Annotated in this window: 54 protein-coding genes, 1 pseudogene and 1 riboswitch (1 of these 56 running past the window's edge); of the genes and pseudogenes, 23 read left to right on the top strand and 32 right to left on the bottom strand. The window is 70.0% G+C overall.

Annotation, left to right across the window (positions count from 1 at the left end):
* The 4 genes from VJN29_RS19860 to VJN29_RS19845 all read right to left on the bottom strand — a co-directional run.
* Nucleotides 1–31, bottom strand: partial view of a hypothetical protein gene (locus VJN29_RS19860; RefSeq protein ID WP_324145372.1) — the beginning only. 839 nt of this gene lie to the left of the window's left edge; the window shows 31 of its 870 coding nt (coding positions 1–31); it begins with the start codon at nucleotides 29–31; its stop codon lies off the left edge, out of view.
* Between the two features lie 254 nt (nucleotides 32–285).
* Complete coding sequence (gene serC / locus VJN29_RS19855) at nucleotides 286–1,440, bottom strand: phosphoserine transaminase (RefSeq protein WP_414654433.1); 1,155 nt, start codon at nucleotides 1,438–1,440, stop codon at nucleotides 286–288.
* Nucleotides 1,441–1,610: 170 nt separating this feature from the next.
* Nucleotides 1,611–2,369 (bottom strand): response regulator transcription factor, encoded by a 759-nt coding sequence (locus VJN29_RS19850; RefSeq protein ID WP_324145371.1) that lies wholly within the window; start codon nucleotides 2,367–2,369, stop codon nucleotides 1,611–1,613.
* A gap of 140 nt (nucleotides 2,370–2,509) precedes the next feature.
* Complete coding sequence (locus VJN29_RS19845; protein WP_324145370.1) at nucleotides 2,510–3,631, bottom strand: citrate synthase 2; 1,122 nt, start codon at nucleotides 3,629–3,631, stop codon at nucleotides 2,510–2,512.
* Nucleotides 3,632–3,747: 116 nt separating this feature from the next.
* Here VJN29_RS19845 and VJN29_RS19840 point away from each other — a divergent pair, with 116 nt between their 5' ends.
* Nucleotides 3,748–4,383 (top strand): pentapeptide repeat-containing protein, encoded by a 636-nt coding sequence (locus VJN29_RS19840; protein ID WP_324145369.1) that lies wholly within the window; start codon nucleotides 3,748–3,750, stop codon nucleotides 4,381–4,383.
* A gap of 291 nt (nucleotides 4,384–4,674) precedes the next feature.
* Here the strand turns inward: VJN29_RS19840 and VJN29_RS19835 are convergent, their stop codons facing one another.
* On the bottom strand, nucleotides 4,675–5,079 hold the full coding sequence (locus tag VJN29_RS19835; RefSeq protein ID WP_324145368.1) for a hypothetical protein: 405 nt from the start codon (nucleotides 5,077–5,079) through the stop codon (nucleotides 4,675–4,677).
* 49 nt (nucleotides 5,080–5,128) lie between these two features.
* Here VJN29_RS19835 and pdxH point away from each other — a divergent pair, with 49 nt between their 5' ends.
* Complete coding sequence (gene pdxH, locus VJN29_RS19830; protein WP_324145367.1) at nucleotides 5,129–5,824, top strand: pyridoxamine 5'-phosphate oxidase; 696 nt, start codon at nucleotides 5,129–5,131, stop codon at nucleotides 5,822–5,824.
* 161 nt (nucleotides 5,825–5,985) lie between these two features.
* On the opposite strand, the gene VJN29_RS19825 is transcribed toward pdxH, so the two are convergent.
* A complete protein-coding gene (locus tag VJN29_RS19825; protein ID WP_324145366.1) occupies nucleotides 5,986–7,128 on the bottom strand; it encodes a hypothetical protein in 1,143 nt (380 codons plus the stop codon).
* A 247-nt stretch (nucleotides 7,129–7,375) separates the two neighbouring features.
* Here VJN29_RS19825 and VJN29_RS19820 point away from each other — a divergent pair, with 247 nt between their 5' ends.
* The 4 genes from VJN29_RS19820 (at nucleotide 7,376) to VJN29_RS19805 (ending at nucleotide 11,292) form a co-directional block, all read left to right on the top strand.
* The gene (locus tag VJN29_RS19820; RefSeq protein WP_324145365.1) at nucleotides 7,376–8,593 is read left to right on the top strand and encodes an MFS transporter; all 1,218 of its coding nucleotides are present in this window, start codon (nucleotides 7,376–7,378) and stop codon (nucleotides 8,591–8,593) included.
* Nucleotides 8,594–8,621: 28 nt separating this feature from the next.
* Nucleotides 8,622–9,335, top strand: coding sequence for a metal-dependent transcriptional regulator (locus VJN29_RS19815; protein ID WP_324145364.1), 714 nt, complete (start codon nucleotides 8,622–8,624; stop codon nucleotides 9,333–9,335).
* A 183-nt stretch (nucleotides 9,336–9,518) separates the two neighbouring features.
* A riboswitch (cyclic di-AMP (ydaO/yuaA leader) is annotated at nucleotides 9,519–9,692 on the top strand.
* 3 nt (nucleotides 9,693–9,695) lie between these two features.
* Entirely contained in the window at nucleotides 9,696–10,502 is an 807-nt protein-coding gene (locus VJN29_RS19810) for a C40 family peptidase (RefSeq protein ID WP_324145363.1), read from the top strand.
* A gap of 106 nt (nucleotides 10,503–10,608) precedes the next feature.
* Nucleotides 10,609–11,292: a DsbA family oxidoreductase gene (locus VJN29_RS19805; protein ID WP_324145362.1), complete on the top strand. Its 684-nt coding sequence runs from the start codon at nucleotides 10,609–10,611 to the stop codon at nucleotides 11,290–11,292.
* 110 nt (nucleotides 11,293–11,402) lie between these two features.
* On the opposite strand, the gene VJN29_RS19800 is transcribed toward VJN29_RS19805, so the two are convergent.
* The 5 genes and pseudogenes from VJN29_RS19800 to VJN29_RS20415 all read right to left on the bottom strand — a co-directional run.
* The gene (locus VJN29_RS19800) at nucleotides 11,403–11,774 is read right to left on the bottom strand and encodes an STAS domain-containing protein (protein ID WP_324145361.1); all 372 of its coding nucleotides are present in this window, start codon (nucleotides 11,772–11,774) and stop codon (nucleotides 11,403–11,405) included.
* Nucleotides 11,771–13,912, bottom strand: a complete 2,142-nt coding sequence (locus VJN29_RS19795; RefSeq protein WP_324145360.1) for an ATP-binding SpoIIE family protein phosphatase — start codon at nucleotides 13,910–13,912, stop codon at nucleotides 11,771–11,773. The genes VJN29_RS19800 and VJN29_RS19795 overlap by 4 nt, the downstream gene beginning before the upstream one ends.
* Before the next feature lie 108 nt (nucleotides 13,913–14,020).
* Nucleotides 14,021–14,539: a DUF488 domain-containing protein gene (locus VJN29_RS19790; RefSeq protein WP_324145359.1), complete on the bottom strand. Its 519-nt coding sequence runs from the start codon at nucleotides 14,537–14,539 to the stop codon at nucleotides 14,021–14,023.
* Between the two features lie 41 nt (nucleotides 14,540–14,580).
* Nucleotides 14,581–15,564: a quinone oxidoreductase family protein gene (locus tag VJN29_RS19785; protein WP_324145358.1), complete on the bottom strand. Its 984-nt coding sequence runs from the start codon at nucleotides 15,562–15,564 to the stop codon at nucleotides 14,581–14,583.
* A 78-nt stretch (nucleotides 15,565–15,642) separates the two neighbouring features.
* A pseudogene (locus tag VJN29_RS20415) lies at nucleotides 15,643–15,891 on the bottom strand (transposase); the annotation flags it as partial.
* Here VJN29_RS20415 and VJN29_RS19780 point away from each other — a divergent pair.
* Nucleotides 15,860–16,975, top strand: coding sequence for a transposase (locus VJN29_RS19780; protein WP_324145357.1), 1,116 nt, complete (start codon nucleotides 15,860–15,862; stop codon nucleotides 16,973–16,975). The pseudogene VJN29_RS20415 and the gene VJN29_RS19780 sit on opposite strands and share 32 nt — an antisense overlap.
* Nucleotides 16,976–17,008: 33 nt before the next feature.
* Here the strand turns inward: VJN29_RS19780 and VJN29_RS19775 are convergent, their stop codons facing one another.
* The 5 genes from VJN29_RS19775 to VJN29_RS19755 form a co-directional block, all read right to left on the bottom strand.
* Nucleotides 17,009–17,371, bottom strand: a complete 363-nt coding sequence (locus tag VJN29_RS19775; protein ID WP_324145356.1) for a hypothetical protein — start codon at nucleotides 17,369–17,371, stop codon at nucleotides 17,009–17,011.
* Nucleotides 17,368–18,231 carry a hypothetical protein gene (locus tag VJN29_RS19770; protein WP_324145355.1) on the bottom strand — a complete coding sequence of 288 codons (864 nt, stop codon included), beginning with the start codon at nucleotides 18,229–18,231 and terminating at the stop codon, nucleotides 17,368–17,370. The genes VJN29_RS19775 and VJN29_RS19770 overlap by 4 nt, the downstream gene beginning before the upstream one ends.
* Nucleotides 18,232–18,266: 35 nt before the next feature.
* Nucleotides 18,267–19,073: a citryl-CoA lyase gene (locus VJN29_RS19765; RefSeq protein WP_324145354.1), complete on the bottom strand. Its 807-nt coding sequence runs from the start codon at nucleotides 19,071–19,073 to the stop codon at nucleotides 18,267–18,269.
* Nucleotides 19,070–20,311: a CoA transferase gene (locus VJN29_RS19760; protein ID WP_324145353.1), complete on the bottom strand. Its 1,242-nt coding sequence runs from the start codon at nucleotides 20,309–20,311 to the stop codon at nucleotides 19,070–19,072. The genes VJN29_RS19765 and VJN29_RS19760 overlap by 4 nt, the downstream gene beginning before the upstream one ends.
* 77 nt (nucleotides 20,312–20,388) lie before the next feature.
* Complete coding sequence (locus VJN29_RS19755; RefSeq protein WP_324145352.1) at nucleotides 20,389–21,198, bottom strand: IclR family transcriptional regulator domain-containing protein; 810 nt, start codon at nucleotides 21,196–21,198, stop codon at nucleotides 20,389–20,391.
* Nucleotides 21,199–21,413: 215 nt separating this feature from the next.
* Here VJN29_RS19755 and VJN29_RS19750 point away from each other — a divergent pair, with 215 nt between their 5' ends.
* From VJN29_RS19750 to VJN29_RS19740, 3 genes are all read left to right on the top strand, one after another.
* Nucleotides 21,414–22,889 (top strand): amidohydrolase family protein, encoded by a 1,476-nt coding sequence (locus VJN29_RS19750; protein WP_324145351.1) that lies wholly within the window; start codon nucleotides 21,414–21,416, stop codon nucleotides 22,887–22,889.
* 13 nt (nucleotides 22,890–22,902) lie between these two features.
* The gene (locus tag VJN29_RS19745; protein WP_324145350.1) at nucleotides 22,903–24,498 is read left to right on the top strand and encodes an FAD-dependent monooxygenase; all 1,596 of its coding nucleotides are present in this window, start codon (nucleotides 22,903–22,905) and stop codon (nucleotides 24,496–24,498) included.
* Between the two features lie 198 nt (nucleotides 24,499–24,696).
* Nucleotides 24,697–25,191, top strand: coding sequence for a TMEM175 family protein (locus tag VJN29_RS19740; RefSeq protein ID WP_324145349.1), 495 nt, complete (start codon nucleotides 24,697–24,699; stop codon nucleotides 25,189–25,191).
* On the opposite strand, the gene VJN29_RS19735 is transcribed toward VJN29_RS19740, so the two are convergent.
* From VJN29_RS19735 to VJN29_RS19725, 3 genes are all read right to left on the bottom strand, one after another.
* Nucleotides 25,093–26,886, bottom strand: coding sequence for a hypothetical protein (locus VJN29_RS19735; protein WP_324145348.1), 1,794 nt, complete (start codon nucleotides 26,884–26,886; stop codon nucleotides 25,093–25,095). The genes VJN29_RS19740 and VJN29_RS19735 overlap by 99 nt on opposite strands.
* A gap of 80 nt (nucleotides 26,887–26,966) precedes the next feature.
* Nucleotides 26,967–28,085: a sensor histidine kinase gene (locus tag VJN29_RS19730; RefSeq protein WP_414654432.1), complete on the bottom strand. Its 1,119-nt coding sequence runs from the start codon at nucleotides 28,083–28,085 to the stop codon at nucleotides 26,967–26,969.
* 41 nt (nucleotides 28,086–28,126) lie between these two features.
* The gene (locus VJN29_RS19725; RefSeq protein WP_324145347.1) at nucleotides 28,127–28,867 is read right to left on the bottom strand and encodes a response regulator transcription factor; all 741 of its coding nucleotides are present in this window, start codon (nucleotides 28,865–28,867) and stop codon (nucleotides 28,127–28,129) included.
* A gap of 374 nt (nucleotides 28,868–29,241) precedes the next feature.
* Here VJN29_RS19725 and VJN29_RS19720 point away from each other — a divergent pair, with 374 nt between their 5' ends.
* Together VJN29_RS19720 and VJN29_RS19715 are read left to right on the top strand one after the other, a co-directional pair.
* Nucleotides 29,242–29,895, top strand: a complete 654-nt coding sequence (locus tag VJN29_RS19720) for a CueP family metal-binding protein (RefSeq protein ID WP_324145346.1) — start codon at nucleotides 29,242–29,244, stop codon at nucleotides 29,893–29,895.
* A 94-nt stretch (nucleotides 29,896–29,989) separates the two neighbouring features.
* On the top strand, nucleotides 29,990–30,427 hold the full coding sequence (locus VJN29_RS19715) for an aromatic ring-opening dioxygenase LigA (protein WP_324145345.1): 438 nt from the start codon (nucleotides 29,990–29,992) through the stop codon (nucleotides 30,425–30,427).
* 173 nt (nucleotides 30,428–30,600) lie between these two features.
* On the opposite strand, the gene VJN29_RS19710 is transcribed toward VJN29_RS19715, so the two are convergent.
* Both VJN29_RS19710 and VJN29_RS19705 read right to left on the bottom strand, forming a co-directional pair.
* On the bottom strand, nucleotides 30,601–31,092 hold the full coding sequence (locus VJN29_RS19710; protein WP_324145344.1) for a hypothetical protein: 492 nt from the start codon (nucleotides 31,090–31,092) through the stop codon (nucleotides 30,601–30,603).
* Nucleotides 31,089–33,431, bottom strand: a complete 2,343-nt coding sequence (locus VJN29_RS19705; RefSeq protein ID WP_324145343.1) for a nitrate reductase — start codon at nucleotides 33,429–33,431, stop codon at nucleotides 31,089–31,091. Before VJN29_RS19705 ends, VJN29_RS19710 begins: the two co-directional genes overlap by 4 nt.
* Nucleotides 33,432–33,555: 124 nt before the next feature.
* Here VJN29_RS19705 and VJN29_RS19700 point away from each other — a divergent pair, with 124 nt between their 5' ends.
* Nucleotides 33,556–34,296: a DUF2071 domain-containing protein gene (locus VJN29_RS19700; RefSeq protein WP_324145342.1), complete on the top strand. Its 741-nt coding sequence runs from the start codon at nucleotides 33,556–33,558 to the stop codon at nucleotides 34,294–34,296.
* 18 nt (nucleotides 34,297–34,314) lie between these two features.
* Here VJN29_RS19700 and VJN29_RS19695 read toward each other — a convergent pair whose 3' ends face one another.
* The 3 genes from VJN29_RS19695 to VJN29_RS19685 all read right to left on the bottom strand — a co-directional run bounded on the left by VJN29_RS19695 (nucleotide 34,315) and on the right by VJN29_RS19685 (nucleotide 36,024).
* Nucleotides 34,315–34,812 (bottom strand): hemerythrin domain-containing protein, encoded by a 498-nt coding sequence (locus VJN29_RS19695; protein WP_324145341.1) that lies wholly within the window; start codon nucleotides 34,810–34,812, stop codon nucleotides 34,315–34,317.
* A 118-nt stretch (nucleotides 34,813–34,930) separates the two neighbouring features.
* Nucleotides 34,931–35,449 (bottom strand): SRPBCC family protein, encoded by a 519-nt coding sequence (locus VJN29_RS19690; protein ID WP_324145340.1) that lies wholly within the window; start codon nucleotides 35,447–35,449, stop codon nucleotides 34,931–34,933.
* Entirely contained in the window at nucleotides 35,446–36,024 is a 579-nt protein-coding gene (locus VJN29_RS19685; protein ID WP_324145339.1) for a DUF2243 domain-containing protein, read from the bottom strand. Before VJN29_RS19685 ends, VJN29_RS19690 begins: the two co-directional genes overlap by 4 nt.
* 123 nt (nucleotides 36,025–36,147) lie before the next feature.
* Between VJN29_RS19685 and VJN29_RS19680 the strand changes: the two genes are divergently transcribed.
* Entirely contained in the window at nucleotides 36,148–37,704 is a 1,557-nt protein-coding gene (locus VJN29_RS19680) for a CYTH and CHAD domain-containing protein (RefSeq protein WP_324145338.1), read from the top strand.
* Between the two features lie 33 nt (nucleotides 37,705–37,737).
* Nucleotides 37,738–39,003 (top strand): GNAT family N-acetyltransferase, encoded by a 1,266-nt coding sequence (locus VJN29_RS19675; RefSeq protein ID WP_324145337.1) that lies wholly within the window; start codon nucleotides 37,738–37,740, stop codon nucleotides 39,001–39,003.
* A 150-nt stretch (nucleotides 39,004–39,153) separates the two neighbouring features.
* On the opposite strand, the gene mmuM is transcribed toward VJN29_RS19675, so the two are convergent.
* Nucleotides 39,154–40,080 carry a homocysteine S-methyltransferase gene (gene mmuM, locus VJN29_RS19670; protein ID WP_324145336.1) on the bottom strand — a complete coding sequence of 309 codons (927 nt, stop codon included), beginning with the start codon at nucleotides 40,078–40,080 and terminating at the stop codon, nucleotides 39,154–39,156.
* Between the two features lie 217 nt (nucleotides 40,081–40,297).
* Nucleotides 40,298–41,248, bottom strand: a complete 951-nt coding sequence (locus tag VJN29_RS19665) for a LysR family transcriptional regulator (RefSeq protein ID WP_324145335.1) — start codon at nucleotides 41,246–41,248, stop codon at nucleotides 40,298–40,300.
* A gap of 97 nt (nucleotides 41,249–41,345) precedes the next feature.
* Here VJN29_RS19665 and VJN29_RS19660 point away from each other — a divergent pair, with 97 nt between their 5' ends.
* The 3 genes from VJN29_RS19660 to VJN29_RS19650 all read left to right on the top strand — a co-directional run bounded on the left by VJN29_RS19660 (nucleotide 41,346) and on the right by VJN29_RS19650 (nucleotide 44,000).
* Nucleotides 41,346–41,534: a ferredoxin gene (locus tag VJN29_RS19660; RefSeq protein WP_324145334.1), complete on the top strand. Its 189-nt coding sequence runs from the start codon at nucleotides 41,346–41,348 to the stop codon at nucleotides 41,532–41,534.
* A 2-nt stretch (nucleotides 41,535–41,536) separates the two neighbouring features.
* Nucleotides 41,537–42,739, top strand: coding sequence for an NAD(P)/FAD-dependent oxidoreductase (locus VJN29_RS19655; protein WP_324145333.1), 1,203 nt, complete (start codon nucleotides 41,537–41,539; stop codon nucleotides 42,737–42,739).
* A gap of 64 nt (nucleotides 42,740–42,803) precedes the next feature.
* Nucleotides 42,804–44,000, top strand: coding sequence for a cytochrome P450 (locus VJN29_RS19650; protein ID WP_324145332.1), 1,197 nt, complete (start codon nucleotides 42,804–42,806; stop codon nucleotides 43,998–44,000).
* A 320-nt stretch (nucleotides 44,001–44,320) separates the two neighbouring features.
* Here VJN29_RS19650 and VJN29_RS19645 read toward each other — a convergent pair whose 3' ends face one another.
* From VJN29_RS19645 to VJN29_RS19630, 4 genes are all read right to left on the bottom strand, one after another.
* Entirely contained in the window at nucleotides 44,321–45,094 is a 774-nt protein-coding gene (locus VJN29_RS19645) for a MerR family transcriptional regulator (RefSeq protein ID WP_324145331.1), read from the bottom strand.
* Between the two features lie 39 nt (nucleotides 45,095–45,133).
* Nucleotides 45,134–45,895: an ABC transporter permease gene (locus tag VJN29_RS19640; protein ID WP_324145330.1), complete on the bottom strand. Its 762-nt coding sequence runs from the start codon at nucleotides 45,893–45,895 to the stop codon at nucleotides 45,134–45,136.
* Nucleotides 45,892–46,671: an ABC transporter ATP-binding protein gene (locus tag VJN29_RS19635; RefSeq protein ID WP_324145329.1), complete on the bottom strand. Its 780-nt coding sequence runs from the start codon at nucleotides 46,669–46,671 to the stop codon at nucleotides 45,892–45,894. The genes VJN29_RS19640 and VJN29_RS19635 overlap by 4 nt, the downstream gene beginning before the upstream one ends.
* A 204-nt stretch (nucleotides 46,672–46,875) precedes the next feature.
* Nucleotides 46,876–47,796, bottom strand: coding sequence for an SDR family NAD(P)-dependent oxidoreductase (locus VJN29_RS19630; RefSeq protein ID WP_324145328.1), 921 nt, complete (start codon nucleotides 47,794–47,796; stop codon nucleotides 46,876–46,878).
* Nucleotides 47,797–47,960: 164 nt separating this feature from the next.
* Here VJN29_RS19630 and VJN29_RS19625 point away from each other — a divergent pair, with 164 nt between their 5' ends.
* Nucleotides 47,961–48,740: a M15 family metallopeptidase gene (locus VJN29_RS19625; RefSeq protein ID WP_324145327.1), complete on the top strand. Its 780-nt coding sequence runs from the start codon at nucleotides 47,961–47,963 to the stop codon at nucleotides 48,738–48,740.
* Between the two features lie 25 nt (nucleotides 48,741–48,765).
* On the opposite strand, the gene VJN29_RS19620 is transcribed toward VJN29_RS19625, so the two are convergent.
* On the bottom strand, nucleotides 48,766–51,498 hold the full coding sequence (locus VJN29_RS19620; protein WP_324145326.1) for a ricin-type beta-trefoil lectin domain protein: 2,733 nt from the start codon (nucleotides 51,496–51,498) through the stop codon (nucleotides 48,766–48,768).
* Nucleotides 51,499–51,821: 323 nt separating this feature from the next.
* Nucleotides 51,822–52,463 (bottom strand): hypothetical protein, encoded by a 642-nt coding sequence (locus VJN29_RS19615; protein ID WP_324145325.1) that lies wholly within the window; start codon nucleotides 52,461–52,463, stop codon nucleotides 51,822–51,824.
* 166 nt (nucleotides 52,464–52,629) lie between these two features.
* Here VJN29_RS19615 and VJN29_RS19610 point away from each other — a divergent pair, with 166 nt between their 5' ends.
* The 4 genes from VJN29_RS19610 to VJN29_RS19595 form a co-directional block, all read left to right on the top strand.
* Nucleotides 52,630–53,565 (top strand): NAD(P)-dependent oxidoreductase, encoded by a 936-nt coding sequence (locus tag VJN29_RS19610; protein ID WP_324145324.1) that lies wholly within the window; start codon nucleotides 52,630–52,632, stop codon nucleotides 53,563–53,565.
* A 264-nt stretch (nucleotides 53,566–53,829) separates the two neighbouring features.
* Nucleotides 53,830–54,186, top strand: a complete 357-nt coding sequence (locus tag VJN29_RS19605; RefSeq protein WP_324145323.1) for a YciI family protein — start codon at nucleotides 53,830–53,832, stop codon at nucleotides 54,184–54,186.
* Between the two features lie 112 nt (nucleotides 54,187–54,298).
* Nucleotides 54,299–54,484, top strand: coding sequence for a hypothetical protein (locus VJN29_RS19600; RefSeq protein WP_324145322.1), 186 nt, complete (start codon nucleotides 54,299–54,301; stop codon nucleotides 54,482–54,484).
* A 712-nt stretch (nucleotides 54,485–55,196) separates the two neighbouring features.
* A partial coding sequence (locus VJN29_RS19595; RefSeq protein ID WP_324145321.1) for a hypothetical protein occupies nucleotides 55,197–55,559 on the top strand: 363 nt, incomplete at its 3' end.

The raw sequence follows: 55,559 nt of genomic DNA, 5'->3' as shown, positions 1-55,559 counted from the left end.
CAGCCGATGAGACGATCGTGACCAGCAGCATGGCTGCGGTCAAGATCCACTCGGGCGACCCCCGACTATTCGGCGGCGGCGCGAAAGTCGGCGCTCTCGAGGCGCGACGGACGGCAACTATCGCGCCGCGGCCCGATTGTCCGAGTTGTCTCGGGGTCGGCGCCCGTACCCCATTCGTGGCCGGCCATCGAGCCGCGGCGCGCCCCCTCGGGCTCGTGCGGGAGCAGCGTCAGGCCAGCCGCAAGCGGGAGGGGCTCAGCGGCATACGGAATGGTGGGGTTGGACTCAGCCCAGCTGGGAGACGACGTACTCCACGGCCTTGGTCAGCGTGCTGACGTCGTCGGGCTCGACGGCCGGGAACATCGCGACGCGCAGCTGGTTGCGGCCGAGCTTGCGATACGGCTCGACGTCGACGATGCCGTGGGCGCGCAGGACCTTGGCCACCGCAGCCGCGTCGATCGCGTCATCGAAGTCGATCGTCCCGACGACCTGCGAGCGGGCCGCGGGGTCCGCGACGTAGGGCGTCGTGTAGGAGGTCTGCTCGGCCCACTCGTAGAGGCGGCTGGAGGAGTCCTTCGTTCGCGCGGTCGCCCAGTCGAGGCCGCCGTTGCCGCCCAGCCACTCGAGCTGCGCGTCGAGCATGGCCAGGGTCGCGACGGCGGGCGTGTTGTAGGTCTGGTTCTTCAGCGAGTTGTCGATCGCGGTGGGGAGGCTGAAGAAGTCGGGCACCCAGCGACCGCTGGCGGCGATCTCCTCGACCCGGGCGAGCGCGGCGGGTGAGAAGAGCGCGAGCCAGAGGCCGCCGTCGGAGGCGAAGCACTTCTGCGGGGCGAAGTAGTAGACGTCGGCCTGGGTGACGTCGACCGGGAGGCCGCCGGCGCCGGAGGTCGCGTCGACGAGGACGAGCGCGTCGGGGTCGGCACCCTCGACTCGCTGGACGGGGGCCATGACACCGGTCGAGGTCTCGTTGTGCGGCCAGGCGTAGACGTCCACACCGGCCTCGGCGCGTGGGGTGGCGAGCGTGCCGGGGTCGGCCTTGATGACCGACGAGTCGCCCAGGAAGGGCGCCTTCTGGGTGACCGCTGCGAACTTGCTCGAGAACTCCCCGAACGAGAGGTGCTGCGCGCGATCACGGACGAGGCCGAAGGCCGCGATGTCCCAGAACGCCGTCGACCCGCCGTTGCCGAGGATCACCTCGTAGCCGTCGGGGAGGCTGAAGAGTGATCGGAGGCGGTCGCGGACCGAACCGACGAGGTTCTTGACCGGCGCCTGTCGGTGCGAGGTGCCGAGCACGGTGCGGCCGAGACTGGCGAGGTGCTCCACCTGCTCGGGGCGCACCTTCGAGGGGCCGGATCCGAAGCGGCCGTCGGACGGGATGAGCTCGTCGGGGATGGTGATGGTCGGCTGGATCGGCTGGGTGGTCGTCGGGGCGTCGGTCACGTTCTGCACCTTGGGGGTGGGGCCACGGCTGCGGGCGCGTGGCGGGCATGTTGCTGACGGGTGACGCCGTTGTCACGCGTTCATTGAACCGCAGGTGCCCGGCGGCCCGACACGGCCGGCCGCTGTGTGAACAACCACAACCCCCCAACCCGACTGCGCCGCCCCCCGCGTCACAGGAACTGGCTCACCTTGCGGATCGCCTCGGTCCGGCTCGCTGCGCCGACCCGCAGGAAGATGTTCTCCATGTGCTTGCGCACGGTGGCCTCCGAGACGCTGAGGCGGCGGCCGATCTGGTGGTTGCTCGCGCCGAGCGACACGAGGCGCAGGACCTCCCACTGCCTTGCCGTGAGCCTCGGTTCGCCCGCGAGCTCGCGGACCCGGCGCAGGTGCAGCTCGCCGAGGTGTGGGCGAATGAGGCGGATGATCTCCACCTCCCGGTCCGTGAAGTCCGCCCCCTCCAACCGGAACAGGACCAGTCGTCGGTCGATCGCGCCCAACGGTTGCATCGGGGCGAACACGTTATAACGGACACCCGAGTCGTGCATGACCTTGCCCATGGGGTAGCGCTCGTACTCGTGGTCGCCGAAGCGGTCCGACCTGCGCACGACCACTGAGTAGTCGGGCAGTCCTGTACGGGTCGCGTCGTACGAGCAGCCACCTGGCTCGAAGTACGCCGACCAGAACGCGACGGACTTCTCCGGGCTCGCTGCGTGTGGCACGATCCTTCCGTCGAAGAGGCAGAGGCCGCCCTCCGAGCGGCGGTGCCCGATGTCGTGCAGCTGGAAGGTCACGTTCTCGCACGGGACGAGCTCGGCAATTCCGCGCAGGACGCTCGAGTAGAACACTTCGGCGTCGTCCTCAACCGTTGCGTCGCTGACGATCTCGAGGATCCGGCGCGCATCTCGCCCGGTGATGAACGACTCGGCCACGACCCCTCCCTCCTAATCGTTCACTCGAGGGTAGGCCTCATGTGGGCTGCGGGAACATACCTTGGGCCGAAGCGGTCCCGCGCCAAGGGGTGGCACGTGTGCGAACGGTGTGTCCCGCTGGGGTCGCCAGCGCCGGAGGCTCAGTGGGCGATGTCCGGGGACCAGCCCTCGACGTCCTCCGGCTTGCGCGGGCCCTCGCCGATGTAGCGGGACGAGGGCCGGATCAGGCGACCGGTCACCTTCTGCTCCAAGATGTGCGCCGACCACCCGGCGGTTCGGGCGCAGGTGAACATCGGCGTGAACATCTGCGGGGGGACCTCCGCGAAGTCGAGCACGACCGCGGCCCAGAACTCGACGTTCGTGGCGAGGACGCGGTCGGGCCGACGCGCCTGGAGCTCGCCCAGGGCCGCCTTCTCCAGGGCGGCCGCGGCCTCGAAGCGCGGGGCCCCGAGACGCTCGGCAGCCGACCGCAGGACCCGGGCGCGGGGGTCCTCGGCCCGGTAGACCCGGTGCCCGAAGCCCATGAGCCGCTCACCACGGTCGAGCACACCCTTGACGTAGGCGGTCGCGTCCCCCGTCTCCTCCACACCCTCGAGCATGTGCAGCACCCGCGAGGGCGCCCCCCCGTGGAGTGGGCCGGACATCGCGCCGACCGCGCCCGAGAGGGCGGCGGCGACGTCGGCGCCGGTCGAGGTGATGACCCGGGCGGTGAAGGTCGAGGCGTTCATCCCGTGCTCAGCGGCGGACACCCAGTAGGCGTCGACTGCCTGGACGTGCTTGGGGTCAGGCTCGCCGCGCCAGCGGATCATGAACCGCTCGGTGACGGTCTTTGCCTTGTCGACCTCGGACTGGGGCACCATCGGCTTGTCGAGGCCGCGGGCCGACTGGCCGACGAAGGACAGGGCCATGACGGCGGCCCGCGCCAGGTTCTCGCGGACCTCCTCGGGCTCGATGTCGAGCGTCGGCTTGAAGCCCCAGCCCGGGGCCAGCATCGCCAGGGCGGACTGGACGTCCACGCGCACGTCACCGGTGTGCACCGGCAGCGGGTACGGCTCGGCCGGCGGCAGGCCGGGGTTGAACTTGTTGTCGACGAGCAGTCCCCACACGTTGCCGAACGACACGTGCCCCACGAGGTCCTCGATGTCGACCCCGCGATATCGCAGCGCGCCTCCCTCCTTGTCCGGCTCGGCGATCGTCGACTCGAAGGCGATGACTCCTTCGAGGCCTGGCTTGAAGTCCGGGTCGGGCGCGTGGTCTGCCATGACGGTCCTTGTCGCGTTCGAGGTCACCGGCGTGGTCCGCCACCCCGGTGTGGGCCACTAGACATTCTGCACACGGCAGGACCGGCGTGGTCCGACCGGGCTGTCAGACTGACGCGATGTCGCCGGCAGCCGACCAGACCATGTTCCCGCACCCCGTTCTCAGGGGCGACGCTGGTCCCGACGGCGGCTTCGACCTGGTCCGGTTCGAGGGGACGGATCTCAGCCGCGGACACCTCGAGGGCATCAGCTTCCTCGAGTGCGCGCTCGTGGGCTGCACCCTCGATGATGTGCACCTCGAGTCATCGCGGTGGTCAGAATGCACGTGGGACCGCGTGGGCGGTGTCGGCGTGGTGCTGGCGAGCGCCAGCCTCGCCGACGTCACGATCGACGGCTGCCGGCTCGCGGCCGTCTCGGCGTGGGGCTCGACGTGGCGCGATGTCACCGTGCGTGGCGGGAAGATCGACTTCCTCGACCTGCGCGGCGCCACCCTCAAGGACGTGCAGTTCGTCGACTGCGTCGTCACCGAGCTCGATCTGGGCGAGTCCACCGTGGCTGGGTTGAGCTTCGACGGGTGCACCTTGGTGGAGCCGCAGTTCAGCAGGGGGTCGTATGCCGCTGTCGACCTCTCCGGCGCAACGCTGCGTTCGCCGCGTGGCGTGGCTTCACTCAAGGGTGCGACGGTGAGCCGGGTGCAGCTCATCGAGCTGGCCGAGCACCTGGCCGTGGAGCTCGGGATCCACGTCGCCGACTGAACGACTCACCGCACCTCCTCGTCGAGTGTGCAGTCCGCGCCGCGTCCGGCCGGGCGCGAAGTGCCCACTCGAGGGTGGGAGTCTGGGTCGAGTGCGCACCTCGCGCCCGCCCCACCTCGTCGAGTGTGCAGTCCGCGCCGCGTCCGGCAGGGCGCCAACTGCACACTCGACGGCGGGCGGCAACTGCACACTCGACGGTGGGCGCCAACTGCACACTCGACGGTGGGCGGGAGGGCCGGGAGGGAGGACGAGGCTGGGAGCAAGCCCAGCGGCATACGACCTCGTTTGCGGTCAGTTGATGGCGCCGGGCTTGCCGCGTCGGAGTGCGGTCGTGGCGGCGTCCTTGGCGCGGTCCTTGGCGGTCAGCCGGTCCTCGGGGCGGATGCGCTTGGTCAGGTCCGCGCCCTGGAGGAGCCGGGGGAGCGGCGTCGGCGACACGGGGTAGACGGTGATCGCCGTGTCGCCGCTGAAGACGAGCCACAGCGACTGGTCGCCCTCGTAGACCTTGAGGATGCTGCCGTCCGCGAGGGACCTGGCGTGGTCGTAGGCGCTCTTGCGGGCCTTCTCGCTGGCCATCACCTTCTGGGCCGCCTCCTTCGCCGGTCCGTGGAGCGCCTTGGTCGCGACCCAGATCTGGGGGCCGTACTTCGCTCCGACCTTGACAACCTTGGCGACCGCCTTGGCCTTGCCTGCCATCTGCACTCCTCGTGGTCGGCTGCCTCTGGGCAAACCCTAGTCTGGCCGCATGCCCGCACTCGATCCGAACGACGCCGGCAGCGTCGACACCCACGGGGACGGTCTCGCGGAGGGCGACGTTCTCGCGTCGCCCTACCTCCAGATCCGAGCCTGGGTCGAGGGCGCGCTCGCAGCCGCCCACTCGTGGCCGGAGGGATCCGAGCCCATGGCGTTGTCCGTGGCGACGGTCGATCCGGACGGCTCGCCCAACGTGCGGACGGTACTCATGCGCTTCTTCGACGAGCGGGGGCCGGGCTTCGTGACGAACCTGCAGTCGGCCAAGAGCATCGAGCTCGCAGCCAACCCGCGGATCGCAGCCGGGCTCACCTGGCCGGCCAGCCACCGGGCGATCCGCTTCCGAGGAACGGCCGAGCCGTTGAGCAGGCAAGAGGTCACGGAGTACTTCGACTCGCGTCCCTACGGCTCACGGCTGTCAGCCTGGGCATCCGACCAGTCGCAGCCCGCCTCAGGCCGTGAAGAGCTCGAGCGCCGATGGCAGGAGGCGCTCGCCCGCTACCCGGACCGAGGGGAGCGCGGGGACGTGCCCGTCCCCGACTACTGGGGCGGCTATCGCATCCGGTGCGACGAGGTGGAGTTCTGGGCCGGTCGCCAGAACCGCCTCCACGACCGGCTCGTGCTCACCCGAACCGGTGACGGGAACCTGGCCGACGCCGGCTCGTGGACGCTGTCCCGTCGCCAACCGTGAGCGCGCGTGACGAGGCCGGCCGGACCGGTCACCCGACCCGTCGATGCCTCATCGAGCCGCGCGGGTGAGGTGCGACAAAGGGAACAGGACAGCCCGAACTGGTCGGACTGCCCTGGTTCATCCCTGGGTGTGGGTGGGGACGCGGCTATCGCGTGGCCACCTCACACGTTCCGGAAGAAATCACTTCTCGGATCACCTCCTTCCGTGGCTCTTGCACGACCGTACGTCGCCGTGCCAGCGGGCGCCAAGTGGTTTTGGACAGGCATTTCGGCCCGACCGCGCTCGATGGCCGTGACCGACGCAGGCTTCCCGGTGTCCGCACGCGGTCGGTAGCGCGCAACGAGAGCGAGCAGCACCAGCACCTCGACGTAGACGTGGGGGAGCGTGACGGCGTCGTGGAGCGCCGCCCCACTCGTGTAGTCACTGACGAGCAGGACCGCACACAGCGCGGCAGCCAGGAAGCCGATCGCCCAGACCCGGGCACCCGTGAGCCACGGCAGCCGTCTTTCGAGATCCGCGCCGGCATCTGGTGCGTACCGAGGGAAGAACACCACCCAGACCAGCAGGTGCATGGTCTGGAGGAAGGCGAAGACCGCGAGGAGCCGCGTCCCCAGGGTGGTACCTGCAATACCGGGGGACACGACGCCTTCGATGACGGCGTGGCCGTCGTCCACGAGGCTGCGCACCACGGCGGTGTCCGTCCCCAGCCAGGCATCGGCGGTCCCGAGGAGGATGGCCAACGGGATGATCGTCGCCCACGCGAGCTGCACCAACCGGAACACCTGTCGCGATCTGGCAGAGGGCAGGGTCCGCGACCAGTCCCAGAGGAAGGCGAGCACGGCGACGAGGTGCAGGTACGCGAGTCCGAGGAGGTGATGGTCCGGCCAGACCAGCGACGCCGTCGCGGCCAGTCCGGTCAGTGCCCAGGCGACTCTCCTGCGCCCGGCCGGCACGACCCGGGCGATGGCCCAGCAGACGATCGCGTATCCGAGGACCACTTCGGCTGCCTGCGCAGGTCGACCGACGAGGCCGACGAGCAGTCGGCTGAGGACGACCCCCACGAGGAGCAGGGCGAGCACGCCGAGGAAACGGCGCCCCACTCCGAGGGCCAGACCGGAGAAGCGGCCAGCGACGTAGCGCAGCTCGAGGATCGCATGAAGGACACCGAGCAGGATGACGCCGACGACCATGGTGGCCACGGACGAGGCGAGCGTCGCGGCCAGGGCACCAGCCGCGGTGGCGACGAACCCCAGCGCAAGCGCGGTCCCACGGGGGGCCGGCGAGACTGGTCCTGGAACCGTCACGGCACCCACCCCGCCGTCGACGGGGGAGCGAGCCCAGCGGCATACGGCGGGCCGGGAAGGTTGGTGCTGCGAAGTCCGGCCACAGCGCCATGGTTTGCCGCCGTCGGCTGCCGGAGCGAGCGCAGATGCGCAATCGTTAGGCCCTCGTGGCACGTCCGATACCGCTGAGCACGGAGCGCGCGGGGGTGCGTGACCACAGTGTGGCCACGGCCGGAACAACCCGCCCCGGAGCCGTAGTGTGCGAAGGATGACCGTGCCTCACGAGGCGGGGACGCGCGGGACGCTGCGGGCCATCGCGCTGTCGGCGTACGGCCCGACACTGCTCGGCTCCACGGGCACCGGCGCGGTCGCACCGATCATCGCCGTCTCGGCACGGGAGCTCGGGGCCTCGGTCGGTGTCGCCGCGCTCCTCGTCGCGGCGCTCGGGCTCGGCACCCTCCTCGGCGACCTGCCCTCCGGCGCCCTGGCCGCACGCATCGGTGAGCGGCGCGCCCTGCTCGTGGCGTCGGTCGTCGAGGCGATCGGCATGCTCGTGGGTGCCGTCGCCGGCTCGCTCGCGATCCTCTTCGTCGGGATCATCCTCGTCGGGCTCGCCGGGTCGCTCTTCGGACTGGCGCGCCAGGCGTACCTCACCGACGCGGTCCCCGTACGGATGCGAGCGCGAGCCCTGTCGACCCTCGGCGGGGTGCACCGGATCGGCTGGTTCCTCGGGCCGTTCCTCGGGGCGCTCGTCGTCGCGCGATGGGACGTCAGCGCTGCCTACGTGGTCGGCGGTATCGCCAGCCTGGGGGCGTTCGTCCTCATCCTCGTCGCGCCCGACATCACCTCCACCGACCGGACCGACGCACCGCAGGCGCCGCCCCGGTCGGTGGGCTCGGTGCTGGTGGACCATCGGCGGGTCCTCATCACGCTCGGCGTCGGAGCCATGTGGGTTTCCGGGGCTCGTGCCGTTCGCGAGGCCCTCGTGCCGCTCTGGGCGGAGTCCATCGGGCTCTCACCGGCCCAGACCGCCCTCGTGTTCGGGGTCGCCGGGGCGGTCGACATGCTGCTGTTCTATCCGTCCGGCTGGCTCATGGACCGGCACGGCAGGGTCGCCGCAGCGGTGCCGAGCATGCTCATCCTCGGTCTCGGCATGGCCCTGCTCCCGCTCAGCTCCACGCTCGTAGCCGTCACGGCGGCGGCGACCGTGCTCGGGCTCGGGAACGGTCTGGGCGCCGGTCTCATCATGACCCTCGGCGCCGACGCGTCCCCGCCCGAGGCGCGCGCGCAGTTCCTGGGGGCCTGGCGACTCTGCGCCGACGTGGGAAGGACCGCGGGTCCGTTGGCGTTGTCAGGGCTGAGTGCCATCATGACGCTCGGCGCGGCGTCCGTCGTCCTCGGCGCGGGAGCTGTCCTCGGCGCGGTCTGGCTGCGGATCTGGGTTCCGCGGCACGACCCGACCAGGGCCGCCGCACGAGCGCCCTGACGCGTGACGGATTTGAGAGAGTAGGACCGTGACCGACCTCATCGATACCACCGAGATGTACCTTCGCACGATCTTCGAGCTCGAGGAGGAGGGAATCATCCCGCTGCGGGCCCGGATCGCGGAGCGGCTCGGGCACTCCGGCCCCACGGTCTCGCAGACGGTGGCACGCATGGAGCGTGACGGACTCGTGTCGGTCTCGGGCGACCGCCATCTGGAGCTCTCCGATGAGGGACGGCTGCTGGCGACGCGCGTCATGCGCAAGCACCGCCTGGCCGAGCGGCTGCTCGTCGACGTCATCGGCCTCGAGTGGGAGTACGCCCACGACGAGGCCTGCCGGTGGGAGCACGTCATGTCCGAGAAGGTCGAGCGCAAGATCCTCGGCCTGATCAAGGACGGTCGCGAGTCGCCCTACGGCAATCCGATCCCCGGCCTCGAGGAGCTGGGGCTGGACGTGTCCGGTGACTTCCTCACCGGTCTGGTCTCGCTCACGAGTGCGGCCGGCGCCGTGCCGGTCACGGTGACCATCCGTCGTATCGGCGAGCCGGTGCAGGTCGACCCGGACGCGTTGGCGCTGCTCACCTCCGCGGGGATCGTGCCCGGACAATCCGTCTCGGTCGTGCGCGAGGGCGGCCGGGTCATCGTCTGCCCCGATGGCTCGGACCGCTCAGCGGGAGTGCCGCTCCCCGAGGAGGTGGCCGTTCACGTCTTCGGGCAGACCGGCATGCCGGCGGAGACCGCCTGACACGCTGCCGCTCGTCGACGCCCCTCGAAGGTTCGTTCGAGCCGCGGTCGGCCACCGGATACCCACCGAAAAAAGTTGTCCCCAACCTGTGATCCAAGCGTGACAACCGTGGGCGGTTTGGATAGTTTGAGCGGGCTCGCTCGGATCGAGGGAGCGCTTCGGACCGGATCGCCAAGTCCTGCCACCGGTCAGGGGCCGTGACAAGACCGCATGGCAGGAGCGGGGGAACCACATTCCGGGCGTCGCGAGACGTCCTTGGGGTGAAGTCCTCCGAGGACCTTCGGGTCCGAGCGAGGGCCGGGTAGTACCTCCCACCCGAACCCGACAGCTCACCTCGCAGGCGTCGAGAGGTAATGACCCGTGGCTCAGAACGTTGCCGGCCGCCACCGCAGCCCCGACCGCTACAACCCGCTCTCAGAACTCAAGCTCATCGCCAAGGAGTCGGCGCAGCCGGCCGTGAAGGGTGCCGCGATCGTCGCCGCTTCCGGCGGCCTCGTCGCCACGTTCGCCCAGCCGGCAGCCGCCGACGGCCAGGTCGCCGCCGCAGCGAAGGCTGCGCCGAGCAGCGCCGCCGTCGTCGGCCCGCAGTCGGCGACGCTCAAGGCGGCGAGCGCCCTGAACGCGATCGGCTTCGCCGAGAAGGCCACCACGACGAAGGCGAAGGCGCCGAAGCCGCTCGTGATCAAGGACGTCGTCGTCGAGAAGGAGCGCGCCGAGGCCAAGGAGCGTGCCGAGGCGGCTGAGGCGGCCGAGCGCGCCGCCGAGGAGCGTCGCGCGGCGGCGGAGCGGGCCTCCCGCACCACCGAGCGCACACCGGTTGCCGACCCGGCGCCGTCCGCGTCGGGCATCGTCGGCATCGCCCAGTCCATGTTCGGCGTTCCCTATGTCTACGGTGGCAACTCGCCGAGCGGCTTCGACTGCTCCGGCTTCACCTCGTGGGTCTACCGCCAGGCCGGCATCTCGATCCCCCGCACCGCCTCCCAGCAGCAGGCGTCCGCGTCGCGGGTGAGCAACCCGCAGCCGGGCGACCTCGTGTTCTTCGGTTACCCCGCCTACCACGTCGGCATCTACGTGAGCCCGGGCCGCATGATCGACGCCCAGCGTCCCGGCACGGTGATCGGCTACCACTCGATCTGGACGACGCCGTCCGGGTACGGCCGCTACTGACCCCGGTCAACCGGGCACCGCGCGAACCTGACGAGGCCCCCACCGTCGCAGGCGGAGGGGGCCTCGGCGCGCCGGCTGGCGCGGCGGGTCATGCGAGACTGAGACGATGACCAACCAGTCCGCAGCGGAGTCCACGACCCACGTCGTGCTCGAGTTCTGGTCGGATCTGGTGTGTCCCTGGTGCTGGATCACCAAGCGGAGGATCGAGGCCGCGATCGCTGCCTTCGAGCGCCCCCACGACGTGATGATGCAGATGCGGTCCTTCGAGCTCGACCCCCTGGTCCCCGTCGGCGAAGGGATGGGCGTCGCCGAGCACCTCGGCCGCAAGTACGGCGGCGGGGTCGAGGGCGGCCGACTGATGAACGCGCGCGTCAGCGAGGAGGCGTCAGGCGACGGGCTGAGCTTCGACTGGCACACGGCGGTCCGGGCCAACACGTTCGATGCCCACCGGTTGTGTGCGCTCGCCCTCGAGATGGGCGGACCCGCCCTCCAGGGCGCCGCGTACGAGCGCTTCCACTCCGCGCACTTCAGCGAAGGCTTGGCCATCGACGACCACGAGGTGCTGCAGCGGCTCGCCGCTGAGGCCGGCCTCGACGAGAGGCGCGTGGCGGCCGTCCTGGCCGGCGACGACTATGCGGCGGAGGTGCGCGCCGACGAGGAGGCCGCGCGCTCGATGGGCGTCACCAGCGTGCCGTTCGTGCTCGCCAACGGGCGCGCGGCCGTCTCCGGAGCGCGGTCCGTCGACGACTACCTGGCCTTCCTCCGGGGCGTGGTGACCGACCGCGTGTGACCCCGCCACGCAGGTATACGCGCTGATCCGGGAAGGTCTCCCAGCGGCATTCGGCACGTGGGCGGTCCCTTCCTGGAGGCGGCCGTATGCCGCTGGGCTCAGTCCGCTGGTCAGGTCTCCGAACCTCGTGGCTGGGCCGTCGAGTCGACGTCCTCGACAGAGTCGTGCAGCGGGACGACCGTGTCGATCCGGGTCAGGTCGAGCACAGCCCGGATGGGGGCCTCCTTGGGCACGACCAGGCTGAGGAGCTGTCGGCGGTGCCCGAGTCGCTGTGCGAGTCGGAACAGCATGGCGATGGCGGCGCTGTCGAGGTAGGTCGTGTCACCCAGGTCGAGAACCACGCGGGCGGGATCGTCGGACAGCGCGGCCATGATGGCGTGGCGGACCTCGTCGACGTTGGCCAGGTCGATCTCACCGGACACGTGCACGTACCTGACACGGTGCGCGAGCTCATTGGAGATGATCCGCGCCTGCCCGGTCACGGACCGGCTCCGCTGTAGAGGCCGACCCAGCGCTGGAGGTGCACGACAGTCCCTTCGCCGGTGCGGTCGACGTCGACGGTATCGGTCAGGGCTCGCATCAGCTTGAGCCCCCAACCCCCACCCCGGTCGGACGGTGCTCGCCACTGGCCGTGGTCACGCACCCACATGTGGAGGAGGCCCTGATCGAGGCTGGCCTCCAGCTCGAGGTCGCCCGGCGCCGCGGCGTAGGCATGCTGGACGACGTTGGCACAGGCTTCGCCACATGCGAGAAGAAGGTCGAACTCCACGTCGGACGTGACGCCGGCGTCGCGCAACCATCGGCGCAGGGAGCCGCGTGCCTCGGACAGCATCCGTGCCTCTGCCTTGACCGTGACGCGGAGCGGCCCGCTGGCGATCGGCAGGGGCCGGACCGCGATCAAGGCGACGTCGTCTGCGACGTCCCCCAGCACGATCATCGAACGGAGCAGGTGGTCGCACAGGCGCTCGAGATCCTCGCCGGCCTTGGCCCTCGCGGCGGCGCTCAGCCGGTCGAGACCCTCGGTGATGGAGTCGCCCCGACGCTCGACGAGGCCATCGGTGTACAGCAGCAGCGTCGTGCCGGGCTCGAGCTGGTGGACCTCCTCGTGGTAGAACGCATCGGCGGTGACGCCGATGGGCGGCACGAGCCCGCCGCCCAAGTAGCACGCCTTGGTGTCGTCGAAGGCGAGAATGGGCGGATGGCCGGCGCTCGTGTACCGCAGCGTCCCCGTGACCGGGTCGAGGACTGCATAGAGCAACGTCACCATCTCCGGCATCGGTAGCTGGGACACGAGCCGTTGGACGCTGCGGAGAACCGATGTCGGCGATGGGTCCTGCAGGGCGTAGACGCGCAGCGCCATCCGCAGCTGCGCCATGGATGCGGCAGCCGAGGCGCCGTGCCCAGCGACGTCGCCGATCGCGAGCCCGACCCGACCGCCCGGCACCGGGAGCACGTCGTACCAGTCGCCGCCGATCTGGACGTCGCTCGTGGCCGGGACGTAACGCGCTGCGATCCCGACCCCGGGCACGGCGGGGAGGCGCTCGGGCAGCAGCGTGCGCTGGAGGGTCTCTGCGATGTTGTGCTCGCGTCGAGCGCGTGCCTCCTCCTGGGTCAGCTGCTGTTGCGCCTCGAACCGGTCGCGGATCTCGGCCGCAAGGCGTTCGTTGAGTGCGAACAGCTGCTCCGTGCGCGCCTCGACCCTGGCCTCGAGTTCGGCAGCCCCTTCCTGGAGCGCCCCGGCCGCATTGTTGCGCTCGCTGACCAGGGCAGCCAGGACGAAGGACGTCAGGGCGACGCAGGCGTTGAAGGCGTGCAAGGTGAGCATCTGCCCGAGGAGCGCCTGGCCACGGAAGGGACCGGTCTGGTCGGCAGCGGTCCAGGTGGCGATGAACGTCGCGATGAGGGCTGCCGGCGCCGCGCCGCGCAGCTGCAGGCGCCAGGCCGCCCAGCCCACCGGGGGAAGGGCGAGGAAGAGCACCTGCAGCGACTGGGCCGCCCACGTCGTCGTGAGGACCACGATGACGAGAATGACGGTGAACTCGACCCACTGCCGCAGCCGCCATGACGGCAGCTCGCGAAAGAGGAGCAGACTGAGCAGGAACGGGGTGACGGCGAGGATGCCCACCGTGTCCCCGGTCCACCACACGACCCAAGCCGCGGGCAGGTCCTCCATGGGAATGGTGTCGGAGAGGGCGAGAGCGCCCGAGCCGATCGTCGCACTGATGAGGGTGCAGCTCAGGGCTGCAACGACCAGGGCGAGCGCGTCCCGCTGCCGGTCCAGCTGACGGCGGAAGCCAACGTGCTGGAGCAGGAGGGCGGCTGCAAGCGGGGCGAGCGTGTTGCCGGCCGCCGTCGCGAGGGCCACCAACATCCCGACGCCCAGCTGCGCGTTGACCAGGAACGCGGTGACACCCACCACCGGCCACAGCCACCGTCCGAGAACGACGAAGGCCGCTACGGCGATCCCGGTTGGCGGCCACAGCGGCGTGACACTCTCGGTCACGAGGGAGTACTCCAGGCCGAGGCGGGCCAGCACGTAGTAGGCGAGGGCGACGGCGATGCACCACCGGACGCGCTCCGACGTCGTCGCCCGGCTCGGACCAGCCCGTTCGGTGGTCACCGCCACAGGATGAGCGTATTGATGAATGTGCAGTTTCACGCAGTTCCCGCAGGTGAGAATCGTCATCGAGTCGTGCTGCGTCAGGTTCGCCGGGGCGAAGCTGGCGCGTCAGTCGTCGGCGGGATAGGTGATGGAGAGGCCATCGACGACCGCGAAGCGGGTCAGGCTCTCCGGGGTGGCCTTGGCCTCGTCGAAGATGTCGATGACCTCGACGCCCCGGACGAGGAGGGCGTCGCCGACGAGCGACCGATGGCAGCGCCAGGGGACGGCCTCGGCACACATGATCGCGGTCGGCTGCGTGCGGGCCAGGGCGAGCAGCTCCTCGATGCCGGCCGCGAACTCCGGCGTGCCCATGTGGTCGGCGTAGCCGCGGAAGCTGACGTTGCGCCAGCCCAGGTTGGCCGAGTCCTTGCGGGGCTGTCGCAGCCCGCCGAGGGAGGGCAGGTGCCGATACTCGACGCCAGCGTCCGGCAGCGTCCGGGAGAGCGAGTCGATGTGGAACTGCGGGTTGTGACGGGACTTGGGCACGGTCCTGATGTCGACGAGCGAGGAGATGTCGTGGCCGCGCAGGATGCCGAGGAACTCCTCCAGTGGCCGTGTCGAGTGGCCGATGGTGTGGACCCTCACGCTCTCGCCCTCCTCTGTCCCGGGTCGAGGGTCCACCGTAGCTAGCTGATGCGGACGACGATGCGCCGCCGGGCCTCCCCGTCGGCCTGCCTGGCCCAGGCATCGGGAAGGTCGCCCCACTCGACGGTCTCGTGGTCGACGGTGAGGCTGCCCCGCGCGGCGTGGCGCAGCAGCGACGTCAGCGCGTCGCTGCGTTGCTCGTTGGTCAGGGAGTTGTTCGTGTACCCGAGGATCGCCGCGCTGCGGCTGCGCAGGGTGGCCGAGCTGTAGTGCGCGGTGGCTCCGGCTGAACTGCCGAGGTTGACCAGGCGACCACCTTCCGACAGCACCTCGGCTGCAGCGGATCCCGGCACTCCGCAGAGTGGGTCGATGACGACGGAGACCTGGCCTCCGCACGCCTGCTCCAGGCGTGCGGCGAGCCCCGCCACGTCGTCACCGGCACGGAGCTCGACGACGTCGTCAGCGGCATACGACATGGCGCGTTCACGAGAGTCGGCACTGCGCGCGGCGGCCACGACACGACCGGCACCGAGGATGCGCGCCGCCTGCACGGCCACCTGGCCGACCACCCCTCCCGCACCGAGGACGAGGACGCCCTCGCCGGGCTGGAGTCGGGCGCGCAACGTCAGGGACATCCAGGCGGCGACGGCGGACAGGCCAAGGCCGGCGACGAGCTCGTCCGGCACGCCGTCGGGGAGCGGGACGAGCTCGGCTGCCGAGGCGATGGCAAGCTCGGCGAGGCTGCCGTCTCCTGCCGTCATGCCTGCCGACGACGGGAACCAGACCCTGGTCCCGGCAGCGAGGTGGCCGCCCTCGACGATCGTGCCGACACCTTGGACACCGGGGACGTATGGCAGTGCAGGAGCCCCGAAGTACGACGTGCCCGTCGCGCAGAGGACGTCCAGCGGCGTGATCGGTGCGGCTGTGACGGCCACGACGGCCTCGCCCGTCGACCTGGTCGGCGCACGTGCCTGGACCAGCTCCGGTGGCCGGCCGTGCGCGACGAGGCGGGCCGCACGGATCATCGGTGATCCAGGGCGGGAACCCCGTCCTTCAGCGCGGGGAGGAAGCCGCTGCTTGCCGGGTCGTTGCTGTCCACGGATGTACTCCTTGACGATCTCGAGGGGCGCCCCGCCGCAGGACGCGGCGAAGTACGAGGGTGGCCATGGCTGCCCGCGGGTGCCGGCACGCTCGACCCGCCCGGCGTGCTCGGCCCGCAACGGAGCGGGGAGACCCCTTTGAGGGAGTTGACCAGCCGGGAGAGACGGTCGGGGGTGGCGCACGAGCAGGTGCACGTGGTCGGGTTCGCACGCCCGGTACGTGTGGAACCTGGGCCTCGAGCAGCGGCTGATGTGGCGCCGGTGGCAGGGCCCGACGCCCGGGTCTATCGCGCAGGCCGCGCAGCTGACCGAGGCGCGCGCCGCCGAGCCGTGGCTCGCGGCCGGGTCGCAGACGGTGCAGCAGCAGGCGCTTCGGGACCTGGACCAGGCGTGGCGCAACTTCTTCGGCGGCACCCACGGCCGGCCGACCTGGCGCAAGGCCGGGGTCCACGAGGGGTTCCGCATCGTCGGGGCGCAGGCGCTGCGGGTCGAGCAGCTCAGCCGCCGCTCGTCCGAGGTCCTCGTGCCGAAGGTCGGCTGGGTCCGGTTCAAACGATCCAAGGCCATCCCGCAGTTCAAGTCCTACCGCATCTCCCGGGACCGGGCCGGGCTGTGGCACATCGCGTTCGCCGCGAAACCTGACCCGATCCCCGCGCCGGGCACCGGTGAGGTCGTCGGGCTCGACCGTGGCGTGGCCGTGGCCGTCGCGCTGTCCACCGGTGAGCTGACCAGCCCGGCCCGACCTGGTCCAAAGCAGGCCGAACGGCTGGTCCGGTTGCAGCGGAAACTCGCCAGGGCGGAGCGCGGGTCGAACCGGCGCGCCAAGACCAAGGCGCAGATCGCGCGGATCACGGCGCGTGAGGGCGACCGGCGCAAGGACTGGGTCGAGAAGACCAGCACCGGCCTGGCGGCCCGGTTCGAGGTGATCCGCGTCGAGGACCTGAACATCAGGCGCATGACCCGCTCCGCGAGAGGCACCCTCGACGCGCCCGGGCGGAACGTGCGGGCGAAGGCCGGCCTGAACCGGGCCATCCTCGCCCAGGGGTGGGGCCAGCTCTTGACGCGGCTCGAGCAGAAGGCTCCGGACCGGGTCGAGACGGTCAGTGCGGCGTACACGAGCCAGCGCTGCTCGGTGTGCGGGATGGTGGATGCGAGCTCGCGCAAGAGCCAAGCCTTGTTCGTGTGCACCGCGTGCGGGTGGCAGGCCAACGCCGATGTGAACGCGGCACGGAACATCGCGGCAGGGCATGCCGTGACAGCGCGTGGAGACGGGGGCAGTCCGGCCCGGTCGGTGAAGCGCGAACCTCAACACGTGCGGCCTCCCAAGGTCGCGTAGTTGGAATCCCGGCCCCCCAGGGCCGGGAGGATGTCAAGTCGTGATGTCCGGGTAGGGCAGCGAGAAGTGGGCGAGCTTCGCGGCGTAAGCGAGCTGGAAACCGAGCGGCTCGTCGTAGTCGCGCTCGAACATCGCGATGAACAGGGTGAGCGTGAGGAACGGGTGCGCGCCCAGCTGGAACAGCGCGGCGTAGTCATGGGAAGTGAGCGCCTCGCGCTCCTCGGTAGTCAGCTCCTGCCACGTGCTCGCCTCGAGCGGTGGACAACCCAGCAGACGGCCGGCCAGGTTCTCCTCCCACCACGCCACCGTGCCGACCGGGTCGTCGCGGTAGCGCTCGACCAGCTCTGGATCCCGGTCGACGGTGAAGAGGAACTTGTCCAGCAGGTACCGGCTCACGAGACTGCTCCCTTCGGGTACCAGGTGAAGTAGGCCTCCATGGTGTGGAAGAGGTCGAGGGTGTCGACGTAGTCGGCAGCGACGTGGTCGCCTGCTACGCCCATCATGAGCATGAAGTCCATGAAGCCGTGGGTGGCGTTGCCGGGCGTGTGGAGGCTGTCGAGCGTCACCTCGCCCAGGCAGCCCTCGATGTCGCCCTTCGCGATCCAGTCCACCGCCTTGCGGTCGAACTCCGGGTCCGGTCCGTGGGGGCCGAACTGCCGCGGGCCGCCGAGCTCGAGGGACAGGTGGCCGGTGCCGATGATCGCGACCCGCAGGTCGGAGGGCCAGCTCTCCACGAGGCGGCGGATGGTGCGGCCCAGCTCGACGAAGCGGGCGGGCTGGGGGAGCGGGGGAGCGAAGATGTTCGTGTAGATCGGCACGATCGGCAGGTCCGCCTCGGGCCGCAGGGTGATGATGGGGCAGGTGATCGAGTGGTCGATCCGCAGCTCGTTGCTGAAGGCGAGATCGAAGCCGGCATCGAGTCCCTGACGGAGCAGGTGGGAGGAGAGGTCAAGGTTCCCGGTGAGTCTCATCCGGGGCAAACCGAACTCCCGCTCCTCGTTGTACCAGTTGGCGTCGTAGAAGGGCGCCTTGCCGACGAGGAACTGGGGCATGTTGTCCAGCCAGAGCTGGTGGAAGTGGTCGCTGCCGACCATGACGAGCAGGTCCGGGTTGACGCGCGTGAGGGTGGCGCGGAAGGTCTCGACCTTGGCCACCCACTCGTCCGCGAATGGCGGCCGGGCATCACCCGTGGCGGTGCTGGCCCGGAGGTAGAAGGGGTGGTGCGTCGAGGCGATGACGGCGACGACCTCGGCCATGTCGGGTGCCCTCCCTGATGTTGGTGATGATGCAGTCAGTCACGCGGGTCCTCCGGCGGCACGTAGGTCGCGTGCCGGTCGACGGAGAGGTAGACGTCCATGCCGACGGGGCGGCGCTGCTCCTCGGCAAGCTGCCCGAGGAGTCCCGCGGTCCTGGCGAGCAGCGCGACGCCGCGCAGCATGGCGAGCGGGATGCCGATGTCCGCGAGGGCGGCGCCACAGACGCCCGCACCGTTGAGGGGCAGGTGGCGGCCGAGGACTTCCTCATGGACCCGGCCGATCGCGCCGAAGAGGAGCAGGTGGGGTCCCAGCGCGCCGGCCTCCTCGGCGATCGCCATGAGGCGGGGCGTCCTCGGGTCCTCGACCTTGTGGACCGGGTGCCCGAGCCCGGGGACGTAGCTGCCTGCCTCGCGTGCCTCCCGAACCGCCACCCGTCCCAGCTCGTCCCAGCCGGCCGTGTCGTCCGGTGTCGAGGGCACGGCTGCCGCGTGCCGCTCGAGCACGTTCGAGAGGAAGGCGCCACAGTCTTCGGTGACGCCGAGAAAACGCGACCCCCCACCCAGCAGCCCGGCTGCGACAGCGCCCTGGAGCGCATCCGGTGCGGAGAGGTAGGTCAGGCGCGCCGCGATGGCGGTCGGGGTGAAGCCGTGGTCGGCGAGGGCGACGAGGACCGCCTCGAGGACGCGCCCCTCGCCCGGGCTCGGGCGGCGGAGCGTCATGAGCCAGTAGGCGAGCTCGCCGAAGCCGACCGATCCCATCAGCTCGGTGATGTCCTCACCGAGCAGCGAGATCGTCGCCTCGGTGGAGACGCCGAGGGAGGTCGGGTAGCCGGGCTCGGTCATGCGCGGCCCTTCGTCACGGTCGCCGAGGCAGGCTGGTCCGCGAGCCAGGCACGGATCTCGGCGTCGTGCTCGCCCAGCCGCGGTGGCGGCAGCACGTAGCGGGCAGGCGTCGCCGAGAACGTGATGGGGTTGCGAACCGTGGGGATGGCCTGGTCGCCCTCGCCAACGCTGACGACGGGGTCGAGGCCGATCTCGGTCGCGAAGCGGACTCCCTCCTCGACCGTGTTGATCGGGCCGCACGCGACGCCGGCATCGCTGAGGAGCTGGAACCACTCCGCGCGGGTCCGCCTCGCGAGGGCCTCGACCAGCAGGGGGCGCAGCACCTCGCGGTGGGTGTTCCGGTCCTGGTTGTGAGCGAAGCGAGGGTCATCGGCGACCTCGGAGATGCCGAGCGCGTCGCAGAGCCGGCGGAACTGGCCGTCGTTGCCGGCGGTGATGATGAGGTCGCCGTCAGACGTCGGCAACGGCTCGTAGGGGAACAGGCTGGGGTGGGCGTTGCCCATCCGGTTGGGGACGTCGCCGCCGGCAACCCAGGCGCTCGACTGGTTGACCATCCCGGACAGCGCCGTGGACAGCAGGTTGACCTCGACCAGTTGGCCCTCGCCGGTGCGGGTGCGGTGCTGCAGCGCCGCCAGGATGCCGATGGTCGCCTGCATCCCGGACATGACGTCGAACACGGAGATCCCGGCGCGGTAGGGCGGGCCGTCGGGGTCCCCGGTGAGGCTCATCAGGCCGGACATGGCCTGGACGATGAGGTCGTAGCCGGGTAGGGACGCCCCACCCCCCGAGCCGAAGCCACTGATCGAGGCGTAGACGACGGAGGGGTTGCGCTCGGCCACCGACGCATGGTCCAGACCGAACTTGCGCAGCCCGCCGGGCTTGAAGTTCTCGATGACCACGTCGGCGCGAGCCGCGAGCTCGTGCGCGAGCGCGCGGTCCTCGACGTCGGCGAAGTCGAGCGTCACCGACCGCTTGTTGCGGTTGATGGCCAGGTAGTACGTCGCGAGGTCGCCCCGGGTGGGGGGCAGCCAGGTCCGCGTGTCGTCCCCTCCCGGCGACTCCACCTTGACGACATCCGCGCCGAGGTCGCCGAGCAGCATGGTCGCGTAGGGGCCAGCGAGGATGCGGGAGAAGTCCGCGACGAGCAGGCCGGAGAGGGGGCCGGTCGAGCCGACGCCGGCTCGAACGCCGTCCTGGGCGGCACCGCTCGAGGACCGGGAGTCACGCGGGTCGGCCACCTGATACTCCGTTCCAATGTCCGACTAGCGGACGAACGTCCGTAGTCATTCGAGTGTCCGACCATGCGCGGGTGCTGTCAAGAAACGGTGCGAGCCGTGCTCAGCGGGAGCGCGTCACGTGCCGCGAAGTCGGCACTGATGTCCGCGGCGGTGCGCAGCAGGAGTGGCAGGTGCGACCCCAGCAGGGTGTCCATAGAGGTCTCGGCGGCGTGCACGGTGACGTTGACGGCCGCAACGACCCGCCCGTCTCCGTTGCGAAGCGGCACGGCCACCGAGCGGACACCTCTGGCGAGCTGCTCGTCGGTCGCCGCCCAGCCCTTGGCCCGCACGTCCCGCAGGATGCCTTCCAGCTCCGCTCGCGCCGGCAGGTGCCGCGCCTCCACGCCGGACCGGCTCGGCTCGGCAAGCGTCCGGTCCAGCTGCTCTGGCGACAGGTCGGCGAGGAGAACCTTGCCGAGCGACGTCGCAGGTGCCGGGAACCGGGTGCCGATGTGCACCGCGAGGGCGATGATCTTCGGAACCGAGACGCGCGCAACGTAGACGATGTCCGAGCCGTCGAGCTGCGCGATGGAGCTCGACTCGTGCGTCTGGGTCACCAGCTGTTCCAGGTGCGGCCGGGCCGTGTCCCAGAGCCCCATCGACTGGACGTAGGTCAGGCCCAGCTCGAGGACACGCGGCGTCAGGGTGTGACGCCCCTCCACCGATCGCACGTATCCCAGGGCCTCGAGGGTCCGCAGGATGCGCCGGGCGGTCGGCCGGGCCAGGCCTGTGGCGGTCGCGACGTCGCTCAGTGACATCCCCGTTGGACCCGGCTCGAACGCCTTGATCACGTCGAAGCCACGCGCGATCGACTCGATGAAATCCGGATCGGCGTCGCGACGCGGCATGACGACCTCCCTACGGGTCTGCGGCGGGCTGGTGGGCCGGATCCGCCGCCTGCCCGCGCCTGCGACGAGGCAGCCGGACGATTGTCCGATTCGCTCGACTCTATCCCAAGGGACGGGGTCTTGACACCGCAACTGACCGGGGAGGACGCTGACCTGAACGGAAGTGGACCGACATGCGGACACCTGTCCGCGCTCGTGTGAGTGGGAAGGTAGCCATGACAGCACAAGGCCCCAGCGTCACCAGCAGCGACTTCGAGAGCGGCCGGCCGCTCGTCCTCCGTGGCGGCACGGTCCTGACCATGGACAGCGGCAACACGGTTCTGACCGGCGCCGACGTCCTTGTCGTCGGATCCCGCGTCGAGGCCGTCGGGCAGAACCTCGACGTGCCGGAGCGCACGATCGAGATCGACGCGCGGGACGGGATCGTCATGCCGGGCATGATCGACACCCACCGCCACATGTGGCAGACCGCGATGCGCGGCTACGGCGCCGACTGGACCCTGACGCAGTACTTCGTCTGGTACTACCTCCAGCACGGCAAGGCGTTCCGACCGGAGGACATCCATGCGGGCAACCTCCTCTCCGCGATCGAGGCGCTCGATGCCGGAGTGACGACGAGCGTGGACTGGTCACACGGGTTGCAGACGGTCGACCATGCAGACGCCGCCGTGGACGCGCTCGAGTCGGTCCCGGGCCGGTTCGTCCTCGCCTACGGCAACATCCAGGCCGGTCCGTGGGAGTGGTCCGCGAAACCGGAGTTCCGGGACTTCGTGAGCCGCCGCTTCACCGGGTCGGACATGCTCGGCTTCCAGATGGCCTTCGACGTGACGGGCGACCCTGCCTTCCCGGAGAAAGCGGCCTTCGAGGTGGCACGCGACCTCAATGCGCCGGTCACCACGCACGCCGGCGTCTGGGGCGCGACGAACGACGACGGCATCCGGCTCATGCACGAGCACGGCTTCATGGACGACCGGACCATCTACGTCCACGCGGCGACTCTGACTGCTGACTCCTACAACCGCATCGCCGCGACCGGCGGCAACGTGTCGCTCGCCTCCGAGAGTGAGCAGACCTGCGGCCAGGGCTACCCGCCCAGCTGGGCGCTGCGATCCCACGAGATCAACATGTCGCTGTCCATGGACACGCCCGTCTGGATGAGCGGGGACCTCTTCACCGCCATGCGTGCGACGGTCGGCTCGGACCGCGCCCGCGAACACCTCGAGGCCCACGCGAAGGGCGAGACCGTGACGCACGTGCACCTGCGCGCGGAGCAGGCGGTTGAGTGGGCGACCCTGGGTGGTGCCCGCGCCCTTGGTCTCGGCGACCGGCTCGGCTCGATCGAGGCGGGCAAGCTCGCGGACCTCGTCCTCATCAAGAACGACGCCTCGCCGGTCATGTTCCCGCTGCTCAACCCCTTCGGTCATGTCGTGTACCAGGCCCAGCGTGGGGACGTCCACACGGTCATCGTCAACGGGCGGGTCGTCAAGCACGACCACGCCCTCATCGGGATCGACCTGCCCGCCGTGCGCCGCGAGGTGGACAGCACGGTGGAGCACCTCCGGTCCGAGCTCGGTGAGGAGGCGTGGATCGCTGGGATGAATCCCGAGATCCCCGAGACGAAGGTCCTCGACAACCCGTACACCTACACCGACTACGCATCTTCCGCGACCCACACCACGCAGACCGAGTAGGACACCGACTGCCATGACCGCCCGCCACGTCCCCGTCCTCGTCGTCGGCGGCAGCCTCGTCGGGCTGTCGACCTCCGTGCTCCTCGCGCACCACGGCGTGCCGCATCTGCTCGTCGAGCACCACTCGGGCACGGCGATCCATCCCCGGGCCGCCTCGTTCCACCAGCGAACCATGGAGGTGTTCCGGTCGGTCGGCATCCAGTCGGCGGTCGAGCAGGCTGCCGCGCTGGAGTTCGTCCAGAACGGTGCCATCGTCGCCGTCGAGAGCCTCGGGGGCCGTGAGCTCGCGACGTTCTTCGCGAACTTCAACGCCGGTGTGGAGGAGCTCAGCCCGACGTCCCGGCTCTTCATCACCCAGGTCGGGCTCGAGCCGGTCCTCCGTGATCGGGCCGTGGCCCTTGGGGCCGAGCACCTCTTCGGGACGGAGCTCGTGTCGCTGACGGAGCACCCGGATCACGTGGCGGCGGTCCTTCGGCCGCGCTCGGGCGGCGCCGACATCGAGATCACCGCGGACCACGTCGTGGCCGCCGACGGCGCCCACAGCAGGATCCGCGAGCAGCTGGGCATTCCGCTGGCCGGGCACGGCGACGTCGCCGACTGCGTGACGATCTACTTCAGCTCCGACCTGCGTGACCTCATCGGCGACCGCAACCTCAGTGTCGTCTACGTCAACCACCCCAACCTGTTGGGCTTCTTCCGCTTCGCCATCGACGCCCAGTCGGGGTTCCTGGCCGTCTTCGCCACGTTCGACGCCGCGGGCGTTCGCGACAACAACGTCGCCCGCGACCTGGCGCCCGACCGGTGCGTCGAGCTCGTGCGCACCGCGCTCGGGGCCGCAGACGAGCGGCAGATCGAGATCGAGACCGTGCAGTACTGGACCGCCAGTGCGGCCACGGCGACGTCGTTCGGTCGCGGCCGGGTGTTCCTGGCCGGCGACTCCGCCCACGTCATGCCACCCACTGGTGGTTTCGGCGGCAACACCGGCGTGGCTGATGCCCACAACCTCGCCTGGAAGCTGGCCCTGGTGCACCGCGGCATCGCCGGGCCGGGCCTGCTCGACACCTACGACACCGAGCGACGCCCCATCGCCGACCTCACCGTCGAGCAGGCCTACACCCGCTATGCCCTGCGCGTCGACCCGTCCCTGCCGAAGGACGATCTGCAACCCGCCCTCGACGACCCGTCGATCGAGCTCGGGGCGGTTGTCGCGTCGTCGGCCGTGGCCGGTGCCGACCTGCCGGAGCCGCCGCTCGAGAACCCTCGGGACGGGAGCTGGAGCGTCGGCGCGCGGGTCCCGCACCGGTGGATCGACCGGGACCGTTCGGTGTCCACGGTGGACCTCGCCGCCAATGGCTTCGCGCTTGTCGTGCCGTCCGGACACTCTGGGTACGACCGGGCCGTCCAGCAGGTCGAGGCGGGCACGGGTCTGAACATCAGGCTCCACCACCTCACCGACGGGTCCGGCGTGGATGCGCCCGGCGCGGTTCTGATCCGGCCGGATGGGGTCATCGCCTGGGCATCAGCAGACCCGGAGGCTGGGGCCGCGGGCCTGCCCGACGCTCTCGCCTCGCTGCTCTCCGCCCCGGCGCAGGTGGCCTCCCGCGGCTGACGGGAGGTGACGCGCGACATGCCCGCGACCGCCGGCGGACTCGGGAGGAGCACGACTCGGCCGTATGCCGCTGGGCCGGCTCAGCGGCATACGGCTGACATCGCCGGCCGGTCGGGTGGATCGCGCATGGAGACGGTTGGAAGGAAGCACTCATGAGCCGGGAACGAGTGGCCGGGGCGTCACCTGCGGACGAGCAGGATGGAGGCGTTCAGCGACGGTGTCTTCGCCATCGCGATCACCCTGCTCGTCCTCGAGATCACCGTGCCGACGGACTCCGAGGGCAACCTCCTGCGGGCCGTGCTCGCCCAGTGGCCCTCCTATCCGGCCTACGTCGTGAGCTTCGCGACCGTCGGCGCGATCTGGCTCGCGCACACCGCGATGAGCGAGTTCCTCGACCATGCCGACGTCTGGCTGATGCGGATCAATCTCCTGCTGCTCCTGCTCGTATCCTTCCTGCCGCTACGTCGCCATGATCGCCCTCGGGCTGTTCCTGCTCGTCATCGCGGTCGCGGGCTACCTCGTCATTGCCGTGTTCCACATCCTGCTGATCCATCGGTTGAGGCGATCCGGGCGGCCAGTGGGAACGGCGGAGCGCTAGCGCGCGGCCTCACGCAGTGTCGACACGCCGAGGTAGATGGCACCGAGGATGAGCAGCACCCCGAAGCCCTGCTGCAGGTTCCCGAGGACGATTGACGCGACCGCCCACACGACGACCACGGCGAGGGCAAGGACTGCTGCTCCGACGACGAGCTGGATGAACCGGCGCCGCAGGACGGACTCGATGACGATCATGCCGCCGGCGAGCAGGAGCAGCGCCTCGACCGTCGCGGCGTCGTTCAGCATGAGGATGCCGAGGACGAGCAGGACGAGCGATGCGGAGGCGGCCGCCCAGACCCGGAGCAGCCTGCCCTGCCCCAGCTCGGTCACGGCGAGCGGCACGGCGCGGTGGCGCAGGTGCGCATGGGGCGGGTCCTCCGGGATCGGCGTGGCGAGCGCGCGCTCGGTGCCGGCGAGCAGCTCGCTGACCTGGACGGCCTCCCGGCGCAGGACCTCGACCTCCCGGTCGAGCTCCGCGACGTGCGGCCCGGGAGTCGCGACCGGGATCCCGAGGGCACGCTCGGCCGCGTAGGCGCCGCGCAGCACCTCCCGCCGGTCCTCGAGGGAACGGTGGGCCTCGGCGGCCCGCTGGGCGAGCCCGTCGCGGATCCGCGTGATGTGCTGGGTGGCCTCGGCGGCCGTGGCCGGCACCTTGTCCAGTCCGGACCAGGCGAGTGGGGAGGCCCAGGACTGGCGGACCGTCCCGTCACGGTTGAAGCGTGGTCCGGCTGGCGCCCGCTCGCCGCCGAAGGGGTCCTCCGTGTCCAGACCCCAGAGGCCCGGGTACTCCGTGACCCAGGGCGTCGACTCGTCGACGAGCACCGCAGTCCAGGCGCGGTCGCCGCCCTCACCGATGCACCTGCCGTCGCCGCGCTTGTAGTCGATGTACGGGATCCGGAGCAGCTTGCTGTCCGCGCTGTCGGTCAAGGGCCTCGTGACGCGCGAGATCCACGGGGGGAGCGGCAGCGGCTGGCCGATGACGTACTCGCCCTGCAGGAAGGACGCCGAGTGCGAACCGGCGCCGGCGAAGATCACGGGATGGTCCCCGACGAGGGTGAGGTCCGGGTCGTCCCAGCGCCGGCGGAGGTCGTCACCGACCTCGTCGTGCGAGGAGGCGGCAATCCAGGCTGCGCGATATCCGCCTTCCGCCGACGCCTCGGGGACGAGGTAGATCGTCACCTGCTCCCAGTCGCCCTCGTGGTCGTTGACGCCCCCGAAGGTCGAGCGGAAGTCGTTCATCGCGTAGAGGTACCAGTACTGCAGGATCGTGTAGCCGCCATCGGTCGTCACGTGGGCGTAGTAGTGCGGCCGCTCGTGGTGCTCGCTGCGCGCATACGCCTGGTGCGCCGCTGCCGTGAAACCACCGGGCACGCGCCCGCGGAGCAGCAGGGTCAGTCGCAGGCCGACGTCGATGAGTCGTGAGGGCATCCCCACCGCCGCGAAGCGGCTCGAGGCACGGAACCGTTCCCGATCCGGGCGCCGACGCCAGGAGGCGTAGGCCGCTCGGCTGAGTGGCGATTCGACGTGCTGGATCGACAGGGATCGGCTCGAGTGGGCACGGCCCAGCGCAGCGAGCGAATACGGTGTCAGGTGTCCCCGATCGGCAAGTACGTCAAGGTTCTTCGTGGAGCCGGCCACGAGGCGTGACGGCATGAGGTAGTCCTCGACCGACATGGGGAAGAACAGCTCGCCGCGGACGTAGCGGATGACCGGCTCGAACCGGCGCACGAGGGCCAGCTGACTTGCTTCGTCACGGGCACTCTCGCCCAAGGGATTCCCGTGCACTTCCATGGGAGAACGCTAGACCAGCCCTTGGTCGTGCACGGGGAGGATCTGCGCACCGGGCCACTCGACGAGCAGGGGCGTCGCCGTCAGGGCAGGGGGAGGGCGAGGGTGAACGTCGACCCGTGGCCGGGACCCGGGCTGGAGGCCACGAGGCTGCCGTGGTGCGCATCGGCGATGGCGCGGCTGATCGTCAGCCCGAGGCCGGAGCCGCCCCGCTCCCGGTCCCGCGCGGTGTCGCCCCGGTAGAACCGCTCGAAGACGTGTGGCAGCTGGTCCGTGCTCATCCCGTCGCCGGTGTCGGCGACGACGAACTCGACCGCGTCGTGGACCGCCCGCGCGAACAGACGGACTGACCCGCCGGGAGGCGTGTGACGCAGGGCGTTGGCGAGCAGGTTGTCGAGCACCTGGCCGACTCGCCGCGGGTCGGCAGCGACGTCCACGTCCGGTGCTGCATCAGCCTGGACGTCGAGCTCGACGCCCTGCCGAGCGAAGGCCTCGCGCTTGGCCTGGGCCGCCGACCAGATGAGCTCGCGGACCGGCGTTGGAGAAAGCTCCAGGGCCAGGCGCCCCTCCTCCGCCCGGGATACGTCGTCGAGGTCGGCGGCGAGCCGCGCCAGTCGCTCGGTCTGCTCCGTCAGGACGCGCTCTGTCTCGGTGTTCCACGTCGTCACGCCGTCGCGGAGTCCCTCGCAGTAGACCGTGAGCGTCGCGATCGGCGTGCGCAGCTCGTGGGCCAGGTCGGACAGCAGCCGCCGACGGGTGTCCTCCGTCTGCTCGAGCTGGCTCGCCATGAGGTTGAACGCCTGGCCCAGCTCGTCGAACTCGGTTCCGGCGCCCAAGGGACCGACGCGGGCCCCGAGGTGACCCCGCGAGACCTCTCGGGCCGCGTTGGCCAGGGCACCGAGTGGTGCCTGCAGGCGACGCGTCACGTACCACGTGACCGCTGCAGCGCAGGCCAGCGCGATGACGAGGGCCACGCCCAGGGAGACGAGCGAGGCATCGCGGTAGGCCTGCTCGATGTGGGCCAACTGGGGGGAGTCGGCCGCGTGACCGGCCTCCAGCAGGTGCTCGTGGAAGAGGGGTGGCCCAACAATGGCAGCGACCACGCCCGCGGTGACCACGCTGGCACCCAGGACCAGGACCTGGGCGAGCATGAGCCGTGAGGCGAGCCCGCCCCGGGCGCCCGTCGAGCTGTCCGTTCTCATCCCGCTCATCCCGCTCATCCCGGTCCACCGACTCACGCCGCTCAACCCCTGCCCATCCGGTAGCCGATGCCGCGAACCGTCTCGATGTACCGCGGGGCGGCGGGATCGTCCCCGAGCTTGCGGCGGATGTGGCCGATGTGGACGTCGACGATGTGCTCATCGCCGACCCAGGCGATGTCCCAGACCTCGTCGATGAGCTGGCGCCTCGAGAAGGCGTACCTCGGGCGGGCCGAGAGGACGTCGAGGATGTCGAACTCCGTCCGGGTCAGGGCCACTGGCTGCCCACCGACGGTGACGCTGCGCCCCGCCGGGTCGATGGACAGCTCGCCGAAGACCCGGGGCGGTTCCTCGCTCGGACCGTTGCCGCCACCGACCGCGCCGGTGTCCCGGCGGGGGCGACGGAGCACCGCCTGGACCCGGGCGACGAGCTCGCGGGCGCTGAACGGCTTGGTGATGTAGTCGTCGGCACCAACCGTGAGCCCGACAATGCGGTCCACCTCATCGCCCCGCGCGGTGAGCATGAGGACGTAGCAGTCGGAGAAGGTTCGCACCTGGCGACACACCTCGATGCCGTCGAGCCCGGGAAGGCCGAGGTCGAGCACGATGACGTCGGGATCCAGCTCCCGGGCCAGGGACACCGCATCGGGTCCTGTGTAGGCCTCGGACACCGTGTACCCCGCCCGGACCAAGTAGGAGCCGACCATGTGTGCAAGCGGGCGCTCGTCATCGACGACGAGAACCCTTGGTGTGGACGAGGTGGCTTCCGGCCGAGGGGAGTCCATGGCGCCAGTCTGCTCGCTCCGAGCCCGCTGCACGCCCTCGCGTTCCCGGGAGCGCGAACTTCGTCAAACCTTCACCGAATCCTCGGGGAGTGCAGACCCGGCCGACGGAGCATGGCGCCCAGGACATCTGGCGAACGTGAGGAGATGGTCATCGTGTGGCACCACGGCTGGGGGTACTTCGCCTGGTGGATGTGGGCGTTGATGCTTCTTGGCACCATCGCCTTCTGGGTGTTCGTGGGCTATGTCGTGCGGACGGTCCTTCTCGACCGTCGACCGCGGGACATCGGCTCGGTCCAAGGGTCCGAGCGGCCGCCTTCATCAGACCTTCATGGACCCTTTGCCGAACGCTGAGGGTGCTCGGGGACAGTGATGCCGTGACCAGCCGACAGCTCCCAGCCCACCGCCAGCAGCGATCCCGACGCACTCCTCTCGTGGTGGCGACAGCAGCAGCCGCCTCGCTGGTGCTCCTCGCGGGCTGTGCCAGCAGCACCGAGAGTCCTGCACCGCCAGTGCAGGGCGCGGCGTCGTCCGTCGCGGCGCAGGGCGACCCGACTGCGCAGGGCATCCTGACCAGGCTCGGCCTCACCGGTCGAAGCGCCACCGAGGTCATCGAGGCCCTCGACCAGCAGACCGGGCAACGCCAGCGCGATGTCCTCGCGTCGGTCCGCTACGACTCGCTGGTGCTCAGGGACGACTCGGGCGAGTCCTGGGTCGAGCTGCCGGACGGGCGGTTCTACCTGTCGATTGCGCCGTACGTGAGCCGGACCCACGAGTGCTACTACCACAGCCTCACCACCTGCACGGGCGAGCTGGCCGACCAGACCGTCGATGTCACGATCGTCGACTCGGCCGGCAAGACCCTGGTCGACGGCCCGGCCCGCACCTATGCAAACGGGTTCGTCGGCTTCTGGCTCCCACGTGACATCGAGGGCACCGTCACCGTGACGCACGAGGGGCGCTCGGCGACGGCGGCCATCTCCACCGGTCAGCAGGCTCCGACCTGCCTGACGACGCTGAAGCTCACCTGACAGGGACACGCGGGCGCGCGGGACCTGTCATCCACCAAGCGAGTCCCATTGACAGCCATACTGACCGGACAGGTTCACCAGGAGAGGAACGCGCATGCCCAGCCGTACCGCAAGGACCCTAGGGACGATCGTCGCCATCGTCGGCATCGTGATGATCATCGCTGGAGGCGTCACCTACTACATGGTCCACAACGAGCTGAAGGCCGCCAACATCACCGTTGCTGACGACGCCGCCTTCCTCGCCGGCGACGAGGTGGACGGTCCGTTCTCGGCCTACGCCCAGGCCCAGATCATCGACGAGCACGCCCTCGAGGCGACCAACGGCAAGACCTACGCCCAGCTGGACCGCGACGACCCGTTGCGTCAGACCGCGATGTCCGCATCCTTCCTGCGTGCATCGCTCTTCACGTCGGTCGTCGCCTTCGGCGTTGCCGCCATGGCCATGGTGCTCGGCCTGATGCAGGTGTTCATCGGCTGGGCGCTCGTCTCCCTGAGTCGCCGGGAGGTCGCTTACGAGCGGGCGCCCGCCTGACCGAGGCGTGACCTTCCTCGGAAGGAACCCCAACCAAGCCGTATGCCGCTGAGCCAGCTCAGCGGCATACGGCTCAGTTCTTCGGTGGCACAGGCCTACTCAAGCCGGGTTGGACTCCCACGTCCAGCGGGCCGGACTGGCCCATCTGCTCTTCCTCGTCCCCCCGCGCCGGCTCAGCCGGTGGCCAGCACTTGGGGAGCGCTGACCTTGATGTGGGTGCGTAGCCACTTCGCCGTGCCCTCGGCTTCCTCGTGGCATGTCGTGACGAGATTCTCGAGCTCGACGCGACGCGCCGCACGTGCCGCTTGGAGAAGGATCACCCAGCTGATCTCGACGCGCTGCGCGACGAGGTAGGCGTCGCGCAGGTCGAGGAGCAGCATCATCCCGGTCGCCTCGGACCGTCCGAGTACCGCCGCTGACATCCGTCGCAGGCGGTCGGCGGGCCCGCCGTCGGCTGCACCGGTCTCGCCGTCCGGCGCCTTGGCGCCCAGCTGCTCGGCGAACGGCTTGAGCCTGGCCAGGTGCCCCCGGCTCCGCTCGGCGAGCTGGTGCCCCAAGTGGTAGACGTCGTGCTCCGTGGCGTGCCTCCCGGCGAGCTTGACGAGCTTCTCGGCGAGGTCCTCCTCCGCCTCCGTGACCAGCTCGACGGCCTTGTCCAGCTTCATGAGGACACCTTCTTCACGCTGACTGCAGCGAGCTTGACCTGCGGCTGCTTCGACACGGGATCCCAAGCCGTCAGCGTCAGCTCGTTGGCGGCGGTGGGTCGCCGCTCCTCGGCAGACGGGCTGGAGGCCGTGCCTTCCATGCGGTCCCAGTAGCCGTAGTGGAAGGGCGCGAAGACGACGCCCTCTCGTGAACCGGTGAGACGGGCCGGCGCCACCACATGTCCGCGGGCCGACTCCACGCGGACGAGGTCTCCATCCGCGATGCCCAGCGCCTGTGCATCTGCAGCCGCGAGCTCGACCCACGGCGTCGGTTCCGCGTTCTGGAGCTGCGGTGCCCGCCCGGTCCTGGTGCGGGTGTGGAAGTGGTAAACCCGGCGACCGCTGGTGAACAGGAACGGCCGTTCAGCGCTGACCGGCTCGTGAGGCGGGTAGTGGTGTGCCGCCTTGAGGATCGCCCGGCCAGCTGCCCCGAGGTCGGCGTGGTCCTTGCGCTCGAATGACGCCCCGGTCGTCAGGTCATGGCCGTAGTCCTCGCAGTAGTCCGTCTCGGTGTTGAACCGATGATCGGTGTAGAGCCGCTCTGTGCCGTCGGGCGCATCCTGGTTGCAGGGCCACTGGATCCCTGATCCGCCGCGCAGCTTCTCGTACGTCAGGCCGCTGTAGTCGCAGGGTCGGCCGCGGGTCACCTCCTTGAAGGCATCGAAGCACTCCTCCGGCGTGCGCCACTTGACCAGAGGTTCACCGTCCTTGTCCTGCAGACCCAGCCCAGCGGCATACGACAGGAAGATCTCCATGTCCGGCCTGGCCTCACCAGGGGGAGCGACCGCCCGCTCGGAGAGGTGGACCGTCCGGTCGTGGTTCGTGAAGGTGCCGAGCTTCTCCCCCCAGATGGCCGCAGGCAGGACGACGTCGGCAAGGGCTGCCGTCTCGGTGAGGAACGCGTCGCTGACGACGAGGAAGAGCCGGTCCTGCTGGAGGATCGACCGGATCCGGTGCAGCTCGGGCAAGGAGACCGCCGGGTTGGTGCCGCTCACCCACAGGAACCGGATCGAGCCCTCCTCGGCATACCGCATCATCTGCATGACGTGGGTCGGCGGCGCCCAGGAGGGGAGCTGGGATGACTCCACGTTCCAGAGGCGCGCGAGCTCTGCGACGTGGCCCGGGTTCTGCCAGTTGCGCATTGCGACGAAGTCGCCATTGGCGCCGGTCTCGCGGGTGTTCTGCGCAGTGGGCTGGCCGTTGAGCTGGAAGACGGAGCAACCGGGCTTGCCGATCATGCCGCGCAGCAGCGTGATGTTGTTGACCTGACAGGCGGACGCCGTGGCCTCGTGGGACTGGTACACGCCCTGGAGGCAGGTCGACACCAGGCTCCGGCCATTGCCGATGACCTCCGCGGCGCGCTCGATGTCGGCCGCGGGGACACCACAGATCTCCGCGACGATGTCGGCGTCGTAGTGGCTGACGACCTCGGCGAGCCGGTCGAATCCGACTGTGTGCCGGGCAACGAAGTCGCTGTCGATGGCGCCGTTGCGAATGAGTGCTGCCTGGATGCCGTTGAGCAGCGGCAGGTTCGTGCCGGGACGGATCGCCAGGTGCACGTCGGCTCGCTCAGCCACGGGCGTGCGTCGGGGGTCGACTACCACCAGTCGCGGGGGCGCGGGACCGTCCAGCCGGTCGAGAACGCGCGCCCAGAGCACGGTGTGGGTCTCGGCCATGTTGTGACCGACCAGGAAAAGGGTGTCGCTTAGGTCGAAGTCGGTGAGGCTGCCCGGAGCGCCGTCGGTGCCGAAGGACTCCTTGAGGGCGAAGTCGGAGGTGGCGGTGCACAATCGCGTGTTGGCGTCGAGGTGCGGTGTCCCGATGCCGGCCCGAGCGATGATGCCGAGCGTGTAGTAGTCCTCCAGGAAGAGCTGGCCGGTCGTGAAGAAGCCCATCCCGAGTGGGCCCTGAGTCCTGAGGACCTCGCGGCTGCGCTCGACGACCACGTGCATGGCGTCGTCCCAGGAGGCCGGCCGCAGCTCGCCGTCGACTCTGACCAGTGGCGTCGTGAGCCGGTCCGGGGATCGGTTGGCCTGCCAGCCGAACAGTCCCTTGGGGCCGAGCCGTCCGCGGTTGACTCGGTCCTGCTCACGACCGCGCACGCCCACCATCCGGCCGCCCTGGACCGCGATGTCGATCCCGCAGCCGTTCGAGCACAGCACGCAGGCGGACTGGTGCCACTCGACCTCCGACTCGCTCACGCCGTCGTCGAGGTAGCTGTCGACGCGGCCCGCCCACGTCGCGTCGGGCCCGTGTGGAGTGCGTGGCCCCCAGACATCCTGGATGCGATCTGTGCTCACTGGACTACCCTCCTACCGACGGCAGCGGGCTGCTGCGCCCGCTCCTGAGCAGGTTCTTACCCGCCGAGGCCCTGCGAGGAACCGCTGCGATCCGGGCTCGCGAGGGTTGGGTACGGTTCCGGACATGGCAGGCCTCACCCCAGGGCAGCGTGTCCCCACCCCGGTGTTGCGAACGTCATGGCTGGTGGCGGGATTCGTGCACTGGCGAGTGCCGACCCACTCGATCCAGGCGCTGTTGCCGCCAGGCCTCACCGCGGACGTTCATGGCGGCTCCGCGTGGATCACGTTGGCCCCGCATGTCATGGCGGAGATGCGGCCGCTGGGACTTCCGTTGTTGCCCGACCTCAGAGGCGTCCTCGGTGGATGCCTGCCTGACCTGTCCAGCGCTCGGGAGATCAACCTGCGCACCTACGTCCGTGGCCCGGACGGAAGCGATGGGCTGTGGTTCTTCTCGCTGGACGTCGCCAATCTTGCGGTGGCCGCAGCGGCTCGCGCCTTCGCCGGTGCTCCGTACTTCGCGTCGCGCGTGCGCCTCGATCGAGCGGAGGGGGCCGTGCGGTATGCCGGGTCGCGAACCGGTCGGCCCGAGCTCTTCGACCTCACCATCCAGCCTGGCCCAGCCATGGAGCCCTCAGAGCTGGACGTCTGGCTCACCGGGCGCTGGCGCGCCTACACCATGCACCTGGGAAGCCTCCTGGTCACGCCGGTCGAGCACGAGCCCTGGCCGCTGCGATCCGCAACGCTGCAGTCCTGCCGCGAGGGCCTCACCGCGGCCGCCGGACTGCCCACTGTCCAGGACCCGGTGGTGCACTTCTCCGAGGGCGTGACCGCGGTGCGCGTCGGACTGCCGCGGGTCGTGCGGTGAGAGACCCGCGGGCTGATCTCACGAGACGACGGCGTCGACCGCCTTCTTGAGTGCGCTGGGCTGCGCGGGCGAGCGAGGCGCCCGCTTCTTCGCCTCGAGCAGTTGCTCGCCGAGGTCCTGGAGCTGCTTGCGCCCGAGCTTCTCACGCACCTTGGGGAACCACTCGCTCTCCTCCTCGTCCATGTGGTGCGTGACGCTCTCGATGAGGACCATGGTCTTGGCCTTGAAGCGCTCATCGGCCGGGTTCATCCCATAGAGCTCCATCGTCAGCACGTCGGCCACGTGGTGCTCCTCGTACGACTCGAGGATGTCGTCCTCGAGCTCAGGCAGCAGCGCGCGCACCTCGGGGTACATCACCTCGTTCTCGATGTAGGTGTGCATGGTCAGCAGCTCGATCACCTTGCCCACGATCTGGCTGCGGCGTGCCTCCGTCGTCGAGCTCTTCTGGAACTCACGGAAGAGGGTGCGAACCTCGCGGTGGTCGTCGCGAAGGATGACGATGGCGTCGGTGGACATGGTGCCTCCTCGGTGGCCGGTGGGTGAAAGGCGTGCGGGCTCGCCGGGGGCGGACCAGCACGACCATGGGTTACCCCGTCGTGCGCAGCTGTAGCGGGCCCGCAGAGCCGATCCGGCTTCAGGGCTCGTCTGAGATGAACCGCCGGAGCTGCTCCTGCCAATGGGCCAGCTGCGCCGGGTAGTAGTCGTCCCATGCCGCGAACTCCGTGCCCTCCAGCACGGCACTGAGTCGATCCAGGTAGTACTCCCAGCCGGGGCCGTAGCTGCTCGCCGCCTCGTCGGCGGGGTCGACGACTTGCCGGAAGACCAGCGTGGTGAGGCCACCCTTCTCAGCCAGATCGACCGCCAGCCGCCATGAGCCGGCGGCCTGGAACGACTCGACGTCGAGGTGGCTCGGAGGGTCGCAGCCATGGATCAGCACGTCTTCGGGCTCGCTCGCGCCCTCGGCGCTCATCACGAACGCCACCCGCTTGCCCGCACCGGGTTCGCCCGTCCAGGTGCCGATCCAGCGGTCCATCCGCTGCGGATCCACCACGGTGTCCCACACGTCCGCGACCGGGGCGCGGAAGGTCCGCTCGATGACGATGACAGGTCCGCTCGCCGACGGCTCGACGCGGCCGGTCGCTTCGATGGTCATGCGCTGTTCTCCTCGCGCGTGCCTGGTGTACCGACCCAGTCTCCAGCAGGTGGACGCGGCCGGTACAGCCGCTCCCGGAGCTGCCGCGCACCGCGTCGGTGGAGGAGCCATCCCCCGGCGATCAGGAGCGACCCGAAGAACAGGAAACCGAGGTCCCACGAAAGCGGGCCGCCCACGTCGTCGCGCACGTGATGGATGCCAAGGAGGTGGTGGTCGACCAGACCCTCGACGACATTGAAGATCCCCCAGCCCAGCATCATCAGCCCCAGGTGGAAGCTCCAGTTCGGCGCGAGCCGCCCGCGCCACCGCTCGACGATGGTCACGACGACGGCTGCCACGACCAGCAACCACATGGCGAGGTGGAAGAAGCCGTCAGCGAGCGTGTTGACCTCGAGCCCGGCCACAGTGGTGACCGGGTAGGCCGGGACATCGCTGACCATGTGGTGCCACTGCAGGATCTGGTGCAGCACGATCCCATCGATGAATCCGCCGAGGCCGAGCCCGAAGAGGACTCCCGGCGCCCTGCTCGGCAGCCGTGCATCGTCCACCCGTTCATGCCCTTGTCCGCCGCTCATGTGAGGGGCGTACCCGTGGTGAGCGCGCGGTCCCAGACGGGAAGGCGGACGCGTTGGCAGGTGCTCGGTGGCATGCGCCGGTTTCCTGCCATGCATTCGTTGGGGCATGGTGAGGGTATGGCCGTGGACCAGGACGAGATCGAGCGAAAGTACGACGTCGGCTCGGAGGTCGTGTTCCCCGACCTCTCGGCCGTTGGGGGAGTGCGCTCGGTCGGTCAGGCCCAGGAGTTCCGGCTCGAGGCGGTCTACTTCGACACTCCGGGACTCGACCTGGCGCGCAGGGGACTGACCCTGCGACGCCGCAGTGGGGGCACGGACGAGGGGTGGCACCTCAAGCTGCCCAGGTCCGGGGACAGCCGCACCGAGGTGCATGAGCCGCTGGGGGATGCAGGGGACAGCGTGCCCGCCGCCCTTCGTGCCCGTGTGCGCGCTCTCGTGCGCGACCGTCCGCTCGTCCCGGTTGCCGAGGTGAGCACCGTCCGTCGTGAGTACGCCCTGCAGGACGGAGAGGGCGCCGTCCTGGCCCGAGTCTGTGACGACGAGGTGCAGGCGGCACCGCTCGCTGCTGTCCAAGAGGCCGCTGAGTCGGCCGACCGGGAGGCAGTGCAGTCGTGGCGCGAGTGGGAGCTGGAGCTCGACGGCGGGTCCGAGGACCTGCTCGACCTCGTGGAGGAGCAGCTGCTGGCCGCAGGTGCCTCCCCGGCCGCATCCGCGTCCAAGCTGAGCCGCACGCTGGGTGACGTCGTGGGCGACGCACTCGCGAAGCCGTCGGACAAGGAGCTGCGGAAGGGCAGTGCCGGGCAGCTCCTCCAGACGCATCTGGCCGAGCACATCGCTCGGCTGCACACACAGGACGCGGCCGTGCGGACCGGTGAGGCCGAGGGCGTCCACCAGCTGCGGATCGCGGCACGTCGGCTGAGGTCCGCGCTCGTCACCTGCCGCCCACTGCTCGACCGGGAGGCAACCGACCTCGTGCGCGACGAGCTGCGCTGGCTCGGCGAGGCGTTCGCCCCCGCGCGAGACGCTCAGGTGTTGCGGGAGCACCTGAGGGATGAGCTGGCGCAGCAACCCGCTGACCTGGTGGTCGGCGCAGCGGCTTCGCGGATCGATGACCAGCTGAGTGCCGACTTCCGGATCGGTCGCGAGCGCGCCCTGGAGTGCCTCGACAGTGACCGGTACCTGCACCTGCTCGACGCCCTGGACGAGCTCGTCGCCTCTCCACCGTTCACCGACGATGCCGACGAGCCCGCCAAGAAGGTCCTGCCCCGGCTGCTGGCCCGGGATGTCAGGAGGCTGCGCCGGGAGGTCGGTGCGATCGACTCGGCGGAGGACTCGACGGCACGCGACATCGCCTTCCACGAGGCGCGGAAGAAGGCCAAGCGCCTGCGTTATGCCGCCGAGATGGCAAAGCCAGTGCTCGGCAAGCGGGCCCGTTCCCTGACCAAGGCGGCCAAGAAGATCCAGACGGCGCTCGGGCTGCATCAGGACTCCGTCGTCGCCCGCCAGCGGCTCCGCGAGCTGGCCATGCAGGCCCATCTGGCCGGTGAAAACGCCTTCACCTACGGGCGTCTGCACGCCTTGGAGCAGGCTCGGGCAGAACGCGTCGAAGCGGACTTCTCCGACGCCTGGCGTAGGTTCCGGCACAAGCAGCTGCACCGCTGGACGGGGAAACGCGCTTGAATCGCACAGGCGCCGGGCGTTTTGCTGGGTGCCATGACTGAGCACGTGACCCGCGTCGGGCGGGCGATGGACGCCGACTCCTACCTGGCGACCGATCACACCGTCTGGTTCGACGAGATACCGGACCGCACCGCGGAGGAGCAGCTCGTCGGCCTGCCCGAGAGCCAGCGGTTCGCGGCGGAGGTCGATGGCGCGGAGCCGGGCAGCTATGCCGGGATCTACGGTGTCTTTCCGCTGACCCTCGCGATACCCGGGCCGGAGGTGAGCACCCGATCGGTTGCCTGTGCCGGCCTGACCTGGGTTGGTGTCCATCCCGATCATCGGCGCAAGGGCGTGCTCACCGCGATGGTCCGGGACCACCTCGAGCGGGTTCACGAGGACCGGGGCACTCGCGTCTCTGCCCTCCACGCCAGCGAACCGACGATCTACGGCCGGTTCGGCTATGGCCTGGCATCGACGGAGCTGCACGTCACCCTGGGACGTGGCACGACGCTGACGGCACCGCACCTGGAGGACGCGGCTGCCGAGGTCACCACGCAGCTGGCGACAGCCGCGGATCCGAACGTCTCCAAGCGGATGCGCGAATGCCATCTGGCCCATGCCGACCTGGGCTCGGTGGTCGGCGACGCAGGCTACTACGCACGGATCTGCAACCTGCCGCCGGAGCAGCTGCGGGACCAGGAGCCGCGGCGGGTTCTGTTCGCCCGGCGGGACGGGACCGACGTCGGGTTCGCCATGTTCCGCCGCAGCCACAAGTGGGACAAGGCCCGGCCGGCGGGCGACCTCGACGTGTGGGCAGTGGTCGGTGACGCCGCCGCTCAGCTGGCCCTGCTCCGACGGCTGGTCGACTTCGACCTGATGGGGACGGTCAAGGTGCGCACCGTCGGGGTCGACGACCCCTTGCTCCACTGGGTCGGCGGGCCGAGGGCGACCTCCGATGTCGAGACCTACGACGGTCTGTGGGTCCGACTCGTCGACCTGCCCGAGGCGCTGCAGGACCGGACATGGCGAGCGCCGTGCGACGTCGTGGTCGAGGTCGAGGACGCCAATGCCCCGTGGAACCAAGGGACCTGGCGCATTCGCGCCAGCGAGGATGACCAGGCCACTGTCGAGCGCACCACCGCCGAGGCCGACCTGCACCTGCCGGTCGGTGCCCTCGGCGCCGCATACCTCGGCGGCGCCAACCTCGTCGCGATGCAGCGCGCCGGCCTCGTGGCGGAACGCCGGCGCGGTGCGACCGCCGAGCTGTGGCGCGCCCTGCGCACCGAGACCGTACCCGCCGCTGCGGTTCCCTTCTGACGACGTCCCGCTCGTCAGTGACTGCGGGAGGGAACCGACTCTGCCGTATGCCGCTGGGCCGGCTCAGCGGCATACCCCTCGGTTGGCATGTTGCTGAGTGCGGCTCGGCTTGCCCCGCCAGGCAAGTGAACAGTCGTGGCCGAAAGCTGTTCACTCGATTGGTCGGGCCGGTTGTGCCAGTTGGGCCACCCGGGTGGCCAGCACCGCGATGTCTGCCGGGCCAGTGCCACAGCAGCCGCCGACACAGTGCGCGCCGGCGGCAACCCACGACTCGACGAGGTCGAGGTCGATCGGGTCGCCGTGGACCCATTGCCGAGCAGGTCCTTCCCACCCGCCGCCCCGGTTGGGATAGGCGACGGCGGGTCTTCCTGTCGCCGCCACGGCCGCCTGGATGGCGCCGAGCACGTCGTGCTGCGCGGAGCAGTTGACGCCCGCGAACACGATCGAGCGGGAGCCGGCGAGGGCGGCATACGCTGCATCGAGCGGCTGGCCCGCACCGGTCGTGGTGCCGCGCACCGAGTAGCTGAACCATGCCGGGACGTCGAGCTCGTCGAGCAGCTCGACCAAGACCTCCGCCTCGACGACGTCGGGGATCGTCTCGACGGCGATGAGGTCGGGTTGCGCGCTGGCGAGCAGGTCGAGCCGCCGTCGGTGGAAGTCGCGCAGACGCGTCCGGGGGACGCCGTAGTTGCCTCGATACTCCGAGCCGTCGGCGAGGAAGGCGCCGTAGGGTCCGACGGACGCAGCGACGAGTCGACGGGACCCGGTGTCGGCGAACTCGTCGCGCACCTCCTGCGCGAGAGTGACGCTGCGGGTGATGAGCCGACGTGCCTCGGCTTCGGAGCAACCCGCGGCGACGAGGCCCTCGACGCTGGCCTGGTAGCTGGCCGTCGTCGCCACCTGCGCCCCCGCCAAGAAGTACGCGCGATGAGCCGCGGCGATGCGCTGCGGATCGTCGACCAGGAGGCGCGCCGTCCAGAGGTCGCCGCCGAGGTCAGCGCCCTGCTGCTCGAGTGCTGTGGAGAGCCCACCGTCGAGCACGACGACCGGTGTGGGCGCTGGCTGCCTGCTGGCCATCCCCTCATGATCCATCGCCGAGCCTGACGCTTGAAGGACGGGAGGAGACACGCGTGGCCGTATGCCGCTGGGCCGGCTCAGCGGCATACGCCTCGCTCGGCTTGTGGCTGAGTCCTTCTCGACGTTGGGCTGCCTGGCTCAGGAGTAGGCGGCGGGTCCCAGTGCCAGTGGAGGGTGTGGCTCGCGGTGAGCGGGTGTGTTGCAGGGGCTGAGTCACTCAGCGATGGGGAGCGGCCTCTCGCAGCAGCCCACCCAGCCACGTGCGCAGCTCGTCGTCCGCCAGCCACGGGTTCCAGATCACGTCCATCCCCAACCCGCCGATCGGGAAAGGGAACTCATGGGTGCGAAGGTCGAGGTGCCGCAGTGCGGTCACGACCGAGTTCCGTTGGAACCCCACGCCACCGGCGGCCGCGATGACGTGCGGGATGAGCAGCGTGTCCGAGACCCGGGCACGGACGGTGTAGCGCACCCCCCGCTCCTCGAGGATCTCGTAGGGGCGGGTGCGGAAAGTGGAGTACTCGAGAACGACGTGCGGGAGGGTTTCGAGCAGCTCGGCGACGGGAAGGTCGGGCACGTCCGGCCGGGTCACGACGACCCACCGGTCGTCGTAGAGGCGCTCGCGGGCGAAGGGTGCGGTGAAGACCTCCGACAGGAGGATGGCGTCGATGCCCTCCTGGGTGAAGACCGAGTCCGACACCGAGAGCACTGGCATCGTGCGCAGTCGCAGCACGACCCGGGGCGCACGCTCGGCCAGCAGCTGGGCGATCTCACCACCGAGGACGGAGGCGGTGCTGCTCGTCATCGCCAGCGTGATCGGACGCCGATCAATGGCCGGGTCGAAGGGGGTCGGGCGCACCACCTGGACCGCCTGCCGCAGCGTCCGCCGCAGCGGTGCGACGAGCTCGATCCCGCGGGGAGTCAGCGCCATGCTCGCCCCCTGCCGCAGGAGCAGCTCGTCACCGAGGAGCCGCCGCATCCTCCGTAACGCGTGGCTCATCGCCGGCTGCGTCATGCCCACGCGCGCCGCGGCTCGGGTCACCGACCGCTCCTCGAGGAGGGCGAGCAGTGGAACGAGCAGGTTGAGGTCAATCGCCGCGAGCCGGGCCAGCTCGGCGTCCTCGGCTCCGCCGCCGCGCTTTCGCGCGCCCTTGGTATGAATCTCAGACATGTAGACCATGCTAAACATGTATTGGACGACGAGCGCTCCGTCTACCCACACTTGATACGCCGTCAAGTGACCCGACACGATGTAGTGGAGAGCGCCCATGCAGTTGATCCTCGACCAACCACGCTGCGAGGGCCACGGCCTCTGCGAGGAGGCCGCGCCGACGCTGATGCACCTGGACGACGAGGGCGATCTCGTCCTCGACGTCGAGCAGATCGACGACCAGGACCTGGACGCCGCCAGAGCCGCTGTCCGCGTGTGCCCCGTCGCCGCCCTGCGTCTGGAGTGACCATGGCGCGCCCCCAGCGGATCGTCGTGCTCGGCCACGGCATCGCCGCACTCACTGCCGCGGAGTCCTTGCGGGACAACGGGTTCGACGGCGAGCTCACCATCATCGGCGACGAGCCCCACGCGCCGTACAGCCGACCCGCGCTGTCCAAGGCTGCTCTCCTCGACGACGACCTCACCGCACTGTCGCTCCCGCCGTCCACCCACGGGGCCGCCGAGCTGCTCGGGAGGCGGGCGGTCCACGTCGACCTCGACCGCTCCCTCGTGCGACTCGACGACGGCGAGGAGCTGCCGTGGGACGGCCTTGTCGTCGCCACTGGCTCGCGGGCCCGCAGGCTCGTGCCGCCCGGTCTGGCGGCAGGCCCGGAGAAGCCAGAGGAGCTGACGCTGCGCGGCCTCGACGACGTCCGGTTGCTGCGCCGTCGGCTGGAGGGGCGCCCGTCGGTGATCGTGGTCGGCGGTGGCCCGCTGGGGATGGAGATCGCCTCTGGCGCGGTGAAGGCGGGCTGCACCGTCACCCTCGTCTCGGAGGAGCCGCCCCTGCTGCGGCACCTTGGCCCCGACCTCTCGGAGCTCCTGGTGACGGCCGCCCTCGAGCGTGGCCTGCGCCTCGTGCCGGCACCATGTGCGCAGATCCGTGGCAGCGGGCTGCAGTCCCAGGTCGTGCTGGACGACGGCTCGGTCGTCGAGGGCGACGTGGTGATCACGGCCGCCGGAGACCTGCCCAACCTCGAGTTCCTCGCCACGAGCGGGTTGCTGACCGACGGCCGGCTCGAGGTCGACTCGCGCGGCAGGGTCCTCGTCGGAGGGTGGGCCCGGCCGGACGTGGTCGCCGCTGGCGACGTGGCGACGTTCCCTACCGGTCGCGGCACCATGCGTGTGCCGTTGTGGACGGCGGCCATCGACCAGGCCAAGGTCGCTGCGCCGGCCCTGCTGCTCGGCGGCTCAGCGCCCGAGCTCGACTTCCGTCCGTACTTCTGGACCGAGCAGTGGGGTCTCAACCTCAAGGCCAGCGGCCAGCTGCCGCCCGTCGGGTCACCTGAGGTGGTCGACGGCGACCTCAGCGCCGGCTCGGCCCTGCTCCGTTGGGCTCCGGACATCCCCGACGGACCAGGCGCTGCCGTGGCCGTCAACTACCGCATCCCCGTCCCACGGCTGCGCCGCCTGGCCTACCCGGCGGCGGCGCCCGATCGCGTCGCCGTCTGAACGCCCGGACCCTTCCATCCCGACCACTCCCACCCTGAACCGAACCCACCACCGAGGTACCGACATGACCGCTACGCCCGCCACCACCGAGACGGCCCCGGCGAGATCAGCCATTGACCTGTTCTCCGACGAGGTGCTGATCGACCCCTACCCCGCGTTCGCCGAGCTCCGTGAGACCGCCTCGGTGGTCTACCTGGAGACCAACCGGGCGTGGGCGCTGACCCGCTACGACGCGATCCGTGACGCCCTCGGCGACCCGGCAACGTTCTCGTCCAACAAGGTCGCGTTCAACGACGACATGAACCACGCGCTCGAGGGCACCAGCCTCACCACCGACCCGCCGGACCACGCCCGCCTGCGCGCGGCGCTGACCGAGAACCTGTCGCCCCGGGCGCTGCGCTCCCTCAAGGCCGAGATCGACGAGAAGGCCGACCGGATGGTTGCCGGCCTCGTCGAACGTGGCAGCTTCGACGGGATCGATGATCTCGCCCGGGCGTTCCCCATCCTCGTCGTCGCCGACATGATCGGGGTCCAGGGCGAGGTCCGGGCCAACATCCTGCGGTGGGGCGAGGCGGCCTTCAACGTGCTCGGCCCGATGAACCAGCGCACCATCGACAACTTCCCGATCGCAGGCGAGCTGTTCCAGTGGGCCACCACCGTGCAGGCGAGCGACCTGACCGAGGGCAGCATGGGCCGGGCGATCTTCGCCGCGGCCGAGCGCGGCGACATCCCGATGGAGAGCTGCGGCCACATCATCCACCAGTACGTCGCCGCCGGTGTGGACTCGACGATCGCCACGCTCGGCAACGCCCTGGCACACCTTGGTGCCCACCCCGACCAGTACGAACTGCTGCGCGAGGACCCCTCCCTCATTCCGTCGGCGCTCAACGAGGTCCTGCGCTACGAGGGCCCGGTGCACGCTTTCGGGCGCCTCGTCAAGGAGGACGTCGACGTCGACGGCACGGTCATCCCCGCCGGCGAGCAGGTCGCGGTCCTCTTCGGCTCCGGCAACCGCGACCCCCGTCACTACGAGGACCCGGACAGCTTCCTCGTGCGCCGCAACCCGCTCGACCACCTGTCCTTCGGCTACGGTGTGCACGGTTGCGCGGGCCAGGGACTGGCCCGGCTCGAGATCCACGCGGTGCTGAACGCGCTGGTCAAGCATGTCAAGCGGTACGAGGTCGGCCCGTCGACGCGCAACATCAGCAACATGATGCGGAGCCTGGACACGCTGCCGGTGACGATCGTCGAGCCCGCCTGATCATCTCGTGGGCCGCTGGGCTGGGACCGCGCCCGACGCGCGGCACCGAGCCCAGCGGCATACGCCATGAGACGTATGCCGCTGAGCGCGCGCCCGCTCGCAGGTGGCCTCTGCAGGAGCCACCCGCCCATTGGTCGCTCAACGGTAGGAGTAGCAGCCCTCGCTGCCGGTCCTGCTGAGGCCGAGGTGGTAGGGGTCTGCCTGCCGCTCCACCCCGATCGAGAGAACAGGATCCGGTCCCAAAGCTGTTCTCTCGATCAGGCGCGGACGGGCAGCATCCCGCCGGCCGTGACGGCCGAGCAGGTCAAGGGGTTCCCAGGTCACCCCGCGGGTTCCAGGCGACTGATGTTCGTCCAGCCCGTCCAGCCGCGCTCCTCGAGCAACGACAGCATGCGCTGCGCGCCCGGGAAGGAGTCGATGAACGCCGCGTCGAGCAGGGCAACCAGGTCGTCGCTGACTGGGGCGACATCCTCCACCCCCTCGAACTCGGTCGCCGCCGCCTCGATGAACGCGGCGACGCGGTCGGCGAGCGCCGGCAGCCGCGGATCGTCCGGCCCGCAGTCGACGAGGTCCCCGATGTCGAGATACAGCCGACGGAGCCCCTCGTTCTCGATCTGCACCCGCTTGATCGCCATGAGGGCGGGCACCTCCTCAGGCATCTTGGCCGCGATGAGGATCCAGCTGTCGCGCTCGATCTCGACCAGCCGCTCATGGAATCCGAGCTCGCGCATCCGGTCGAGGTAGGCGACCGCCTCAGGCGGCAGGGCAAGACTGTCGCCTGAGGCGAGCTGCGCGATGCGTTCCCGGGTGCGCTGGCGTTCTCGGATCTCGGCGCGCAGGCGGCGGTCGATGTCCTCGACCGCCGACGCGAAGTCCTGCTCACCAGCCGCCAGCAGCTCGCGCACCCGCGACAGCGGCACGCCCGCGTCGGCCAGGGTGCGGATCTTGACGAGCTCGACCACCGCGGCCGCGTCGTAGCGCCGGTAGCCGGACTGGTCCCGCTCGGGCTCAGGCAACAGTCCCTTGGCGTGGTAGTGGCGGACCGCACGCACCGTCACGCCCGCATACGACGCGAGCTGGCTGATCGTCAGCATGGTCCCATTCTCGGACCTCGACGCAGGTCGTCGGTGGTGTCAGGCGATCTTGGTGCGGTAGGTGCGGATCGCGAGGGCGTAGGCCACGGCCAGCAGGCCGACGCACCAGCCGAGGGCGACCCAGCCGTCGTTTCCGACCGGCTGATCGGCGTAGAGGTTGCGCAGGGTGTTGACGATCGGGGTGACCGGCTGGTGCTCGGCGAACCAGCGCACCGGACCGGGCATGCCTTCCGTCGGCACGAAGGCCGCGCTGATGAACGGCAGGAAGATCAACGGGTAGGAGAACCCGCTGACCCCGTCGACCGACTTCGCGGTCAGCCCCGGGATCACGGCCAGCCAGGTCAGCGCCAGCGTGAAGAGGACGAGGATCCCGACGACCTCGAGCCACGCGAGCAGTCCGGCGCTGGAGCGGAAGCCCATCGCCAGGGCGACCAGTATGACCAGCGCGAGCGAGACGAGGTTCGCCACGACCGAGGTCAGGACGTGGGCCCACAGCAGGGCGGACCGGGCGATCGGCATCGACTGGAACCGTTCGAAGACGCCAGTCGAGACATCGGTGAAGATCCGGAAGGCGGTGTAGGCGATGCCCGAGGCGACGGTGATGAGCAGGATCCCGGGCAGCAGGTAGTTGACGTAGTTGCCGCCGCCGACATTGATCGCCCCGCCGAAGACGTAGACGAACAGCAGGAGCATGGCGATCGGCGTGATGGCGGTGGTGATGATCGTGTCAGGGCTGCGCAGGATGTGGCGCAGGGACCTCCTCGTCAGCACCGTGGTGTCGTTCAGTGCGTGGGTGGTCATGCGTCGGTCCTCTCTCGATGGTGGGGTTCGCCGACGATCGCGAGGAAGACCTCTTCGAGGGTCGGCTGCTTCTCGACGTACTCGACCGTGGCCGGCGGGAGCAGCTGCTTGAGCTCGGCCAAGGTGCCGTTCGCGATGATCCGGCCCTCGTGCAGGATCGCGATCCGGTCGGCGAGGTGCTCGGCCTCCTCCAGGTACTGCGTGGTGAGCAGCACGGTGGCGCCCTGGCCCGCCAGCTCCCGGATGGTCTTCCAGACCTCGTTGCGCGACTGCGGGTCGAGCCCCGTCGTGGGCTCGTCGAGGAAGAGCACGGGTGGGCTGCCGATGAGGCTCATCGCGATGTCGAGGCGACGCCGCATGCCACCGGAGTAGATGCCCACCCTCCGCCCGGCCGCGTCGGTCAGCGCGAACCGGGCGAGCAGCTCGTCCGCGATCCGACCCGGATCCTCGAGCCGTCGCAGCTGGGCGACGAGGACGAGGTTCTCCCTCCCGGTGAGGATCTCGTCGACGGCGGCGAACTGCCCGGTGAGGCTGATGGACTCGCGGACCTCCGCCGGGTGGGTGGCGACGTCATGACCGTTGACCGAGGCGGTCCCGCCGTCCGCCTTGAGCAGGGTGGACAGGATCTTCACCGTCGTCGTCTTGCCGGCGCCGTTGGAGCCGAGCAGCGCGAAGATGGAGCCCGGGGGCACGCTCAGGTCAACGCCCCGGAGCACCGCGTTGTCCGCGTAGGACTTGGTCAGTCCGACGATCTCGATGGCTGGTTTCGTGGTCATGAGACGAGCGTGCAACGTTGACCCTGCGTCATGGTCAAGCGATATCCGAAGACACGTCCCAGCCAGCCGAGACGGGTGGTCACGCGCGCTCGCGAGCGAGCTGAGCGGCATACGGCCGTATGCCGCTGAGCCGGCCCCGCGCGAAGGTGACCTGCCAGCGTGCCGCCGGCGTGTCGTTGCTCCGTTCGAGGACCTGCCCGTCGTTCAGCTGAGCCAGCCGCCCCGCACGTCCTCGCCAGACGGCACGGGTTCCAGGACGTTTCCAGGAGTCGGCCCGACGGGATTGCGGGAGAGGCCGGAGAGTCGCATGAGCGGCCGCACGAGGACATCGAAGAGGCCGGGCATCGCCCGGAACGCGAAGACCACGAACGGATTCGAGACCCCCACGTCCCGGTCGCGAACGGGACGGTCCAGGGCCGCGGCGACCGCTTCGGCGACCCGTTCAGGGGTTGTCACCGGTGGTGGCGGCCGACCGTTCACGCCGACGTACGTCCCGGCTTGGCGGTAGACCGGTGTGTCGACCGAGCCGGGCGTGACCAGGCTGACGGAGATCCCCGGCGAGCCCCGTGCCTCGATCTGCAGAGCCCGAGCAAGGCCATGCACCGCCCACTTGGCGGTGACGTACGAGCTCATGTACGGCGTGGCGATCTTCCCCAGGAGCGACCCGAGCAGGACGAGGCTCCCGCAGCCCCCGTTGGCGCGGAAGTGGGCCAGCGCGCTTCGTGAGACATTGACGGTGCCGCCCAACGTCGTGTCAAGGGCTCGGTCGAAGACCTCGGCCGGCACGTCTTCGAAGCGTCCGTAGGCGAGTGCGGCGGCGGAGTGGACCACCGCGTCCAGCGGCCCCAGCGCGGTCGATGCCTGACGGAAGGCACGTTCGACCGCTTCGGCGTCGGCGACGTCTGCCACCACGACGCAGGTGTCGGCACCACGCGACCGGCACTGCTCCTGCACGAGCCGCAACGTCTCCTCCGAGCGCGAGACCAGGGCGATTCCCATCCCGGGACGGGACAGGCGCAGGGCGGTGGCCCGGCCGATGCCGCTTGACGCCCCGGTGATGAGGACCGTGGAGCAGCTCGGGGTCGGGGCAGACTCGCCGCGTCGATGCAGGGAGAGGGCTCGCACGTCGTACCTCCAAGGGTGCCGATGGATCACATCCTGAGCCATACCCAGCTCGGCTTCAGCGTGCGCCCATGGGACACCGGCCACCCCGCCCGTGCAGGCAGCGAACCGCCAGACGTTGGGACTCGTCTCTCGTGGTGACGATAATTGGACCGGGAGGAGTCGTCATGACAGGGACGCGGTTGGCATTGGGAGCTGGGGGTGTCCTCATCACCCTGGCAACGCTTGGCGCCGCGTCCGGGCCCCATGGGCGCACCAGCACTCCCACACCGGCCGCGACCACGGCCACGGTGGAGGTGCCGTCGGCGGATGCTCCCGCGCCGGAGGAGGCGGCTGCGTTCGAGCCGGCCTACGCGTACCCGATCTCGGACGCCCAGTGGGCCAGGATCACGGCAACAGGGACGTGGCGGCCGGGGTGTCCGGTGGGCCGCGCCGGGCTGACGAACGTGTCCGTGCCGCACTTCGGGATGGACGGCACGTACCACCGAGGCACCGTCACGGTGAACCTGGATGTCGCGCTCGACGTGGTTCAGGCGTTCAACTCCCTGGCGGCCCAACGCTTCCCGATCCGGCAGGCCGTGCCGATCGAGAACTACGGCGGCTGGGACGGCGAGAGCGGGCGTGCGGACAACACGACCGCATTCAACTGCCGGAAGCCCGCGGAGGCAAATGCCCCCGCGGAGGCCTCTCCGCACGCCAACGGACGCGCCATCGACATCAACCCTCGGGAGAACCCGTGGATCCAGCCCCGGACCGGGGCCTGGGAGCCGGATGGGTACTGGACCGGGTCGCGGCGCACGGCGGCCAACGAGAGGTTCGGGCTCATCGTGCCCGGCGGGACCGTTCACAAGGTCTTCACGGAGCTGGGGTGGTCGTGGTCTGGGCTGTCTCGCAGCCGCGATGCCATGCACTGGGACACGGGGTACCCCAGCAGGCCCAGACCCTGAACTCTCCGGCCCCCGTGGTCTCTCGTCAGGCTGGAAGCCTCCAGATCTGGTGTGTGCCCGCGACACAGTTGGTGATGACAGCCGTGGAGCCATTGCCGATTCGCCGTCCAGTGACGTCGAGGCAGCGGGCCGATGCGACATTCCTCAGTTCCCCGGCCTGGGTGGCGGTCCACTGCTGGACGGATGCTCCGGTGCAGGTGGCCACCTCGACCACCGTGCCGCTGGTGAGGGTGCCGCCGCGCAGCGACAAGCAGGTGTGGCTCAGCGAGTTGACGATGGTGCCATTCCCCTCGAGCGTCCACTGCTGGTCAGCCGACCCGGAGCAGGTCCAGACGGAGACCACCGTCTTGTCCTTCTTGTTCGGGTTGATGTCGAGGCACTTGCCGCTACCTGCGCCGACGATCTGCCCAACCGGGTCGGTCGGGGCGCCCGGCGTGACAGTGACAGTCACCGAGTCGAGCGCCGTCAGCTGGCCGTCCGAGACCCGCAGCGCCGCGGTGACGGTGCCCGCCGTGAGGTAGGTGAACGACGGCGAGACGCTGGTCGAGTCATCGAAGGCCGCGTCGCCGTCCAGGTCCCAGGCATAGGTGAGGAGGGTGCCGTCAGGGTCGCTCGAACCTGCCCCGCTGAACTGCACAGTGAGCGGTGCGGTGCCACTTGTGGGGGTGGCCGTCGCGACCGCGACCGGCGCCGTGTTGGTGGCGTCCTTCGGGGTGATTCGGAGCGAGCTCACCGAGTTGTCATAGCCGGCGGGCAGCGCGTTGTGGATGCCCGGCCCCAGATCCGTGCACCCGACGAGGAGGTCATCTGTGCAGATCGTGGCCTGCCATCCGTTCGCCACGTCGATCGAGCTCATCATGTCGTTGCCGATGAGGCCGAGGCTGCCCCTGGAGGTCTGCCAGGTGCCCGGTTCGAACGGCTGCTGCGTGCCGGTGCGGCTCGCATCCCGGTAGGCGACGGCGGCCGGGCTGCCGTTTCGGGCTCCAGCGCTTGTTGCCGATCCGCGTTCGGGGCTGGTCACCTTGATGATCGGGGCGATGGCCGGGACGCCGTCGGAGTCGACCGCGAAGAGCATGTAGTAGCCCGGCGGTGCCTCGGCAGGGTTGGCCGGGGCCGCGACCGTCAGGCCTCCCGTGCCTGCGGTGAAGCTGAGCGGGACGTACCGCTGGCTCTGGTCCTGCGAGTGGGTCGGCGCACCGAGGCGCACGAGCCCGACCTTGGCGATACGGGCCGCGTCGGGGCTGCTGACGGTGAAGGTGCCGTCGAGTGCGACCGTTGTCTGGGAGAGCGAGACCGATGGGCGGGTGGCCAGGTTGCCACTGCCGTCCCGCGCATAGAGGTAGGGCGGTGTGAAGACCTGCATGTTCTTCTCGAGGTAACCCTGTGCATGGCACGAGCCGCAGATCCCGCCGCCGCCGTCGAGGACTCGACCGTCTGGCAGGAGGAGGGTCGTGGCGTGGTACTGCCGCACGACGCTCGCGCTGGCCAGCTCGGTCCAGGTGTTCGTCGCGGGATCCCACCGCTCCGCGGCGAAGACCGCCTTGCCGAGGTTGATGAGACCGTCACCCGTCTCGTACATGCCGCCCGTGGCGAGGACCGACCCGTCGGCGAGGAGGGTCATGTTGTGCTGACGCCGTCGGTTGAGCATCGAGGCTGCGGCCGTTACCTGCAGGCCGCCCGACCGGGTGTCGATGATGCTTGCCGATGCGTACGGCACGTTGACACCGCCGACGCTCTGCGAGCCGCCGCCTGCGACGATCGTCAGTCCGGGGCCGTAGGTCGCGTAGCTGCCGTAGCTGCGACCGATGCCGTCGCGGGCGAGGGCTGTCTCCTGCGCACCGGTTCCCCACCAGGAGAATCGGCGGATGCTGTTGTCCGGGCCGGAGTACAGGACGCGGGTGTCGGGGCTCGACTGGATCCATGGGTAGACCCGGCCGGACGCCGCGGTGATGCCGGGCAGCTGGCCGATGCTGCCGTCCGTGCGTCGGATCTCGGCCAGCGTCGGCCCGCCGCCGACGATCAGGGCCTGACCATCCATGAGGGCGGCGACCGAGGGGTACCAGCGCTCGCCCGTCATGTCCGGCCCTCGGGTCCACGCCATCGTGTTCCAGTCGAAGATGTGGGTCAGCCGGATGCCGTTGAGGCTGGAGTCCTTGTTGCCGCCAGCCACGAAGATCCGACCGTCGGCGAGCTGGACGAAGCCGGCGCAGAAGATGTTCGAGCCCGCGACGTCGATCCGGGTCGACGTTCCGGTCGCCGGGTCGAAAACGGCCGCCCGGGTGAAGGTGTGGTCCGGGAAGCTCTCGGTCGGAGCGTCGCCGACGGAGTCCCACATGAGGATCTTGCCGTTGGGCAGGAGCGCCGTGAACACCGGGACGACCGCCGCCGGCAGGATCGGGCCCCACGTGCCACTGACCTCTGGGCCGGCGAGCTCCGCGGCAGCCGCTTTGCTCGCGGCCGGTCCCGTGGCCGGTCGCTTGCCGACCTTCGGGTCCGCCGACTTCTCGAGCTCGTCCACGGAGACCCCGACGAGGTCGTCCTCGGCATGCGCCCTTCCGGGGTCGTCAGCGGCGTGGGCGCTTCCGTGGTCGTGCGCGGCTTGGTGCCCGCTGGTGTCTGCTGCCGCATGAGCCTCGGCGGGGTCGGCGTGAGCCGGGGCTGAGGCGGCGGCCATGCCAAACCCCAGCACGAGTGCGAGCGAGCCGATGAGGGCCGTGAGGGCCTCACGACGGCTTCGGCGAGAGCGGGAACTGCTCATGACGACCCCTTGGGTGAGTGGGTGCAGCGCTGAACATCCCCGATGACGCCAACGGTAGGCATGCGCGCACCCCGTGTCCTCGAAACGCTGACATCACGAGGGGCGGGCCCGCCTGCTCCGCGCCGGGTCCAGAGCACCGCCTTGGGCGTCCACGACCTGCGGGGGGCGGTCGCCTCGGCGGGTGAGCCGCAGCGATCACGCGCCGTCTGAGCGGGGCTCGGCGGGGAGCAGCCCAAGACCGACGAGCCGTATGCCGCTGAGCCGGCTCAGCGGCATACGGCTCAGTTCGTCTGTGGCGCAGTCCAATGCGGCCACCCGAGTGCTCAGGAGAGCAGGTCGGGCCGGGTCTCCACGCGGCCCCGGCGCGACAGGTAGCCGTGCCAGAGCAACCGGGCCGCCGTCGAGCGCAGCGGCCGCCAGCGCTCGCCGAGGACGGTGAGTGATGCCGGATCCGGCACTGCGGCGAGTCCGAGCGCCTCGGCCGCAGCGACCTGCAACGCCCGGTCTCCGGTGGGCCAGAGATCGGGCCGCCCGAGGCAGGCCAGGAGGTAGACGTCCGCGGTCCACGGTCCGATGCCGGGCAGGGCGACCAGGGCCCGGTGCACTTCGTCGTCGGGGAGCTCCGCCAGGCCGTCGAGGTCGAGCGTGCCGTCCAGCACGGCGGCGGAGAGCGCCCGCAGGTAGCGGTCCTTCTGGCGCGAGACACCGCTGGCGCGGAGGACCTCCGGCGTGGCCTCCGCGAGCAGCTCGGGTGACATGCCGCCGAGGCGTTCGGCGAGACGCGAGTACGCGGCCGCCGCGGAGGCGAGGCTCACCTGCTGCTCGAGGATGAACAGGACGAGCGCCGGGAAGCCCGGTGGGCGGGTCCACAGCACCGGACGACCGTGCTCGTGCACGATGCGTGCGAGGTCCGCGTCGCGGGAGACGAGGTCCTGGACTGCCTGGCCGAAGCTGCTGTCGTCCATGGTCCGTGCAGTACATCACCCCGAAGGGGCGAGCCGGCATCCCCTCGGGAGTGAGCTTGCCATCGTCACATGCGCTGCCGGCTGCCCCGCCGATGTCACAAGCGCTGCGCCTATCTCGTCATATGTCTGTCAGAGAAGTTCGGGCCAGACAGGAAGGCAGCGACCGATGAGGGTTTTCGTGGCGGGTGGCAGCGGGGTGCTCGGCCGGCGGCTGGTGCCGCAGCTGGTGGCGCGGGGCCATGAGGTGACCGCGACGACGACGAGCGACACCAAGCTGGAGCTGCTCGCGGCGCTCGGGGCCAAGGGCGTCGTCATGGACGGGCTCGATGCGGTGTCGGTGGGGGAGGCGGTGGCGTCGGCGCAGCCCGACGTGATCGTCCACCAGATGACATCCATCGCCCCGAAGGCGGACCTCAAGCACATGGACAAGTGGTTTGCCGTGACCAACCGGCTGCGCACCGAGGGCACGGAGCATCTGCTCGCCGCCGCAGAGGCGACCGGGGTGCCCCACGTCGTGGCGCAGAGCTATGGCAGCTGGAACGGGATCCGCCGCGGCGGCTGGGTCAAGACCGAGGAAGAGCCGACGGATCTGGCCGAGGGAACTCCCGCGCACGTCGGGTCCATGGCCATGAGGCACGTCGAGGAACGCGTCGTCTCCGTCGGCGGCGCGGCCCTGCGCTACGGCTGGTTCTACGGTCCTGGTGCCATGGACGGGCTTGTCACGCCGGTCCGCAAGCGCCAGTTCCCGCTCGTCGGCGGCGGGACGGGCTACACGTCGTGGATTCACCTCGACGACGCTGCGAGCGCCACCGTGCTGGCGGTGGAGCAACGGGCCACCGGAGTGTTCAACATCGCGGACGACGAACCGGCGCCCGTCAACCAGTGGTTGCCCTATCTGGCCGACGCGGTCGGAGCCAAGCCACCGATGCGGCTGCCGGTGTGGCTCGCCCGACCACTCGCCGGATCAGTCGCGATCATCATGATGACCGAGGGGCGGGCGTTCTCGAATGCCAAGGCCAAAAGGGTGCTGGGTTGGCAGCTGCGCTATCCGTCATGGCGCCAGGGCTTCAAGGCCGAGCTGGAAAGGGCCGAGGCGGCCTGACAGGAGTCTGAACGGGTGGTCGGCTGCGATATCAGAGGCAGCGATGCCGGAATGAACGTAGTGCGTGAAGACCGGCGCGTGGCTGCCCACCCTCGTCGAGGAGCGTGACGTCCTCAGCGGCTCGCACTAACCTTCGAGGGCCCTCGGTTGCCGCGGCAGAATCGGTGTCAACTGCCCGCTACAACGGGTGTCGCATTCGGCTGTCGCCGTTCGTGGGGTAGGTGAACGCGGTCCACCGGGTCCGCCAGAGCAGGAGGAGCAGTCATGGCCGAGTACCTCATCTACTTCAACCAGCAGTGGGTGGGCGAGCACACCGAGGAGTGGTTCCGCAGCCGCGGACCGCTGGCCATGGCGGTCGTGGACGAGATGAGGGCTGCCGGCGTGTACGTGTTCGCCGGGGGGCTGGAGGAGGACGGCCCGGTCCACAGCGCCGACCCCACCAGTGGCAAGGTCGTCATGACCGACGGACCCTATGTCGAGACCAAGGAGTTCCTGGGCGGGTTCGCGGTGGTGGACGTGGCCGACGACGAGGCCGCCAGGATGTGGGCCGGACGGCTCGCGCAGGGATGTGGATGGCCCCAGGAGGTGCGCCGGTTCGGAACCCAGCCCCAGGCCGAGTGACTCCGTCTTCAGCACCCATGGAAGCGCACTCATCTGCCGCGATCCGGGCTGATCTGGGGATGAATGGGATACGGATGCCGCCGGGACCGCCAGCTTGATCGAGGCCTGCGAGATGTTGCTGGCGAAGGCGGGAATCCACAGCCGGCTCGAGCGACCACCGGCCATCTGTTTCCTCGACATCACCGGCTACCCGCGGCTGACCCAGGAACGCGGTGATGAGGCGGCGGCCGACCTGGCGCTTGCCGGGCTGCCACCCGCGCACGTGGGGCTGCACTCATGGCCGGTGCTCTTTCAGTAGGGTGACTATTTCGGCCAGACCGCGGACCTCAGCGCTCGCATCGCAGACTACGCGCGGCCCGGCGAGGCCCCGGTCAGCCAAGCGGTTGCAGACGCTTCGCACGAGAACGGGATCATGCTCGGAGACACCGGCCCGGTGGAACTCAAGGGGTGACCGCACCGACGCACCTGCTGCGGGCCGACGTGGCGTGAAACGAGGCGTCTCCGGGCGCGCCAGCGCCACAGGTGGACGCCCGACGCAGCTGCTGCCCAGCCACCGCGTGACCGCGCTCCCGCAGGGAAGCCGGCTCAGCGGCATACGACATGCACGTATGCCGCTGACTTCCCTTCCAGCGCAAGCCCACGCTCGCCTCCGTTCCGTAGTCCTTCCGGATTTTTTTGACCCGCATGAACGCGCCTGTCGGGGTAACGGGATTTGCAAGGTGTCCTCGCCGAGGCGGGGACGCCTGACGAAGTGCTGTGCCCAATGACGACTATGCCTGGCCCTGGAGTGGCCGGACCGGCGCCGTGTCTGTGCCCACGTGGCAGGTCTCAGGCCGCAAAAGGCGGCTCTGGGGCTTTCGTGCCGGATGCGCAAAAGCCCCACATTCACGGCTGGGCGGCGATAGGGTCAGTCGTCGACCAGAAGCGCATGGTGCTGAGCTGCAGTCGCGGCTCGCGGTGGACAACCGAACACGGGAACCCCGTGTCAGCGGGGTAGGAGGAGGCAACTCATGCACGCGAAGGTGCTGTCCGTCGTTGCTGGCGGCGGCTTGGCCCTGGGACTGCTTGCAGCCCCGGCCTTTGCCCAGGACGACCCGAACCAAGGGAACCCGGATCTAGTTCTCACTGTGGATAATCCGGAAGTCTCCTGCGACGACCCGATGCCACTGCCGAAGGTCGAGGGAGACCTGGGGTCCACGATCGAATTCGAGGCGCAGAGCCCGATCGACAAGGTCACCGTGAAGTCCGGCTCGAAGGCGGAGTTCGTCTCCGCGGACTTCAGCCCAACTGGACCTCCGTACACGGGCACGATCACGCTCACGCAGGATGTCTCCAACTACGTGATCTGGGTCTGCGTGGAGACACCGACCACG

The sequence above is a fragment of the Intrasporangium sp. genome (genome assembly GCF_035280925.1).
Classification (GTDB): Bacteria; Actinomycetota; Actinomycetes; order Actinomycetales; family Dermatophilaceae; genus Intrasporangium.
This window is presented reverse-complemented; position numbering and strand designations above follow the sequence as displayed.

Coding starts and splice junctions, on each gene's coding strand:
- VJN29_RS19740 (WP_324145349.1), top strand. CDS start 24,697: ATGGAGGCGTTCAGCGACGGTGTCTTCGCCATCGCGATCACCCTGCTC.
- VJN29_RS19690 (WP_324145340.1), bottom strand. CDS start 35,449: ATGACCATCGAAGCGACCGGCCGCGTCGAGCCGTCGGCGAGCGGACCT.
- VJN29_RS19605 (WP_324145323.1), top strand. CDS start 53,830: ATGGCCGAGTACCTCATCTACTTCAACCAGCAGTGGGTGGGCGAGCAC.
- VJN29_RS19710 (WP_324145344.1), bottom strand. CDS start 31,092: ATGAAGCTGGACAAGGCCGTCGAGCTGGTCACGGAGGCGGAGGAGGAC.
- VJN29_RS19645 (WP_324145331.1), bottom strand. CDS start 45,094: ATGCTGACGATCAGCCAGCTCGCGTCGTATGCGGGCGTGACGGTGCGT.
- VJN29_RS19655 (WP_324145333.1), top strand. CDS start 41,537: ATGGCGCGCCCCCAGCGGATCGTCGTGCTCGGCCACGGCATCGCCGCA.
- VJN29_RS19685 (WP_324145339.1), bottom strand. CDS start 36,024: ATGAGCGGCGGACAAGGGCATGAACGGGTGGACGATGCACGGCTGCCG.
- VJN29_RS19715 (WP_324145345.1), top strand. CDS start 29,990: ATGCCCAGCCGTACCGCAAGGACCCTAGGGACGATCGTCGCCATCGTC.
- VJN29_RS19610 (WP_324145324.1), top strand. CDS start 52,630: ATGAGGGTTTTCGTGGCGGGTGGCAGCGGGGTGCTCGGCCGGCGGCTG.
- VJN29_RS19765 (WP_324145354.1), bottom strand. CDS start 19,073: ATGACCGAGCCCGGCTACCCGACCTCCCTCGGCGTCTCCACCGAGGCG.
- VJN29_RS19805 (WP_324145362.1), top strand. CDS start 10,609: ATGACCAACCAGTCCGCAGCGGAGTCCACGACCCACGTCGTGCTCGAG.
- VJN29_RS19695 (WP_324145341.1), bottom strand. CDS start 34,812: ATGTCCACCGACGCCATCGTCATCCTTCGCGACGACCACCGCGAGGTT.
- VJN29_RS19730 (WP_414654432.1), bottom strand. CDS start 28,085: ATGAGAACGGACAGCTCGACGGGCGCCCGGGGCGGGCTCGCCTCACGG.
- VJN29_RS19735 (WP_324145348.1), bottom strand. CDS start 26,886: ATGGAAGTGCACGGGAATCCCTTGGGCGAGAGTGCCCGTGACGAAGCA.
- VJN29_RS19845 (WP_324145370.1), bottom strand. CDS start 3,631: ATGGCAGACCACGCGCCCGACCCGGACTTCAAGCCAGGCCTCGAAGGA.
- VJN29_RS19660 (WP_324145334.1), top strand. CDS start 41,346: ATGCAGTTGATCCTCGACCAACCACGCTGCGAGGGCCACGGCCTCTGC.
- VJN29_RS19600 (WP_324145322.1), top strand. CDS start 54,299: ATGTTGCTGGCGAAGGCGGGAATCCACAGCCGGCTCGAGCGACCACCG.
- VJN29_RS19725 (WP_324145347.1), bottom strand. CDS start 28,867: ATGGACTCCCCTCGGCCGGAAGCCACCTCGTCCACACCAAGGGTTCTC.
- VJN29_RS19640 (WP_324145330.1), bottom strand. CDS start 45,895: ATGACCACCCACGCACTGAACGACACCACGGTGCTGACGAGGAGGTCC.
- VJN29_RS19625 (WP_324145327.1), top strand. CDS start 47,961: ATGACAGGGACGCGGTTGGCATTGGGAGCTGGGGGTGTCCTCATCACC.
- VJN29_RS19635 (WP_324145329.1), bottom strand. CDS start 46,671: ATGACCACGAAACCAGCCATCGAGATCGTCGGACTGACCAAGTCCTAC.
- VJN29_RS19835 (WP_324145368.1), bottom strand. CDS start 5,079: ATGGCAGGCAAGGCCAAGGCGGTCGCCAAGGTTGTCAAGGTCGGAGCG.
- pdxH (WP_324145367.1), top strand. CDS start 5,129: ATGCCCGCACTCGATCCGAACGACGCCGGCAGCGTCGACACCCACGGG.
- VJN29_RS19750 (WP_324145351.1), top strand. CDS start 21,414: ATGACAGCACAAGGCCCCAGCGTCACCAGCAGCGACTTCGAGAGCGGC.
- VJN29_RS19615 (WP_324145325.1), bottom strand. CDS start 52,463: ATGGACGACAGCAGCTTCGGCCAGGCAGTCCAGGACCTCGTCTCCCGC.
- VJN29_RS19675 (WP_324145337.1), top strand. CDS start 37,738: ATGACTGAGCACGTGACCCGCGTCGGGCGGGCGATGGACGCCGACTCC.
- VJN29_RS19700 (WP_324145342.1), top strand. CDS start 33,556: ATGGCAGGCCTCACCCCAGGGCAGCGTGTCCCCACCCCGGTGTTGCGA.
- mmuM (WP_324145336.1), bottom strand. CDS start 40,080: ATGGCCAGCAGGCAGCCAGCGCCCACACCGGTCGTCGTGCTCGACGGT.
- VJN29_RS19620 (WP_324145326.1), bottom strand. CDS start 51,498: ATGAGCAGTTCCCGCTCTCGCCGAAGCCGTCGTGAGGCCCTCACGGCC.
- VJN29_RS19820 (WP_324145365.1), top strand. CDS start 7,376: ATGACCGTGCCTCACGAGGCGGGGACGCGCGGGACGCTGCGGGCCATC.
- VJN29_RS19785 (WP_324145358.1), bottom strand. CDS start 15,564: ATGATCCGTGCGGCCCGCCTCGTCGCGCACGGCCGGCCACCGGAGCTG.
- VJN29_RS19745 (WP_324145350.1), top strand. CDS start 22,903: ATGACCGCCCGCCACGTCCCCGTCCTCGTCGTCGGCGGCAGCCTCGTC.
- VJN29_RS19840 (WP_324145369.1), top strand. CDS start 3,748: ATGTCGCCGGCAGCCGACCAGACCATGTTCCCGCACCCCGTTCTCAGG.
- VJN29_RS19650 (WP_324145332.1), top strand. CDS start 42,804: ATGACCGCTACGCCCGCCACCACCGAGACGGCCCCGGCGAGATCAGCC.
- VJN29_RS19755 (WP_324145352.1), bottom strand. CDS start 21,198: ATGCCGCGTCGCGACGCCGATCCGGATTTCATCGAGTCGATCGCGCGT.
- VJN29_RS19770 (WP_324145355.1), bottom strand. CDS start 18,231: ATGGCCGAGGTCGTCGCCGTCATCGCCTCGACGCACCACCCCTTCTAC.
- VJN29_RS19665 (WP_324145335.1), bottom strand. CDS start 41,248: ATGTCTGAGATTCATACCAAGGGCGCGCGAAAGCGCGGCGGCGGAGCC.